Here is a 57,671-nt window from a genome sequence, read left to right as displayed (position 1 = left end):
ATGTACGATATATTCGATGCAACAGAAATGCTTTATAAAGCCTTAGATATTCCAGAGGTTACAAACGCTATAAGTGGTGAGTTGTGTAACGGTGGTCGTCCTCTAAATTCACAGAAAGAAGACATTGTTGTGAATACCATCACTATAACAACTTCATTTAAGCCACAACTGGCAACTTCTAATATTAATATTCATGTTAAAGATATTGAAGTAGGAAATCCCAATACTAAACGTCTAAAGGAAATTTCTAGAATTGTTAGAAAAGTATTTGAATCAAATCAATTTTTAGGTAAGTCAGTTTACATATCTGATTTAGGGATACTCCAGGAACAAGAGCAAAAAGAACATTACATAAACCTTCGAATTCAATGGAGGATTTATGATACAAAAGAAAACTAATTAATAATTATAAAAACTTAAAATTATGGCAGGAGTAAAAACACCATACACATTTGGACTAGCTGAGATTATTGTCGGAGAAGTTTTAGAAAGTGGAGAAATGCCTTTCTTAGAAGATATGACTAAGATTGGAAAAGTAAATGAAGATTCAGCTAATATGACAATGGAAGCTGGAGATTCAACTGAAATTAGAGAACAATCTAATCCAGTTCCGGTATTAGTAATTAATCAACCTGATACAATTGAATATAACTTTCAAATCTTAGACGCTACTCCAGAATTAGTTGAGGAGTATATGGGAGGAGAAAAAGTTGGAGCTACAGCTGTAGGTTTCTTAGGGAGAACGGTTACAGTAGAAAAGTCGTTTTTATTCAAACCAGAACAAGGTATTTATTTTGCTGTACCTAGAGCGTCAATTAAAACTACTTTTGGAGGTGATTTCACAAGAACTGGAGTTTTAACAATGACATGTGTAGTTACGCCGTTAGCAGCTGCAGACGGAAAGCAACCTGTAATTTGTGATTACCTTTCGAATTTTGAAACAAATTTTCCTCCTAAAGGGTAAATGATCAAATAGAATTTATATTAAAAGCCACTCTTATTTAAGAGTGGCTATTTTTATTTATAATAATATTAAACTTATAGACGAGAAATTAGATGCATTACCACTTGGTGTACCAATTCCACAATTAAAAACAGAATTAGCTGATGTTACTATTTGTGTTCCATCATCTTTCAAACCAGGTGCAATTGCAAATGAAATTCGATCATTTTCATTTAATTTTGCTACAGTATAAAATGATCCTGCGTAAGATGTATTATCATTTCGACCTACTAAAATACGTTTTCTTTCAAGTTCTGACGAAGAGGCTGTTGTAGCTTCAGTACCTTTATACATAATCATATCTAATGCGTAATATATTAAAGTTGAATTACCTCTACATGAGAATGACCCTTGTACTTGAATAGAATAGAATCCAGTTTTTGGAATTCTAATATAATTTGTATTTTCTATAGTAGTATTTAGGTTATTAGATATGTTATCTATAGTCTGTCTTTCTGTTGTTCCAACTCTTGTTAAAATACTCCAAGGCATATAATTTCTTGCAGAAATATTCGATAAATCAATTCCTGTAGATGTATTATATCCATTATTGGATTCTGATGTGTTTTGAGCACCTCTTGTAGGTACTTTTGCATTCATAACAAATATTTGAGTAGTTGAAGTTTCAGTGGAAACATGAGTACCAATATTTCCATCACTATCAATGTACAAAAGACTATTTTGAGTTGAAAGAGGTTGAATGTTTTTTACATTAATTGGATGGTTTATACCATCTCCTACAATTTGAAGTTTATTTTGAGGAGTAATAGTTCCAATTCCTAATCTCCCATCATTTGTGAAAATTAAATCATCAGTAGTATTATTTGCATTAGTTGAGTTATCTCCTTTAGCATCAACATGTAATATGCCTTGAGGATTATTTGTGTTTATTCCAACTTGAGAGAATAAAGTGCATGTGAATAAAGTAGTAACTAAAAAATATATTTTTTTCATATTAGTTTAATTTTTTTATTATAAAATTTACGGCAGAGGTATTTAGACCTGGTTTATGTGTTCCACAAGAAGCTGCATTAACATCAGTTGCTGCAAAGCCAGTTCCAACATCAACAGTAACTTTGTCTCCTTGTTTTAAACTAAACACTCCAAAAAAACTACCAGGCATTGGAATATTATAATCATTACTAAGTTTTGTAAGTATTCTTCGTGAATCTATAACTACATAATTGCTTTGATTAATTTCTTTTTTACTAATAATTAAATTTACTCCCCAGATTTTATTAGTATCACAGTGAAAGCTTGCAATAGCTTCAATAGAATAAATACCGTTATCAGTTACATTTAAATAATGTAAATTATTTTCTATTCCAAAATTTAATGAAGTTGTATTAAAGTCTACTTTACCTGAACTTATTGGTAAATTAATTTTATTATTATTACCACTTAAATCAAGTCCCTTAGTTTGTTCTAAAAGAGAAAAAAATATTGTAGGTATGTTAGTATAACTTACAGTTCCAATGTTTGAATCCTTGTCAATTGCAAGGTTAGATAAATTGCTTGTATTTGTGAATTCTTTAAAATTTTTAATATTGATAGGATTAGTAGTATTATCTCCATTAATTGTTAATTTATTTGTTGGAGAAGTAGTTGAAATACCTAAATTACCATTCTTATCAACTATCAAGTCATCTGAATTACCATTGTTAAGATTTGTATTAGATAAAGGATCAATATGAAAAGATCCTTGAGGTTCAATTGTTCCTATTCCTACTTGAGCATTTAAAATGCTTGCAAAAATAAGAGTTGAAATTGTGTAAAATTTACTCATTATTTATAATAATTTTTAGTTGTTGTTAGTCTATTATTTACAGTTTTAAAATTAAAAATCAAATTTATTTCCTAAACGTTAAGATTAGAAAAAAAAGAAAAGGATTTAGTAAAATAACTAAATCCTTAACAAAAATATTTGAAAATTTTATAAAAACACTTTAAAAAAAAGTGATATTGGGTTATACAGTTATAAAATTATAATTAATAGTTTATAATAACTGTTAAAATATAATATTTAACACTTTAAATCATTTAAAATCATGTTGTAAACAAAAAGGATCTAGCATTACACTAGACCCTTTTTTCAATAAAAAAATAAATTTGAAATTCAAAAAATAATTTTTAATAAGTTAAAAGTTAATATTGGTTTTATAGTAAACTAAAATTAATATTTAAATTTTTATTAAAATGTTAAAGTTTTGTTTTTAACATTATTTCTTTAAAATGATGTGCCTAAGTTTTTCCTAAGTCACTCTTTAATAAACTTACTTCTTCATACTTACATCGGATTTTTGTATAAAGCAAATATCTAATGGATAACAAAGAACTTACTAAAAAGGAATTAGACATTTTAAATGATGTCCCATATTCTTTTGAACTTGAATATTTCAAAGAAAAGACTATCAAAGTCAAGCGTTTCTATGGTCTTATCACTACAAATAAATCTATCAGAGAAAAAGTAAAAGAAGTTTTTAAAATCTATCCTTTACGATTATCTACAATGGATAGAATGGCTAAATATCAAATTGAATTATATCTAGATAATTCGAAATTCTCGCAAAACAACGATACTGATTCTTTTAACGAAATGAAACTTGTAGCAGCAAAGAATGCTTATAACATGGCAAATATTGTTGCTATCGCTGTTTTAGGTGTTGATTATTCTGAAAAGGAATTTAAGCGTCTAAAGAAGGTTTTGTTTGATAATCTAACACCTATAAAATTGGAAGAAATAGCCAATGAAATTCTAAACTATCAATCTCTAGTAAATTTTACAAACTCTACGGTAACGATGTCGATAAAGACGACGATAAGTCCAAACGAAGTAGAGTAAAAGGAATGAGATCAACATACGGAACAAGAGCTTCTATATGTGATCATTTCAACTGGACTATAGATTATTTAGAAAATGGAATTAGCTGGGCAAAGGTTCAAAGATTAATGGCAGATGCTCCTTCATATGATTATGATGATAAAGATGAAGATTCTAAAGCAGCTAAACCAATCAAGATAACAGAACAAAATCAAGCAGATATTTTAAAAATGTTTCAATAATGCAAATCAACAACGGAAGATTAGGATATACCCTTACACTAGATAATAAACAAGTTCAGCAAATTCTTGCTCAAACTAGAGCTGATTTCGCAAGAACTTCTGAATACGCAGCAAATGAGTTAAACAAGGTTCAAAGCTCGATGAGTAATATTGCTGTTCTTGGTGGTAGTTTCCTTTCTATCGCCGCTGCAAAAGGTTTTATAACTCAATTAGTTCAAGTAAGAGGAGAGTTTGAACAAACTGAAATATCGTTTAGAACAATGTTGCAATCGCAAGAAAAATCAACTGCATTAATGAGTGAAATGGTTGAGCTTGCAAAGAACACTCCTATGCAATTTAGCGAGGTTACTCAAGGAGCTAAACAGTTGTTAGCTTACCAAGTAGAAGCTGAAAATCTTACGGAAACACTTGAAATGTTAGGTAATATATCCAGCGGATTAAGTGTTCCTATTTCTCGTTTAATTCTTGTATATGGTCAAGTAAGAGCAAAAGGTCGTCTTATGGGTGACGACCTTAGACAGTTTACAGAGGCAGGAGTACCAATGATTGCAATGATTGCCAAAAATATGGGCGTAGCTCAATCAGCTGTTGCAGATATGGTTTCAGAGGGAAAAGTTGGTTTCAAAGAAGTTGAAAAAGTATTACAAGATTTAACTTCACAAGGAGGGTTGTTTTACAATATGATGGAGGAACAATCTAAAACTATTCCAGGGCAAATTGCAAAGCTTCAAGATGAAATTGAAGTAATGTTTAACGAAATTGGAAAAGATTCGCAGGGTTTTATCACATCTGTTATTAGCGGAGCTTCCACTGTTGTTGAGAATTATCAAGCTATTGGAAAAACTATCGCTGTTTTAGTTGCAGCTTATGGAACTTATAAAGCGGCAGTAATTGTTTTAAATACGATTGAACAAGCTAGATTGACTACTACTTTAGCAATTGGCGCAGCAGAAGGAAGGGTTACAACAATGCAAGCATTAAGATATGTTGCGACTTTAAAATTAACAGCAGCTCAAACCGCTTTAAATACAGTAATGATGGCTAATCCTTACGCTATTATCATTGCTGGTGTTGTCGCATTAGGAACTGCTTATTACTTATTATCTGATAATACCACTTCTGCACAAAGAGCGCAAGAAGCTTATAATAAAACTCAAGAAAAGGTAAAATCAGGGCTTGATGAAACTAAGAAAAAAGCTGATGAGTACATCAATACTTTGAAAGATGAAACAGCAACTGTTTACCAACAAATACAAGCTTATAACGCTTTACAAGCATTAAAATTAAAAGGTTTAGAGAATCTTACGCAAGAACAAATTGCGACAATGGATTTAACTGAGCTTAGAAAATTATTGAATGCTTCTTATGATGAAAAAGGTTTAAGTTCTCAGAAACAAGCTTTAGTTGACATAGAAAAGCAAATTAAGTCTGTTAAAAACCAAATTGATAACGCTAATAAATCGGGAGCCTCTTCAGGTTCGGTTTTAGATATTTTATATAAAAAATTAGAAGATTTAACAGGTGAATACGATCTGCAAGCCACTCATGTAAGAAAGGTTGAGGAGGAACAAAAAATCTCCAACATGACTTTAGATGAACAAAAGTCTTATTACGAAGGTATTGTTCAAGAATTGCAGAATAAAGTAAATGAAATAAGAAGAGTAAATGAACAACAAGCTGACAGTAAAAATGCTGCCGATTTAGTTGCTTCAGCATTTGCTAAATGGGATATATCAAAACTTAATTTTCAATTAACAGAAGCTTATAGTAAGTTATACGACATAGATGATAAACTAAATAAAACTATTGGAAAGGCTTATGGAGATAAAAATTACAGCGATTGGTCATTAATTCGTGATGAAGCTACGCAAAAACAAAGAGATCTAGGTATTGGTAAAAAAGACACTAAAGAGTGGCAGGATTTACAAAAGGTTATTGATGGGGCAAATAATGCTTTAAAAGCTTGGGAAACGACTAAAACTAAATCTGATAAACCTAAAAAACCAAAAACTCCAAAAAAATCAGATGATCCCGTAGAGATTTTCAAAAAGCAAGTACAAGGAATGAAGGACGAGTACGACCGTTATGTGAATTACATAAACTCTGGAGATATAGTACTTTTATCTGCTGCCGAAGCTATTTCTTTACGCATAAAAGGTAAAGGTGCTAACTACGAAGAGTACTTACGTAATGTTCAAAAACAATTAGCTAACGTAACTAACAAAACCAAAGCACAAGTTGGTCAGTTGCAGTATGTAAATGACGAACTTCAAAAAGTAATTTCTTACAACGCTTTTGATAAGTATAAAGATGGTATAAATGAACAAATAGATTCTTCTGAAAATCTTTTAAAGATTATTGGTTTACTTCAAGAAGAAAAGCAAAAATTCGCTAATTCATCAAATCCAATCGAACAGGAAAAATTCAAATTCCTTGATGAAAAAGAAATTGAAAACATTAAGAAAGCTGATGATGCAGCAAAGTCATTAATTGATACTTTAAAAGAAGAATTCAATCCTTTAGATACTATAAATAAAAAGTTTGATACTGAAATTGAACTTTTAAAGTATAAGCTTGAAAAAGCAAAAGATGATATTGAAAAACAAAAGATTGTCATTGCTATTGAACAAGTTGAAACTAAACGTACAGAAGCTTTAGAAGACACTCCAACAAATGACAAGTATGTAAATGAAATTCTTAAGAAGTATCAAACTTTAGAGCAGAAAAAACAAAAGATTATTGATGATTCGAATCGTGAGATTAAACGAATGCAAGAAAACTTGCAAAAAGAATTAAATAAAACTGGTTCTGTCTCTCCAGAAACAATTACTCAATACGAAAATGTAATTAAGGAGATAAAGAATAAGCAAATCGAAGCTGTTGGTGCAGTAGATTCTGAGATTTTAAAGAAGTCAAAAGGTTGGATTCAAATATTTGGAGATTATTCCAATAAGTCTGGAACTCAATTACGTAAAATTCTTGACCAAATACGAACTGAGTTAAATAATCCCAATTCAAAACTTAGCGAACAAGATAAAAAAGCTTATCAAGATCAGTTTAAAGGAATTAAAGAAAAACTAGAAAAGGATAATCCTTTTGATAATTTAATAGACTCTTTTAATGTTTTTAAGGAGGGGGTTAAAAAAGGTTTTAAGGACATTGATGGTAGTGTAAGTTTAGATAGTATTCGAGGTTTGATTGGTGGTATTCAAGGAGCTATTAATGAAACTTTAAGTCTTGCTGAAGATTTAGGTATTAATGTTTCGGATTCAACAAAAGATGCTGTTCAGTTAGGAGCTGATTTATTTAATGCTGGTGCTGATATAGCAGAAGGTATTGCAAGTAAAGATCCTGTTAAAATTATTCAAGGTCTAGCGAAAGCTGTTAAATCAGTTCTAAACTTTAATGACAAGAAGAAACAACGTCAAATTAAACGTTACCAACAAGCTGTTGATGATTTAGCACGATCATTTAAAAATCTTCAATACGAAACTGACAAAGCTCTTGGTGGTGATACTTACAAGAATCAGCGAACGATGCTTGATAACCTTACCAAGCAACAAGAGGAGTATCGTAAAATGATTAAAACTGAACAGTCTCGTAAAAAGACAGATCAAGGTAAGATTAAAGAATGGCAACAAGCAATTATTGAACTTGATCAATCCAAACAAGATTTACTTGATTCTTTAGCACAAGACATTTTACAAACTAATGCAAAGGATTTAGCAAATACTTTAGGTGATGCTTTAGCAGAAGCTTTTGGTAAAGGAGAAGATGCTGCTAAATCATTTGAAAAAGTAGCTAATGACGTTCTTAAAAATGCAATTTTAAATCAACTTAAAAAGGAATTTTTAGAAAAGCAACTACAAGGGGCTTTAGATAAACTAAAAAAAGACATGGGCGGTGATGACGAAGGTAATTTTGAGTTTAATGGACTTTCTCAGGAAGAACAAGAAAAGTTTAGGGAACGTTTAAAAGAGATTTCTAAAAACTTTTCAGGAGCATTAGAAATGTATAGTGATTTATTCAAGGATTTAGAAATGGACCCGAATGAAAATTCTTTAAGTGGTGCTATTTCAGGGATGTCACAAGAAACTGCAAGTATCGTAGCTGGACAAGTAAATGCGATGAGACTTCTTATTGTAGAAGCAAATAAACAACGTGATTTATCAAATAAATTTTTAATGCAGCAGCTTGATAGATTAGCCAATATAGATGCTAATACAAGAATGATGGAGCCTTTGCTAAATAAATTAATTGATAAAGTAGATAAACTAGGAGAAAATAGAAGTTATGGATTTTAAATATATAAAAAAAGAAGCTTTAAAAAGAGCAATTGACAATGATATCTGTGAAGAGTGGGCTGCAAGAATTAATCATACTGTTAATGTAGATGAACTACTTGATATGTATATTGAAGGTATAGACTTTTCTTTTTCAACAGAGTTTTTATCGAATGATTTCTTTAGAAGAAATTTAAAAGGTCACATGGAACATAAAGGTATTTTCTTAGACGATAATCCAATACTAGAAAATGTAAAAAAGATAGTTTGTTTAGGTGATTCAAGACTTAATCTAATAGGTAATCAATATTTGGTTTCTGAAGTTTTTTTACGAGATAAAACTAAAGCTAAAATAGTTGCTAAAGACTCTGCTTTTATCATGGTTGATATTTTTGACGATGTAGATTTAGAAGTAATTGCAAATGATAGTTCTAAAGTTTGTGTAAACGTCTATAAAGGAGCAAAGGTTAGTTTTAAACAACTTGATGATAGCTATGTAAAAATAGTTAAAAAGAAAACTAAAACATTTAAATAATGGCAGCAGTAGTTTATTTATTAGATAATATATCTTTCAAAAATTACAATGTTTTAGTTTCTGATTCCTCTGGGATTTTCGACAAAACGAAATTTAAGGAAGGAGTTAAAAAAGACTGGTCCGATGAACATGGTTTTGATGTGGATTTACAAAATAGATTTAAAGATTCGCGAACAATTTCAATTTCTTGTTTTGTTCACGCAAAATCATTAAAAGAAACGATTGAAAAATATAATGCTTTTTTGAACGAAATTGACAAAAAGGGTAGTAGACGCATATCAGTAATCGTTGATAGTCTAAGAATGGAATGTCAAGTTTTTAGGGATAATTCAGCAGAAACTAATCTTATATATAATGATTCTGATGCTGTAGCAACTTTTACGTTAAATCTAATTGAAAATTTCCCTGTTAAAAGGATCTTACAATCAAAATCTAAGACAACAACTATTACTATTTCTTCCAATAAAGTTATGGTAATTAATTGGGGTGATGGAGTAGAACAATACACAACTTCATCAAATCAAAATTATACTCATACTTATTTAGATGAAAATGTTTATTATCCGATTATAATGGGTGATTTAGATGCTATTACACAATTCCAAACTAATGCAGATATCTTATGGAGCAAATATTAGTTATTAGACCAAATGGAGAAGAGTATTTGCTTGAAGATCGTGCAGCCTTTAGAATAATTAATTCTATTTCTCAGAAAACGGAATTAAGAAGTAATGATACTATTGATATTGATATAACAAGTAGAAATTTTCATGATTTTAAAATAGGTGATACATTTTATTACTTAGGTAGGAAATATACTTTAAATCAAATTCCTAGATATCAAAAGAACAGCAGAAACGAATATCAATATTCTGCAACATTCGAAGGAGTAATGTATGACCTTCGTCGTGCTTCTTATGATGTAAATATTGATACTACTGGATCAGCAATTTATGGAGAAACATTAACAGCTGATTTAGAATTATTCGCACGAGTTTTAATTGAAAACGCTAATCGTGTATTTACAGATAAGTGGGGTTTAGGTGAAATTACTGAAGGTACAGAAACAAAAACTATTACATTTTCAGAAGAAGATAATTGCTTAGGGGTTTTACAGAAGTTATGTGATGAATATGATACTGATTTTACAATTTCTACAGATGAAAATGGTTTAAATAAAATTAATTTTCTACAAGTAGGAGAAGAAATTCCTCTTGAATTTAAAGTAGGTTTTAATAAAGGGCTTTATAATTTGATTCGTGAAAAAGTTGATAGTTCAGATATTATTACAAGATTAAAAGTTTATGGTTCTGATCAAAATTTAGGAACTTCTTATCGTTCGAATAAATTAGTGTTACCAGGAAAGAACAAACCTAATTCTTATATTGAAAGTGCTGATGCAATTCAGCGTTTTGGGATTTATGAAGCGGTTAAATTATTTGATGATATTTATCCGAAAAGAATAGGAATAGTTGCATCTATTAATTCTGATTCTCCTTATAAATTCTCTGATTCTTCAATGGATTTTGATTTAAACGAAAAGGATGAAAATGGAACTAAGTATTTAATCGCAGGATCTGCTGCAAAAATTCATTTTAATACTGGTGCATTGGCTGGATATGAATTTGATGTTCACGCTTACAACCATTCTAATAAAGAATTTCATATCATAAAGTTTGCAGATGAAAATGGTTATGAATTTCCATCTAAAGATAATAATGCTTTTCGAATTACCCCAGGCGATGAATATGTTATTTTAAATATTCAAATGCCACAAACGTATGTTGATAATACTGAAAATGAATTGCTTCAAAAAGCAAATGAATATCTATCTGATAAACTTGAACCAAATGTTCAATATTCAATGGATATTGATACATTATACCTACAAAGACAATTAAATGAAACTGTAATAGAGTTTTTCAAAGTAGGAGATTTCATCAAGGTAATTGATGAAGATTTTGGTATAAATCGATTTATAAGAATAAAATCAATTGAAAGGGATTTAAGAAATCCATTTGATTATAAACTTGTATTATCAGATTCAAAAGTTTCAAATCTTGTTTCTGGAACTATTGCTGGTGAAATAAAGAATATAAACAACATTATTAAGATTAACGACCTTAATAATCCAGCAAAAGCTCGTAGAAATTGGAAAGACGCACAAGAGGTTCTTAACATGGTTTTTGATGTTGAAGGTGATTATTATACGGAAAAAATCAAACCAAATTCAATTGAGACTACACATTTACAAGTTGGAGCAAAGTCTATGCAATTTAATCTAATTGATTCTTTTTTTGAACCTAATATAAATGGAAATCCAAATATCCTAAGATGGTCAAGTTGTACTCTTGTTCATTTTACGATTGAAGAAAATATAAGAGATTGGCAAATAGGCGCAAGTACGAAAAATCTTGAAGCAAATAAACCTTACTACATCTACGCAAGATGTAATAAAGATAATTCAATTGGAATAATTGATGTTACTGAATTTCAGTACACAGTTGATCAAGGAAATTACTATTATTTTCTAATTGGAATAGTTAATTCTTATGATAATGAAATTAAAGCAAGAGAAGTTTCTTTAATGTATGGTTTTTCTACTGTTTCTGGAAGGTTTATCAAAGCGGGTAGAATTGAATCGAGTGGAGGAGGAAACACTTATTTTGATTTAGATACTGGTGAAATAAGTGGTAAAATAACGTTTACAAATGATTCTCCAGCTTTTAATCAAGTTAGAGATTCAATTGAAATCGGAGGAAGGAATTTAATTGAGAATAGCAGTTTTGAGAATGAGTACAACTTTATTGATCTTCATAATGTTAATTTCGAAAGAACCTCAAATTATGGAGGTATTTTACCAAAATATGGTAGTAAATTTTTAGTAGCATTCAACAATGCACAAACCTATTTTTTTTATTTTGGTCTTCAAAAAATTGAAATTGAAAAATCATCTGATTATATACTTTCTTTCAATTATATTCTTCCTTTTAGTTCCGATCACCTGCAAATAAGTTTTATTTATGATAATGGATATGAAGCTATGCCAATTACAGAAACAACTCAACTTTCTTATGATTGGGGTATAAAAAGAACATTTGTTAAATTTACTACACCAAGTAATGCTAAAACATTATATGTAAGATTTGATGCTTTTACAATGAATTGGCTTTGCTTAGATGGCATAAAGTTGGAAAAAGGAAATAAGGCTACAGATTGGAGTCCAGCTCCAGAAGATGTTCAAAAACAAATTACTGAACTAGATAATACAATGAAAAGGATTGATGGAGTAACTTCTTTTCTAGGCACTACGATAGATCAAAATGTGATTGCAACAGGTGTTTTAATGGTTGGTTCTGAATTTCAATCAAACGCAGGATTAAGTGGATTAAATGAGAGTGGTTCAAAGTCTGTTAGACTTTGGGCAGGTGGAACTGCTCAAAACAGAAATAAAGCAGCATGGAATACATTGGATGATGGTACTATGAACTTCTATCATCCTAATGGGCAAATAGCTTTTAAATTCGGTTTAGAGAATGGTGTATTTGCAATGAATGGTTATCATAAAGACGGTTACTTAATGTTTAAACTTGACCCAAACCGTGGATTAGTTAACGTTGCTTATTCTCAAGAAAGTTGGTCTGAAAGAAAGTTCTTTCAAGTACCAGTTACAAATTTAAACGCTACAGATGATCAAATAAGAGTTTACTTAACTCCATTAATAACTCAATCTAATGGAATTTATACTATAGAACAATCTAAGCTTAATTATCAATGTTGGGAGTATTTCAATGGAACAATTCCTTCAAATGCAGATTGGCAACAGTATAATGGCTATAAATCAAATAACACTTCCAGAACCTTAAATATACCTAATGGCTGGTATTTGCAAAATTATGGTCCATTAGAACAAGATTCAAGCTCACTTAAACCTGCTATTTCAATAGTATATATTGAAAATGGTGTTGAAAGACTAAATAGAATTATAGTAATGACTAATTTATAAATAATGGGAAAATTTAATTTAAAACAAAAATCAATATCTGAAATACTTAGTGAAGATATTACTGATGAACTTAAAGTTGCTTATGCTTTTAATTATGAAAATAATGAAAAACCTAAGGCAATTAATTTTCAATTAACAAATATTAATGAACCTGGAAAAATATTATTAGCTGGAAGCTTATATACAGAAACAGGACAATTTGATTTAAAGACAGCAAAAGAAATTGAAAATATAGGTCAAATCATTGATAAGATTAAGGCTTCTATAAACGAGATAAATAATTTATATTCTCAAATAGATGTATCCTAACTTTTTCCTAAGTTCTAAATCAGAAACCTTTAATTAATCTCTGCTACCATAATTTTACATCAACATTGTTGCGCCAATAACAATGTGTATGAAACAAAAATTATTTACTACTAGATTTAAGCGTTGTCTAGCTTATTTGACGTTATTTTTAACGCCTATAATATTACTCTTTACAAACAAAATTAAGCTGACTGAAAAGGAACGATTTGAGTTCTTCATTTCAAGCTTTTTCAAACTTACGCCTATAGCATTTTTAATTAATTCTGCTTTTAATTGGCACGCTGAAAATGAATCTTTCTTATATGGTTTATATGCTGTTATGTTTATTAATGCATTTATAGGAGTTCTTACACATCGTAAACTGAAAAGCTTCGATATAGGCGAGTTCTTTAAATCAACTTTAATAACGGTTGTTGTAGTTTTTGGGGTTTATTTTTCCTTAGATCAAATTGATAATTCTATTCCAGACGGTTTCCTTTCTGTTGCATTTACTTCATCTATTCAAATCATAACATTATTATACCCGATTGCCAAGATAATGCGTAATAGCTTCATTTTGACGAATGGAAAATTTCCACCAGAGTTTTTAATTGAAAAACTGTACAACTACGAACGCGATGGAAACATTAAAGAATTTTTAGAAATAATTAAAAAAGAAGAGTAATGCTTATAGATTTTCAGAAAAAATACGGATTAGTTACGGATGGTGTTTTTGGTAAAAATACAGCTCGTAAAATTGCTGAAGTTTTTAATATAAAACATCCAGCTTTATTCTTTGGTCAGGTTTGTCATGAATCAGCAAACTTAACTTTAAAAGAAGAGAATTTAAATTATACTGCAGCAAGATTACAACAAGTTTTTCCTAAGTATTTTCAAACTTATTCTAAAGCTAAAATGTATGAGAGAAATCCTCAAAAATTAGCTAACCTAGTTTATGGTGGACGTATGGGAAATATTAATCCTAACGATGGTTATTATTTTCGTGGCCGTGGAGCTGTTCAGTTAACAGGGCGTAACAATTACAAGGAATTCGAAAATTGGCTTATTAAAAAAGGATTATGCAAACCAAATGAGATTATGTTGAACCCAGATTTAGTTTGGAAAGATTATTATATTGAATCTGCTATATTCTTTTTTGATAAAAATAACCTTTGGAACATCGCAGATATAAAAACTCTTACAAAAAGAGTTAACGGTGGTTTAAATGGATTACAAGATCGAATTAATAAAACGAATCAATATGCAAAATGGTTTTAATTATCGAATAGCAATGCTCATTTCATTGCTAATAGTTTTTTGTTTATCAAGTTGCAGAACTTCAAAAAAATCAATTGAAAAAAGTAGAATTGAATTTGAAAAGAATGAAGTAAAGAAAAATAATGTTGATTCTTCTGTATTAATCCAAAAGGATGATGCTTTAAATAAAGTTGATTCTTTATCTTGGAGTAATTATATGAAAGAACTAAATTTCTCATTTAATGGAGTTAATAATAATGACGAGTTAGAAATTATTAAAACTGATAATGGATGGAAATTTAAAGGAAAAGGATTTATAAATGGAAAATCAACTGATAAAAAAAATGATTCGATTATAAAATCAAATACCCATCAAGTAAAGAATGAAGTATCTAAGGTTAATTCTAGATCAAAAACAGAATTAGAATCAAATAACAGTCAAATAACAGTTGACAAAGAAAAAGACAAATTTTCTATTGGTCCTACTTTTGGAGTATTAATATTAGCATTAATAATTATTCTTTATTATGTAATTAGAAGGTTTAAATATTAAAATTTTATCTTTTAAAATTTAACATTATAAAAGATAAAATTATCAAAATAAATAACTAAATTTATGAATCATATGTGATTTTTAATTACATACAACTTGGTTAAAATAAGAGGTACAGTAAGTAATTACTGTACCTTTTTTTATAAGAATTAACAATTTAATTATTTTATGTAAATAACAAATATTTATATTTACAATAATCAATAGGTGTTAATATCACTTATAGGTTTGTTTTTTACCTTAAATAGCTCACCTTATGTTGAGCTATTTTTAATATAAATTTTAACAATAATTATTTATTAATAATTATAGATATTATTATATTTATGAAGCAAGTATTATTACATGGATTACTTGTTTAGTTTAGTATTGGTAACCCAGCAGGATTATTCTGTTGGGTTTTTATTTTTTGTAAACACATATGAAGTTAATATGATGGTTTTCAGACTTTACTATTTCTTCTAAAACATTGTTGTTAAAATTGTATATTTTTTATACAATTATTAAAAAAAAATAAATATATTAGCAACGGCTATTCAAGTAGCTATATAGGTTTTAGGTTGTTGGGATTGGTTATCCCTCAAATCTTGAGAGAGGCACTAAACCTCTCTCTTTTTTTTCTGAAAAAAGTCTAAAATGTTTGCGTATTGTTTGCGTGAAATTTTAAAGGATTTTTATAAAGAGGTTAAATTACTGAATTTAAAGGTATTGAGAAGTGTGTTTTAATTCTTGATTTTCACAACGGAATAATCCTTATTGTGAGTTCCTTTCATTACAAATGTACAATATAAAATTATAGTTAAGATTACGGAAAACCGTAATTGTATATTTTTTTATTTTCATAAATTGAAACAAAATTTATATACAGGGTAAAATAGGAGATATAAAATTACTCCTAGAAGTGATCTATAACAAATGTTAATTATATAATATTGTAAATAATCTGTTGTGTGTTTTTAAATTAAAGAAAGCTTGTTCTCTATACTAAACTCTTTCAGAATTTCATTCGAACTAATAGTTTTTATGAGACTATTCAAAGTACACAATAAGGGCGATTTTAATTAAAAATACTAGTTATCTGATAATTTTTATGACCTATCTCAAAATTTTGAATTAAAATGATAAAAAATATACTCGGTTTAGATTTGGGTACCAATTCTATTGGTTGGGCATTTGTTAAAGAGACTGTAAATAATACCAAACAATCTATAATAGAAAAAATTGGTGTTAGAGTTAATCCATTAACTACTGATGAACAAACAAATTTTGAAAAAGGAAAGCCCATTACCACAAATGCAGGGAGAACTTTAGCAAGATCATCACGCAGAAACTTACAACGATACAAACTTCGTCGTGACAATTTAATTAAAATATTAAAAGAAAATAAATGGATTACCGATGAAACTATTTTAGCAGAAAACGGAAATCAAACAACTTTCGAAACATTTAGGCTTAGAGCGTTAGCTGCAGAAGAGAATTTAAATTTAAGCGATTTATCTCGCGTATTATTAATGATTAATAAAAAGCGTGGGTATAAAAGTTCTCGTAAAGTAAATAATACAGAAGATGGACAATTAATAGATGGAATGGCCATTGCTAAAAAGCTTTACGAAGAAAATTTAACGCCAGGTCAATATGTACATGATTCACTAAAATCTGGGAATAAAAGGATTCCAGATTTTTATCGTTCAGATTTACAAAATGAATTGAATGCTATTTGGGAATATCAAAAACAGTTCTATTTGGAATTATTAACAGATAATTTAAAAGAAGAATTAAATGGTAAAGGAAAAATAGCAACTTGGACTACTTTAAAAGTTCCTTTTTCTTTAGAGAGTATCAAACGAGAAAAGAAAAGAGATGAATTGAAGTTTGAAAATTATCAATGGAGAAATGATGCTTTACAACAACAATTAAATTTAGAACAATTAACGATTGTTTTACAGGAAATTAATACACAGATCTATAATTCTTCAGGTTATTTGGGCGCAATCTCTGATAGAAGTAAGGAGTTATATTTTAATCAACAAACTGTAGGACAATATCAATATTTACAATTAAAAAATAATCCTCATGCTCGTTTAAAAGCTCAAGTTTTTTACAGACAAGATTACTTAGATGAATTTGAAAAAATATGGGAAGTACAAGCAAAAGGACGTGAAGATGTTTTAACAAATAACCTAAAAGAGGATATACGTGACGTTATTATTTTCTATCAACGTAAATTAAAATCTCATAAGGGATTAATTTCTTTGTGTGAATTTGAACAAAAAGAAATTATTATAAACGGAAAGAAAAAGAATGTAGGTTTACGAGTTATTCCGAAATCTTCTCCATTATTTCAGGAATTTAAAATTTGGCAAAAACTGCACAATGTCAAATTAAAGAATAAAGAAACAAAGGAAGTTTTTACGCTTAATGAGCAAGATAAAATCATGTTGTTTGAAGAGCTAAATTTAAAAGGAAATTTAGCTGCTGATAAAGTATTAGCTCTTTTATATGACAAACCAAAAGAATGGGAATTAAATTATAAAGAATTAGATGGTAATCGTACCAATCAGGCTTTATACAATGCCTATCTATCTATTCTTGATAATGAAAAGTGCGATATTAGAGGAGCATTAAAATTAAAACTAAACAAAGATGAAATTTTAATTAATGATGTAGAAATTCCTTCTTTTGAGATTAAAGCATTAATGGAATCCATTTTTGAAAAGAATAATATAGACTCTTCAGTCTTAAGTTTTAATGCAGAATTAGAAGGAAAGGAATTTGAACAACAATCGTCTTATAAATTATGGCATTTGTTATATGCTTATGAGGAAGATGATTCTTTAACAGGAATGGATACTTTATATCGCTTGTTAATGCACAAGTTCGGTTTCGAATTAGAACAAGCAAAGGTTATTGGAAACATAGCTTTTCAGGATGATTACGGAAGTTTAAGTGCTAAGGCAATTCGTAAAATATTCCCATATATAAAAGAAAGTGAATATAGCAAAGCCTGCGAGTATGTGTCTATAGAATATAATTTGCCTAATTATCGTTATTCTAAAAATTATTTATCAAAAGAAGAAATAGATAAACGTGTTTTAAAAGAGAGATTAGATGTTTTATCAAAAAATAGTTTACGAAATCCTGTTGTAGAAAAGGTAATGAACCAAATGATTAATGTCGTAAATACATTAATTGATACAGAGAATGATAAATTAGAAGAAAAGGGGAAGCCAAGAGATTTTCGTTTTGATGAAATTAGAATAGAATTAGCTCGAGAACTTAAAAAAAGTGCAAAAGAAAGGGAAGAGCTTACAAAACAAATTAATTCTGCAAAATTAGCTCATGATAAAATTGTAAAAATTTTACAAACACAAGATGGAATAAAATTTCCTACTAGAAATGATATTATTCGATATAAGCTATATCAGGAACTAAAAAATAATGGATATAGGGATTTATATACCAATCAATATATAAATAGAGAAGACATTTTTACTAAAAAATACGATATAGATCATATCATTCCTCAATCTCGTTTATTTGATAATAGCTTTTCCAACAAGACATTAGTTCCTCGAAATATAAATTTAGCCAAAGGCAACAAGACAGCTTATGATTATATTTTAGATGTTTTTGGAATTGATAAATTAAACGAATTTAAGAAGAGAGTAGAAGCTTTATATAACGAAAAAGAAGATGGAATTTCTAAGGCAAAAAATAAAAAATTGCTAATGACAGGAAATGAAATTGGAGAAGGTTTTATAGAGAGAGATTTAAGAGATTCGCAGTATATAGCGAAAAAAGCAAAAGAAATATTATTTCAGATTGCCAAAATTGTTGTCTCTACCTCTGGTTCTGTAAGTGATCGTTTACGTGAAGATTGGGGATTAGTAAGTTTAATGAAAGAAATTAATTTAGAAAAATATCAAAACTCTGGATTAACAGAAACTCAGAAAACAAAAGATGGACGTTTAAAAGAAGTTATTGTAGGTTGGTCTAAGCGTAGTGATTACAGACATCAAGCAATGAATGCTTTAACAATTGCTTTTACTAAATGCGCATTTATTCAATACTTAAGTAATTTAAATTCTCGTAAAAATAAAGATGCTGAAAAGCATGAAACGATTATCGAAATAGAAAAAAAAGAAACACATTATAAGGTTGATGAGAAAGGCAATAAAAAATTGGTATTTAATGAGCCAATGCCTAATTTCAGAAAAGTAGCGAAACAACATTTAGAATCTGTTTTAGTCTCTCATAAACCGAAAAATAAAATTGTTACGAGAAATATAAATAAGATAAAAGGAAGCGATAAAATTCAAATTACATTAACTCCTAGAGGACAAATGCATAAAGAAACAGTTTACGGAAAAATAAAACAACCTGTAATAAAGGAGGAAAAAGTTTCAGCAAAGTTTAATGAAGAAACAATACAAAAAGTTTCAAATCCAACTTATCGAGCTTTATTATTTCATCGATTAAAGAAAAATGATTATGATCCTAAAAAAGCATTTGCAGGTAAAAATACATTATCTAAAAATCCTATCTTATTAGAAGATGGATCACAGTTACCTGAGAAAGTAAAATTAACATGGTTAGAGGATTATTATACTATTCGAAAAGAAGTTAGTCCAGATTTAAAGCTAGATAAAATTATTGATGAAGGTGTAAAACGAATATTGCAGCAAAGATTAAATTTGTTTAATGGAGATGCAAAAAAAGCATTTTCTGATTTAGATCAAAATCCTATTTGGTTGAATGAAGAAAAAGGAATTGCAATAAAACGTGTTACTATTTTAGGTGTAAAAAATGCAGAATCTCTACATGTAAAGAAAGATCATTTAGGAAAAGAAATTTTAGACAACGAAGGTAATTTTATTCCTGTAGATTTTGTTAACACCGGTAATAATCATCATGTGGCTATTTATGAAGATGAGAAAGGAAATTTACAAGAAAAAATAGTTTCTTTTTATGAAGCTGTAGCAAGAGTAAACCAAAATTTACCAGTTGTAGATAAGCAGTATAATCAACATTTAGGTTGGAGCTTTAAATTTACAATGAAACAGAATGAAATGTTTGTTTTTTCTTCGGATGATTTTAATCCTTTAGAGATAGATTTACTAGATAAAACAAATCAACCATTAATAAGTAAACATTTATATAGAGTACAAAAAATTGCGACTAAAGATTATTTTTTTAGACATCATTTAGAAACTAAAGTTGATGATGTAAACGAACTGAAAAATATAACATGGAAAAGAGAAGGTATTAGTGGAGTTAAAAATATAATAAAAGTTCGCACGAATCATTTAGGAGATATTGTAGAAGTAGGAGAGTATTAAAAATAAGATTATAATTGAAAATTAAATAATTAGTTTAAACAACTTCAGTTTATAGAAATCAAAAAAATCCGATAATAAATTACTTTACTATCGGATTTTGTATTTTTTACTATAATGTTCTTTATACTTATAATTTAAAAGGTTTTAAATATAAGATTTACTACTCTTTTAAAAAGTAATAAAATTTAAAAGGAACTCACAATCACAAAAGAAATGCGATAAAAAACCTTGTAGTTACAATTACAGTATAAAGTTGTAAAATTTGAAAGGAACTCGCAACTATAAGCCGTTTTGTTAAATTTTAAAATTATTGTATTTATTTAGAATTGTAAAAATTCTAAATATCCCGTTCGAGTTTTTAATGAAAGGAACTCACAACGGTTAGTAATTTATTTAGCAATATGCTCGTGTTGTAACTACACGTATAAAATTATAAAAAAAATAGAATGTTATATCAAATTTTTAATTTTTTTTATTGAACATTTAATTTAATAAACTAATTAAATGTTTTAGATTATCTATATCGTATTTAAACGCTTTAATGTGTCCAGGTATTTTACTAAAAATAACTCCACTGTAATGTGTAATGACAATGTGTTTATTATGGCTGTAATAAAAATAATCACCACCACAATTATTGTCAAACTCCTTAAACCCAAGATTTAGTAATTCTTCTTTCATAGTGCTTCAATTTTAACTGTTTATGTAAATATCTGTTAAGCGAATAATCAACTATTATACCATTTGAATTAAAAAAATAAAATTAAATTAACGAAAATAGTGTTAAATTTATTTCATTGTTATTTTGTCCCGAAAATAGGCGCTCTCATGAGGATTTTTAATAATAAAAATAGCGTCACAAAATAGTCTTATTTATTTTATCAATAGTAGTTCTATAAATTGCGATAAAACTATCCCTATATTTGTAAGAGAAATTTAATTATTCCAACTTAATAACAATCAAAATAAAATTCACTTCACATCATGAAAATATTATTGTCGCCAGCTAAGATGATGAATCTTCAAACAGAAGCAAAATGGAAAGCTACAACGCCACAATTTTTAGGACATTCACAAGAGATTATGGATGTAATGAAAAAAATGAATGCAACAGACTTAGAAAAATTAATGAAAATTTCTAAAGAAATTGCTGAAATGAATGTAGAGAGAAATCAACTTTGGAGACCAAAACCATTGGCAAAACAATCTATTCCTGCTGTATTTGCTTTTAAAGGAGAAGTTTACAGAGGCTTAGATGCAGAAACATTAGACGAAAATGCGATAGAATATTTAAATAGAAATGCTTTTTTACTTTCTGGTTTATATGGCATACTTCGCCCTTTAGACAAGATTATGTTATATCGTCTAGAAATGGGATCTAAACTAGATGTAAATGGATCTAAATATTTATATGGTTTTTGGAAAAAAGTTTTAACTCCATTTTTTAATTCAAAACTAAAAAGAGGAGAGTTTATATTAAATCTAGCAAGTAATGAATATGTAAAAGTTTTGGATGTTGATGCCTTAAAAATTCCAACGATTGATGTAGAGTTTCAGGATTACAAAAACGGAGAATTAAAGAAAATTATGATGTATTTTAAGCACGCACGTGGCGCAATGGCGAGATATTGTGCTGTGAATAATGTACAAACATTAGATGAGGTAAAAGCGTTTGATGTAGACGGTTATCGTTATGATGATAACCTTTCTACAAAAGACAAATTAGTTTTTACACGATAGTTTTCTTTAAAAAATAATTGATATAAAAGACTACTTTTAGTGGTCTTTTTCTTATTTTTAGAACATATATGATAGAAGATATTATACATAATTTACCCATTAAAATTATTTACTCTTTCGAATCTTTGATTAAAGAGCTAGAAAACTCTGACTATAATTTTGGAGAATTTAAAGCTTTTTTAGAGTACATAAAAGAAACTAAACCAGCTTTAATACATGGTGTAGATAATTTCGATGAATTTGAGCAATTAATAAAAGATATAGAGCCAATTATTGATAAAATAATACCTAAACCACTAACAAAATATAATTTAAAAGCCATAACATTTCCTTTTTCTAATAAATTTCTTTTTAAAACAGAACGACTTAAAGAATTATTGGATCAAAAAGAATCTAGATTAAAATTTAATTTTGAAAATATAGATTACGAAACTTTATATAAGTTTTGTTGCACATTCATTTTATCTAAATATTATAACATTAATTTAGATTTAGAAATCTCTAATCAATTAGAAATAGAGAATAAAAATGGTTACATAACTTATTTAGGAACTGATATAAATAACGATTATTTTTCTATTTATCCTTCTGAAAAGAAATATGAATTGACAGAAGAGGAGGTAGAAGAATTATTAAATAATTACGAAAATACAGCGCTTTGGTTAGAAAAAATTCCTGTAGGTTCTTGGATTGCAAAAGGATTTAATTTAGTTTCCTTTTTTGATCATACCACAGAAATTGCTCTGTCTAATTTAAAAACGAAATTAATATCTTATGGGGAGCCATTTGATGCTTTGAAAACTGATATTGTTTCAGCATTAAAATCTGTTTTTAGAATTAATGATTTACAAGTTGGTTTTTCTGCTTATAATTCCGATAAAGATCAATTGGAGATAAGCAATTTAAATCACATGAATGTCAGTATGATTTTAGATGATAAAAATCGTCTTAAAATGAATGAGATTTGTTGTGCTAATTTAAAAAGTAAAATTTCTTCATCAGATTTTTATGTTGTTTCGAATGTAGATAAAATGCTAGCAAAATTTCCTGACGATAAAATGTTGGGAATTATTAAAGAAAAAGAAATACAAAGTTTAATTCTTTATCCATTAAAAAATAAAAACGAGTGTTTAGGAATTTTAGAATTAGCTTCTAAATCTCCAGGCGCATTTAATCGTATTAATGCAAATGTTTTAAAAGAGATTACACCATTATTCGAAGAATCTATTTATCGACATAATGTAGAGTTAGAAAATCAAATTAATGCATTTATACAAACCGAGTACACTTCATTACATGCCAGTGTAGATTGGAAATTTAGAGAGAAAGCGATAGATTATATTACACATGTAACCAATACAAAACAAAAATCTCAGGTTTCTTTTCTAAATGTCTATCCCATGTATGGAGAAATAGATGTAAGAAATTCTTCTGTTATTCGAAATGAGTGTATGAAAATTGATTATCAAAATCAATTAAATTTCTTGATAGAAGTTTGTCAAGAATTATACAAAAGAAGCCAGAAATCTAAATTCTTAAATTATATTGATACATTAGAAGATTTCTTATCGAGAATAGATAATGTAGATAAAATTTATTTTGAGACAGAGTTGTTTGATTATATTAATTTAAATATACATCCAGAAATTCCGAAATATGTACATGATAATGAGAAGTCTGTTATAGCAAAATATCTTAAAAAATTAGATAAAGTAACAGGTTTGTATTATGTTGAACGTAAAAAGTTTGATCAAGCTATACAGACTATAAACTCTTTACTGTCTAATAAATTAGATGTATTGCAAAATGAGGCTCAACAAATTTTTCCTCATTATTATGAACGATTTAAAACAGATGGAATAGATTATAACTTATATGTAGGTAGAAGTATTTCTCCACAAAAAAAGTTTAATTATGAGCATGTAAAAAAGATTAGATTTTGGCAATTACAATCCACAATTTTGTTGGAGCAATTGTATAAAATGTCTTCAAATAAAATACCTTTGAAAATTGAAGTTGCCTCTTTAATATTTGCAACCAACACGACACTAGATATTTTGTTTAAGTTAGATGAAAAACGATTTGATGTAAATGGTTATAATAATGCCAAATACGAAATTGTAAAAAAGAGAATTAGTAAAGCATTTATAAAAGATAGTACAGAGAGGGTTAATCAACCAGGCAAAATTTGTATCATTTATTCAGAAGATTTATTAAGAGAAGAGTATACAAATTATATTAATTTATTGATTAAAGATAATTTCTTGAAGAATGATATAGAGTATCTTGAAGTAAATGATTTACAGGGTGTAAATGGATTATTTGCAATTAGAGTTTCTATAAATTATGAGCGTGATATACCACAATGTACAGAAACAGAAATAGAAGTAGAATTAAATTGATAAAATATATATGAACGATACAGTATTATTAAATATGTCTCTAGAAGCTAATGCAGAAGAGATTTGGAATGTTTTGACGAATGTGGATACATTTAATAATTGTTTCGATAATACATCTATAGAAGTAGATGAATTTAAATCAGGTAATGTGGTTAAATTTGTTACAGATGTAAATGGAGAAAAAGTAATAGATGAAGCGGCTATAAGATCTTGTTATACAAACGAACGTTTATCTTATGGTTATAAAAAACAAAATACAACGAATGAAATAGACGTTTCTTTTACATTAAAACCTTCTGGTAATTTTACTTATTTAACAATAGAAGGAAGAAATTTTTCGGATGATTTCGATCGATCTCATTCAGAAAATAACTGGATTAATATGATGCAAGGAATAAAGAAATACATTCAGAATAAATAAAAAAAATAACCTTCAAAAAATTGAAGGTTATTTTTTTTATCTTAATATTCTGTTTAAAATCCGAAATTAAATCCGAATACAACTCGACCTGGATCTTGTCCTTTAAAGTATGAAATTGTTGCAGTTACAGATTGTGCTCCATTTAACCAAATTCCACCACCAGTAGAAGTATGCCATTTATTAGAGTCTTCTCCTTGTAACCATACACGTCCATAATCAGCACCAACAAAAACACCTAATCTCATAGGAACAATCGCTTTAAAGCGTAATGCATCGTAACGCAAGTCAGAAGTTTGTAAAAAGACTTTATGACCTGTAAAACGTCCTAATCGGTAACCTCTTAAATCTTGGTCACCTCCTAAGTTTGCCATTTGGTAAAACTCTATAAAATCTCCCCAAACAGCTTTTCCTTTCAACATAGACGCAATAGTTAATCTACCATTAGCAGACACTTTGTGTGTAAATCCTAAATTAATTTCTGTATAAAAATTATTACGTTGAAATTCTGCTAAATTAGAAATCCATTTTGCATTTGCTAAAAATGTCATTCCTAATTTTGGTAAAGACTCATTATCATAATTTCTGAAAGTATATTTAGCACCAACTTCTCCAAAGTTTTGTCCTTTAAAAACTTCTCTATAAATATCTACATTTTCATTTCCAACAATACGATCTAAATTTTCTTCAATCTTTTTGTAACTATAAGTTGCAGAAAAATCTAATCGACCATTGTTATTTAATATTTTAAATATAGATGGACCAAAACTATAACTTTCTAAACGAACACGATTATAATCCATTCCTAATCGTTTTTGTTCATTAATTGTTTCATTACCAAAACCAAAGAAATTCGTACTAAATGTTGGACTAGTATGTGTAGCATTAATATCTAAATTCCATTTTCCAATAGCTTTTGTAAATGTTCCTTTGTATTTTGCTTCCCAACCACCAGTTGCAAAAAAGTAATTTAATTGTAAGTTATGACGTTGAGAGTAAGGTTTACGATCAAAACCATTAACTGTATAAGTAGGCGATAAGCCTATTTTTACACCATCATCTGGATTATAACCACCATTTGGTAGCATTGTAAAGAAATTATATTTTGGTTGTTTATAATCGTATGTGTTAATTTCATAATCATCAACAAAGTTTTTTGCTGTTAAAAAACTAGATTCAGCTGCATCGCCACCGTTCGCATAATCATAAATTTTTATTCTAGAAGAACGTTTTACTTCATACGTATCATCATCTACACCTCCAATAATTCTAATTAAAATAGCTTGTGTTGGTTTACCATCAACTTTAAATTGATCTTTTCCATTTAAACCATATAATCTAATTTCTTTTGTTTCTTTTTTATTAAAATCCTCATCAAATATTAATGTATCATTAGAATAGATTTTGATATTTGTTTTTCCTTTTGGATAACGAGTAATAATAAAATTATCATCCTTATCTGTTCCTTTTAAAACGACAAGACGTCTAAGTGTTTTATTATATTCCTCAGCAAATTTTTCCAATTTAGCTTTACGCTTAATAAGATTACTTATAACCTCATCATCATATTCTCTTTTGGTTTCTTCAGGAATTAATTCAAACGATTTTCTGATATAGTCATCCGTTAAATGCTCTTGTATGTATCGTGCCTGTTTTTTCCATTCTTCTAAATTAGAAGATTGTAAAATGGCTAAATCTAAAGGATATGGTTCTCTGTTAAACCACTTTTCACTTTTTATATCATCTTTAAAATCTTGCATATGTCTTAATGCAGGAATTCTCATAATTACATTAAAAAGCAAACCATCATATCTAGGAAATGCTTGATCTCTATCTCTAGGAATAGGTTTATATACAGTTAGTTTATCATTCTTATAAACTCCCCATCTCCATTGATCTGCATGTCTATCCCAATCACCAATTAACATATCAAATAAACGAGCTCGCATATAAGCTTCTTTATCTACACTTACTTTCGTATTTTTATGTATAGCTGCAAGCATATCATCTGTGCTTACAATGTTTTTTGGAAAGCCAAATATACCATCCTTAAAACTAGACATAGGACGCTCTTCGATCATATATAATTCATCACCAAAATGTTCATTATATTCGTCCAAAGCTTCTTGTTTTGGTACATAATATAATTTTGGTGTTGCGTGCATAATATCAAGAGGTTCCATTAAATTAGCAACTGTTAATGGATAATAAGGATGATTTGTCGTGTAAAAATCCATTAAGAATTTTTCTGTAAATGATCCTTCAAATTCATTTGCTATATATTTATTCTTAAAGGCAACTTGCTGAATAAATTGTGTAGCACTTTTCTTAACAGAACGCATATTATATTCTTGTCCTTTGTTATCTGCTAAGCGTAAACTTCTTGTTTGATGTCCTCCACCCATTCTAATAGGAGTTAATCCTCCATATAAATTTTCTAGATTAACTGTATTAGCAGATATTTGCTGACTGTAAATATCACGATAATGTTTTCCTAAAAAGAATTCATAAGATTTAGATTTTTCTGTCATCTTAGTTGGATAAACAGAAGTCTCTTTTTTTGCAGGCATGCGTTTATCATCATAAACTTTTGCCAAGTATACTTTCTTTTTTTCTGTAACTTGTTTAGATAATAAAAGTTCTGGATCATTTTCGGCAAATTTGTAAAAATTTACTTTAGATGCTCCGTTATCATAAATGTCTAAAACTGCATATCCTTTATCTCCGTAAGAAAAATCGTTTTTACCAACTGCTTTTGCAGATTCATTTTCAGAACCAGATCCACTAATAATTTGTTTTACATTTCTATTTTGAATGTATTGTAAATTATGATCATGACCAGAAACTACAATAACATTGTCTCTGTTCTCAATTAAAGTAGCTATACGAGATGCAAGTTCTCTATATCTAAAATTATTTACATCTTGTGGGCTTAAACCTGTTGTACTTCTCAATAAATTAATAAATGAACCGATAACAGGTAACGGAACTTTAAATTTATCACCAAAAGGATAAAGCTGTTTTTTGAAATCATATTGCCCTCCATGTTTTCCGTTAGAAAATAACGGATGATGCATCGCAATAACAGTTGTTTTATTTTGTAGTTTATTTAAACGAGATTCTAATTCCTCGAAGAAACCTTCTCTCGATTTAATATCACATTTTTCATTTATTTCAGGATGATTGTCCCAATTTTGCAAATACCATTCAGAATCAATTAAAACATAACCTATACTATCATTTACATTAATATTTGTTATAGGACAAGCATCTTTTGGTAAAAAAGATTTTTTATCGTCTAATTGTTTTTTTATGATTTTTTCTTGTTCTTTAAGACCTTTCATTCCATTTTTCCAATCATCATCTCCTGGAATAAAAATAGTTTGTCCTTTAAAGTCTTTTGCTAAATCTAACTGAATTTGTAGTTTTTCTCTACTTGTTGTATAAGCCTTTTTTGTAGAATCTGTGACAATTCCGTTCTCTGATACATTATCTCCAAGGAAAAATAAATAATCGTTAGAATCAGCTTTTTTAAATTGATTCTTTAAAATATCTATATTCTTCTTGTTGCCATTTGCATCTATATTTCCAGCATCACCTATTAAATAGATTGACTGAATCTTTTTACCCTCAACTTCTTGTATTCTTTCAGTTCTTATATTTTTTCCATATTGGGAATGGTTTGTAGCACAAGATGACATATAGAAAATACCTACTAGAGCAAGAAAGGGATAATGCAATTTTTTGTTATTCGGCATTGGAAATAATTTCATACATTTAAACATTAAAAACTTATAATGAATCAATCATTATTAAACATAGAAAACTACGTTTTCAATCTCTTCAAAGATAATCTTTCTTTAGACTTTACGTATCATAATTTTATGCATACTGTAAAAGTTGTAGAAGCAATAAAAAACTTAGCTTCAGAAGAGGCTATTACTGACATTGAAAAAGAAAAATTAATAATAGCTGGCTGGTTTCACGATACTGGTTATACGAAGTCTGTAGAAAAACATGAAGCTGAAAGTATAGCAATAGCTAGAGAGTATTTAAGCTCATTTAATTACTCGGAAGATTTTATACAAGATATAGAAAGATATATTAATGCTACAGATGTGCATTACGAACCAAAAAATATTGAAGAAGCTATTATAAAAGATGCTGATAATTTTCATTTAGGACAAGAAGATTATCCAAAAATATCAGAACTTTTAAGAAGTGAAATTTTTAATATCTGTAAAAAAGAATTTTCTGACTATGAGTGGCATCTACAAAATAGAACTTATTTTCTTAATGTTCATCATTATTACACAGATTCAGCAAAAAGAAATTGGCAGAGTGGGAAAGAAGATAATTTAATTTACACTCAAAATAAAATAAAAGAAATAGAAGCTGTTGGTGAAGGGCCTAATAAATACGAACTAAAAAAGAGAAAAGCCGACAAAATTCAACAACCAGATAGAGGAGTAGATACACTTTTTAGAATAACACTTAATAATCATACAAGACTTAGTGATATTGCTGATAGTAAAGCAAATATTTTATTATCGGTAAATGCAATTGTTATTTCTATCGCTTTATCTACTTTAATTCCAAAGTTGGCTAGCCCAAAAAATGAATATTTACTTTTACCGGCAATTATAATGCTTCTTTCTAGTGTAGCATCCATCATATTTGCAATTTTAGCAACTAAACCAAATGTTACATACGAATCTTTTAACGAAGAGGATGTTAAAAACAGAAAAGTAAACTTGTTGTTTTTTGGTAATTTTCATCAAATGGCTTTAGAAAGATACGAAGAGGCTGTACAAGAGTTAATGAAAGATAGAGATTATTTATATAATTCTATGACAAGAGATTTATATTATCTAGGTAAAGTATTAGAAAGAAAGTATAAACTATTAAGTATTACGTATACCATTTTTATGATTGGTACAATTTTATCTGTATTATCTTTTGCATACGCATTACTAACAAACCTTAATTAGATTTTTTTAATTCATACAAATGATAAAAAGTGAACTAAAAAGTAAATTCATTGAAGGTATTTTTTTTTCTAATTTCTTTTTGATTTTACTCTCTTTTGCGCTTAATATAGAAACTATAATAAAGATTGGATTACCGTTTAATTCTTTAGAATATTATATGTTTATTACTTCGGCAACGGTATTATTTTATCTGTATGCTTATCGTATTCCAAAAAGTATTAATAACTCAACTAATTTAAGGACATTATTTTACGTAAATAATAGAAAATTTATAAAACTATTTACAACTATTTTATTAATAATTTGTGTGTATTCTAGTTTAGTTTTATTTGGAAAAAGTTTCTCTAATTTTGATTTAATTTCATGGAAATGGACATTAATTTTAGTTTTTACAGCATTAGTTAGTATAGGTTATTATGACTATCAGATAGGTGTATCATTAAGAAGAGTAATGTGGTTAAAACCTTTTTTAATTGGTTGGACATGGGCAATTACAACTGTTTTTTTTCCTGTATTATTTTTAATATTAGAAAATGGTACATATTATCATTTAGATGCTAAGTTTTACTTTCTATTTACTCAAACTTTTATGTACTGTGTTGTAAATGCAATCTTATTCGATTTAAAAGATTTTGAAGATGATAGCAATAAAAATTTAAAAACATTTGTAGTAAAATATGGTTATCACTTTACGTTAAATCGTATTCTTTTACCACTAATCTTTTTAGGTTCTTTAAGTTTCATATTATTTGGAATTTGGGATAATCTCCCTTTACATAGAATTTTATTTATGTTAATCCCTATTATTTTTCTTGCAATTTTTGCGTTTAGACTCAATCAGCCAAAACCAATTTTATATTATTTAATTGCTATTGATGGAATGATTTTTTTTAAAGCTATTTGCGGAATTTTAAGTGTAGTAATGTTTGAATGTTGAATTATAATTTTATAGCACCATATTACCATTCTCTAAGTCGAATAATATTTTTTAATCGACAGCATTTGGCTCATTTTCCTATTTTAAATTATCTAAAAGAAGGAGATAAAGTTTTATGGATTGGAGGAGGAGCTGGGAAATTTATTCCAGAATTAGAAAAACTCAATATTAAGTTAGAAATTGATTATATCGATTTTTCTTCAGAAATGATTAAAATAGCTGAAAAAAATAAGACTAGTAATTGTAAGATCAATTTTATTACATCAGATATTTTTAATTATCAATTAAACAAAGAATACGATGTCGTAATGACAACATTTTTATTTGATCACTTTAAGCAAGAAAAAGCACAAGAATTATTTTTAAAAATAAATAGAGTCATCAAAAACAATGGAATTTGGTTTTATGTGGACTTCTCTCAAAATCAAAAAGGATGGCAGAAAGGAATAACAAGTTTAATGCTTATTTTCTTTAAAATTGTAATAGGTTTAAATATTAATCAACTTCCTAAAATGAAATCAATTTTCGAAGATAATTTTGAATTGATTCATCAAGAATTATTTTTTAGAAAATATATAGAAAGCCTCGTTTGGAGAAAGAAAAAATAAAAAGCGATTCATTTTAATGAATCGCTTTTTATTTTACATATAATCTGTGTCTAATTTTCCTTTCTTAAACTGAATAATATTTAATTTATTCATTACCCAAATACAAGGATACATAGGATCAAACTCCCATTTTTTTACTGCGAAATTTGGTCTTCCTCCAAATTTATGATGATTATTGTGTAAAGACTCTCCCCACATTAACCAATCTATAGGCATTAAGTTTGTAGAAGTATCACCAACATCATAATTACGGTAACCAAGTTTATGCGAAAACCAATTAATGATTACACCATGTAATGGACTCATTAATATTTGCATTGGAATAAATACGAAATATGTCCAAAGTGGAGCATCAAAAGCAACATATAATAAGATATAAATAGCTACCCAACCTAAACGTACAATATTATTCCCAGCAAATTTATCCCAAGATCTCCAAGATGGAACACCTTTTTTAAATTTAGCTAATATTTCAACTTTATCGTGATCAATTTGATTATAAACATTTCGAGTTCTCAACATCATAGAGAAAAAATTACTATCGAATTGTGGCGAATGAGGATCTTTTTCTGTATCAGCATAAGCATGGTGATGTCTGTGCATTACGCCATAAGTATATGGACTTAAGTAAGAAGATCCTTGGAAAACCCAAGATAAAACATGAAATGTCTTTTCCCAAAACCTTGACATCGTAAACATTGCATGTGAAGCATATCTGTGATGAAAAAATGTTTGGAAGAATAAAGAAGCATACCAATGTATGACGAAGATAATGATTACTGCTGTCATTATTATTTATAAATTTTTACAAATATAACATTTAGGTTTGGTATATTGGCTAAGTAAAGTCATCAACTACTAATTTTATTTTTATTTAAAATGAATAAAGAACTTTTTAAACATACAATAACAACTCAAATTCCAATTGCATGGATAGCTGGAGTAAGGTTACAATCTTGGGAAGAGAATAAAGTATCAACCCGAATAAAATATGATTTTTTAAATCAAAATCCATTTAAAAGTATTTTTTGGGCCGTGCAAGGTATGGCAGCAGAATTCTCATCTGGATTAATGGCGAATGCAAAAATTGCTAAAACAGGAGAAAATATTTCAATGTTAGTTCTAGGAATGCAATCTAAATTTCTAAAAAAGGCTGTTGGTAAAATAATATTTACTTGCGAGGATGGAGAAAATATAGACAAAGCAATTAAAGAAGCAATTTCTACAAAAGAAGGTGTCTTGATTAATGTAAAAAGTATTGGTATCGACGAAGAAGGAGATATTGTTTCTGAATTTCAATTTACTTGGACATTTAAATTAAGAGAGAAGAAATAGATTATTGTACAAAGTAAAATGTATATATACTGTATCGAGAAATAAGTAAGGATTAATTGATTTTCTAGTCTAAGTTCTTGATACAATTTTTCTTTATTTCATTTCGAAAAACCACTCGAACTGACAGAAAATTGTTTTTTGATTGTTTCTAATCCGTCATTTCGAGTGAAATTCGTTAAGAATTTTGTATCGAGAAATAAGTAAGGATTAATTGATTTTCTAGTCTAAGTTCTTGATACAATTTTTCTTTATTTCATTTCGAAAAACCACTCGAACTGACAGAAAATTTTACCTTTCTAATCTCTAATCTCTAATCTCTAATCTCTAATCTCTAATCTCTAACCTCTAACCTCTAACCTCTAACTTTTGTCAGATTTTGAAAAAAAGTACCAATATTTTTGAAATAAATCTATAACAGTTAATAAATTTGCACAATTAAATGAAACATTGATTAATAAACGCATTATAAAATTTATAACAATTCTGATTATCTTCCTGATACAGTTTTTGTTTCTATTTGCTATTTTAAATGAACGAATAAAACACAATTCCGTTCCTTATATAATAGTAGGTATCTGTTTACTATTAATTATTGTCTATAGAAGTTTTCCATTACATCATAGCGAGTTTTCCTTCGACAAAAAAACATTGGTGTTATGGATTCCAGTTGCTGCAATCATTACATATTATTTAAATAATCATTTTGGTTTAGGAGGCGTTTTTTCTGCTGGAATTGTTGGAACTATAGGCTCTTATTTAACGAATATAAAACCACGTTCTGAGTATTTAAAACAAATGGCTGGACCTATTTATTGTGGAGCTTTCATAGGAATGACATCATTAAACTTTCAGTATGTTTATTTAATGATTATAATTGCAGGAGTTTTTACAGCTTTGCTATTTTTTGCAACAAAATCTCTATTTGTTGGTGTAGGAGGCAAGCTAGGAACATTGGCTTTTATTGGTGTATTATTAAGTATGTTATTGTTTAAATTAATCTTTAAATAAATGTTTCAGTTTTTAATTTTCGCAATTTGCTCAATCTTAGCAACATTAGTTACGTATGAACTAAATACCAGATACAAACAAGGACCAGTAAGAGCATCGGCGCTGATTGCGTTAGTAGTAGGAGGATTTTTTTATTTTTTCCCAAATATACTTCCAGAAATATATACTAAAAATATTCCTTTGTATGTAATTGGAGGAACATTCATAGGTATGGTTTCTTCAACAATTAATATCAGTTATTTTTCGTTAACTTTTTCACCTTTCTTATTCGCTGTTTTATTACATTATACAAGTAAGCTTTTTAATGGTTATGGAGGAGCATTAGGTACAACAGCATGTATTGCATTAATGTGTACAATGGCATTTCCAATTATAACAAAAAATAAGAAAGTTACTTATGGTTATCGTTTATTAAGAATTGTTTTTAAAAGACGTAAGCATAAACGAATTATTAAAAGAAAAATAAAATTTTAGATTATTCATCTAATTCTTTTGGATCCCATAAATGCTTTTTGAAATCGATAATTTTATCGTTTTCAACTTTTATGCCTTCATTCTCCAATAATTTTTGCATTAAGCTAGACGGATTAAAATGATGTTTACCTGTTAATAAACCATTTCTATTAACAACTCTATGTGCAGGAATTTCTTCACCTAAATGGGAATTATTTAATGCGTAGCCAACAACTCGAGCAGAAAAATTAGTTCCTATTTTCTTGGCAATTAAGCCGTAAGTACTCACTTTTCCTTCTGGAATTTGTTTCACAATCTCGAATATTTTTTCGTAAGTATCTGATATGATATTTGTCATTATCTAAACTTTTGTTGTAAATTTAAATAAATGAAATGAATATGAGCCAAAGAGTCCGAATAAAATCTTTCCTACCACGTCCGCGTTTTAAAGTTTATACAAAACTATCTAAACAAGAGTTTATTGATTTAATAAAACAGCAATTAGAAGAGAATAATAATGAGTTTGGAGGCTATGCAAATCAAGAAATTGCAATGATTCGTTTACGAAAAGATAAAGAGAAGTATTGGCATCCACAGTTGCAAATTCGTATTGAGGAAGACGAAGATCAAGAAAAGTTTTTAGTTGTAAGAGGAATTATTGGTCCAAAACCTACAATTTGGACATTCTTTGCTTTCTTATATGGTCTTAGTGGAGCAATTTTATTAACGCTTGGTTCTTATGCTTTATCGGAGTATATTGTAAAAGGTGAAAGTATGTGGATTTGGGCAGTCCCTTTTTCAATACTTTTAGCATTAGGCACTTATTTAGCCAGCTTTTATGGTCGTCATTTAGCTAAATTTCAATTAGGTAGATTGTATCATTTTGTAAATAGTTGTTATAGAAAAGCCAAATTCTATGAATCTCAAGATAATTAATTTAAATATGAAGATAAATTTTTTCTTAATCCTTGGAACTGTATTTTATTTAAATGCTAATGGACAAATAGTTCATGATAAAGTTGTTTTTTATGAAACATATAATAAGTCAAATGATATAGATAAAATAGATTTAAGAAATTTAAATTATAAAGCTGGAGAGCCTGTTTTTATTGTAATAAATGTTGAATCTTCTGTTCCTAACGAAGATTTTTTAGCACAAAGAGAGCAAGAAGAATTAAAAAGTAATTTCGGAATAAAGACAGATTTTATTAATTATACTGCAGATATTAAATTCTATAATCGTTTTAAAACCGTACTTAAATTCTCTTATGAAGATTCTCCTAAACAGGTTATTTATTGGAGTGGAAAAATGGACGATAAACCAATAGTTTATGATGGATTATTAAAATCTTCTGAATATTTTAGTCCGTATTTAAAACAAAATAAATATTCATCTTACATCGAATCATTTAATAAGAGAAAAGATATTCTTATAACAGATTTTGTTGATAATCCAACAGATAAATCGATTCAAATATCGAATCGTTTAGTGAATAAAATGCTTCTTCAGAGCTTGTATAACATGAAAGAAGAAAGTAATTTTTTCGAAATAAATTTTAAGAATATTAAAAGAGTAACTTATACATCTAACTTCGATATCGATAATGATAAATTAAAAGAAGTGACTTTTGATAAAGATGGAAAACCGTTAAGAATAGTTTTTGAAGACTTAAAGGATAAAAACTATTATTATCAATCTAGTCTTGTCTATGAAGATAATATCTTACGAAAAATAGTATCAGAATCAACAAATGACTATCATACAGAAGTTCCTGTATTTTATCAAGACGATAAATTATTCACTTACGATCAATATTCTATAAAACAATATAGGCTTGGTGAAAATAATTTTTTATTAAGTGAAGATTACTATTATGATGATGAAAAATTCTATTTTTTAGTGAATCAGGTAAAAGTTAATAATAATGTACTTCGTTTTATAGAAAATGATCACATGAATGATCGTACATATAGTTTTAAATCTCTAAAAGATTATTTTCCAATAAAAATAAAAATTAGAGAAGACATAGACGAGGAGATAAAAAGAGTAAATGATAAATTGTATAAAGAAACCTCTTCATCATATGAAATAGAATATCATTTTACCAATAATAATTTAATTGATAAAATAGTTTACATAGAAAAGGCAAACCCAAAGCAAAAAAGAATTATCAATTATATATATGAATATTACAAATAAAAAAAGCGACCAATTTGGTCGCTTTTACAAGAAATATGTTGTAATATTTAATTAAATCACTTTAACATTAACGGCATTAACACCTTTTTTTCCTTGTTCTAAGTCAAATGATACTTTATCATCTTGAGCTACTTTGTCATTCAAACCAGAAACGTGTACAAAGTACTCTTTTCCTGTTTCATCTTCTTTAATAAATCCGTATCCTTTTTCTTCATTAAAGAATTTTACAGTTCCTTTATTCATAGTATTTTATTTTCGTTATAAAGATAAATTTATTTTTCAATAAACGATAATTATTTATGTTATTTTTCAATAATATTTTTAATGTCCATTTTTTACCTATGTAATTAAAATGGATTATTTTTGTCATTAAATTAAAATAATTTGTCAGGAATTTATATCCATATCCCTTTTTGTAAGCATAAATGCAGTTATTGTGATTTTCATTTTTCTACTAATCTTCAATTAAAATCTCAGCTAGTAGAAGCAATAAATAAAGAACTTGTTATAAGAAAAGATGAACTTACTCAATCGTTAGAAACTCTTTATTTTGGAGGAGGAACACCATCTATTTTATCAGAAAAAGAATTAAATAGTATTTTCGAAACTATTTATAAGAACTATTCTACTCACAATATAAAAGAAATTACATTAGAAGCTAATCCGGACGATTTAACACAAGAGAAATTAAACTTTTTAAAATCGACACCAATCAATCGTTTTTCGATAGGAGTGCAATCTTTCTTTGAAGAAGATTTGCGTTTAATGAATCGCGCTCATAATTCTCAAGAAGCAGAATCGTCTATCAAATTAGTTCAAGATACTGGTTTTGACAATATAACAATAGATCTTATTTACGGTTCTTCTACAACAACTAATGAGATGTGGATGAAGAATTTACAAAAAGCAATTGCATTAGATATTCCTCATATTTCTTCTTATGCATTAACGGTAGAAGAAAAAACAGTTTTAGATCATCAAATAAAAAGTGGAAAGACAAAACCAATTAATGATGAGAGGCAAAATGAGCAATTTCAAATTTTAATAGATACATTATCCGATAATGGATTTATCCAATATGAGATTTCAAATTTTGGAAAAGAAAACTACTTTTCTCAGCATAATTCAAATTATTGGAAAGGAATTTCTTATTTAGGAATAGGACCTTCTGCACATTCATATGATGGAAAAACAAGAGCTTGGAATATTGCAAATAATGCAAAATATATTAAAAGTTTAGAACAAAATTTATTATCTCATGAAGTTGAAGTTTTAAATAAAGTAGATATATTTAATGAAATGATTATGATTGGTTTGAGAACTATTTATGGGATAGATTTAAATCGATTAGAAAATGAATTTCCAAACTATTTAAAAGATTATTTTAATACTGAAATCGAATTATTAATTGAAGAAAAATTAGTAGAAAAACAAGCAAATAAAATTATCTTAAAACCAGAAGCGAAATTTTTCGCTGACGGAATTGCCTCAAGATTATTTTACGTCGATTAATTTTTTAAATTTGTGATATGAATGATAACAGACCTATTGGTGTTTTTGATTCTGGAGTTGGAGGTTTGATGTTTGCAAAAGAAATAAAACGCCTTTTGCCAAATGAAAGTTTAGTTTACTTTGGTGATACAATAAATTTACCTTACGGAGAAAAATCGAAAGAACAAATTACACGTTTTTCATTAAATATTACAAGATTTTTAAGAGAAAACAATTGCAAAGCAATTGTAATTGCTTGTAATTCTGCAACAGCAAATTCATTAAAAGAAATTAAAGATTTTGTAGGAAAAGATATTCCTGTAATTGATGTAATTTCTCCAATAGCAGAAAAAGTTTCGTTCGAATTAAGAGAGCAAATAGGTGTTATAGCTACAAAAACAACTGTAAAGTCGGGTGCTTATAAAAAGTCTATCCGAAAAAGAAATAAGCATATTAATATTATTGAAGTAGCAACACCACTTTTAGTTCCAGTTATAGAAGAAGGGTTTGCGAACTCATCTATTTCTAAAGCTGTTTTAGAAACATATTTATTGAACAAAAAATTAGAAGGAATTGATACAATTATTTTAGGTTGTACACATTATACTTTTCTAGAGAAAGAAATTAATCAATTATTAGGAGGGAAAGTAGATATTGTTAACTCCCCATTAATTGTAGTAAACCAGGTTATTTACCAATTAACAAAAGCTAATATTTTGGCAAGTAAAGAGGTAGACCCTATTTATAATTTTTATGTGTCAAAAATAACTGATACCAATACGAGAGTAGCCAAAAAATTCTTTGGAAAAGAGATAGAATTAATTGAACAACAAATAGAAAATTAATCAGAACCGACTCCTTTAGTCGGTTTTATTTTATATAACAAAACAAACAAACAAAATTATTACAATGGAAAAATCATCAGAATTAATTGCATTAGAAGAAAAATACGGAGCACATAATTATCATCCACTACCAGTTGTTTTAGAAAAAGGAGAAGGGATTTATGTATGGGACGTAGATGGGAAAAAATATGTAGATTTTTTATCTGCTTATTCAGCAGTTAACCAAGGACATTGTCATCCAAGAATTGTAAATAAATTAAAAGAGCAAGCAGAAAAGTTAACATTAACATCTCGTGCTTTTTATAATGCAGAGTTAGGTAAATTTGAAAAATTTGTAACAGAGTTATTCGGTTTTGATAAAATATTACCAATGAATACTGGAGCAGAAGCAGTGGAAACAGCTTTAAAAATTGCTCGTAAATGGGGATATGAAAAGAAAGGAATTCCAAATGGTGAAGCGATTATTTTAGTTTGTAAAGATAATTTCCATGGAAGAACAACTACGATTATATCTTTCTCTAATGACGAAGAAGCGCGTAAAAACTTTAATCCATACACAAGTGGATTTATAGCTGTTGACTACAATGATGTAGATGCATTAAAACAAATTTTAGAAGAAAAAGCAGATAAAATATGTGGATTTTTAGTTGAGCCAATTCAAGGTGAAGCTGGTGTAAATATTCCATCTGACGGATATTTAAAGGCTTGTCAAGAATTATGTAATCAACACAATGTTTTATTTATTGCAGATGAAATACAAACTGGAATTGCACGTACAGGAAAAATGTTAGCAATAGATCATGAAGATATTAAAGCTGATATGATTATTCTTGGTAAAGCAGTTTCTGGTGGAGCTTATCCTGTTTCTGCAGTTTTAACAAACGACGAAATAATGAATGTGATTAAGCCTGGTCAACATGGTTCAACTTATGGTGGAAATCCTTTAGCCGCAGCAGTTGCAACGGAGGCTTTACAAGTTGTTTTGGACGAAAAATTAGCAGATAATTCAGAAAGATTAGGACAAATTTTTAGAAGCGAAATTACTAAAATGACAGAAGAATTTCCTTTATTTAAATCTGTAAGAGGAAAAGGATTATTAAACGCTATTTTAATAAATGATACGGAAGATTCTGATACAGCATGGAATTTCTGTGTAGCAATGAAAGATAATGGTTTATTAGCAAAACCAACACATGGAAACATTATCCGTTTTGCTCCTCCATTAGTTATTACAGAAGAACAATTACACGATTGTTTAGCAATTATCCGTAAAACTGCTGAAGAGTTAAAAAATAATACTTTTTTTAAAGTAATATAAAGATAATACTGATTTTAATATCCCAAAGAGTTAAATACTTTTTGGGATATTTATTTTGTCAGAAAATGATACAATAATTGGCGCTAATTTTTAGGCATAACATTGTAAGTAGGATCTTCTTCTAAATTAACTTCAATAACACTTTTTGCATTTTGTAAAAGCTGAATACAATCTTGACTAAGATGTCTTAAAATAACTGTTTTATTTTGTTGAGAATATTTTTGTGTAATTGTATTTATAGCTTCTATAGCACTCATGTCAACAATTCTACTTTCTTTCATATCAATTACAACTTCATTAGAATCCGAATTAATTTCAAATTTTTCTAGAAAAGTAGAAGTAGAACCGAAAAAGAGAGGTCCATAAATCTCATAAACATTTCTACCTTTTTCATCTATAGATTTTCTTGCTCTTATTCGTTTAGCATTATCCCATGCAAAAACTAATGCAGAAATAATAACACCAACAAAAACAGCTAAAGCCAAATTGTGTAAAATAACTGTAATAGCAGCAACTAAAACACTAATAATAATATCAGATTTAGGCATTTTTGTAATTAATTTAAAAAATCCCCATTTAAAAGTAGAAATAGCCACCATCATCATTACTCCAACAAGCGCTGCCATTGGAATTTTTTCTATAACCGGAGCTCCTACTAAAATAATGAGTAAAATAGTTAAAGCACCAATTGCAGGTCCAATTCTAGAACGAGAACCAGCATCTAAGTTAACAAACGTTTGTGCAATCATGGCACAACCACCCATTCCTCCAAAAAATCCGTTGGTAACATTCGCAGCACCTTGTGCGATACACTCTTTGTTAGATGAACCTTTTGTAGACGTTATCTCATCTACTAAAGTTAGCGTTAACAATGTTTCTATCAAACCTACAGATCCCATTATAATAGAATAAGGTAAAATAATTTTTAATGTCTCGAGATTAAAAGGAATTGTTGGAATTTTAAATTGAGGTAATTCACCTTTTATACTCGCAATATCTCCAACAGTTTTTGTATCAATATTAAAACCTAAAACAATAAGAAATATAACAAAAATGGCAACTAACGAAGAAGGAATTACTTTTGTTATTTTTGGAAAAAAATAGACAATTGCTATCGTTAAAAGTGTTAATCCTAACATTGTATAAAGAGAATATCCAGCTATCCAGTGAGTAATATCTCCGGCTTTTATTTTAAATTGCTCCAATTGCGACATAAAGATTACAATCGCCAAACCGTTTAAGAACCCATACATTACAGGTTGAGGAATCAGTCTTACAAATCTTCCTAATTTAAAAATACCAACTATAATCTGAAAAACTCCTGCTAGTAAAACCGCTGCAAATAAATATTGTTCTCCATAAGTAGCATTTAATGCAATAAGTGTAATAACAGTTGCACCAGCACCTCCAGAAACCATTGCAGGTCTTCCTCCAAAAATTGCAGTAATAATCCCCATAATAAAAGCTCCATAAAGTCCAATTAAAGGAGATAGTCCTGCTAAAATTGCAAACGACAAAGACTCAGGAATCATGGTCATAGCTACAGTTAAACCAGCTAAAACTTCATTCTTAAGATTGATTTTGTTTTTGATGTTTGATAATGAAATACTAAGCATTTATTTTGATGATTGATGTTGACGCAAAAGTAATGATAAACGTCAATATTCTTAAAATAATTAAGACGAATTAGCATAATTGTTAAAACTATCATAATCCTTAATTAACGATTAGGTAATATTGGAACTCTATTTTTGCGAGAAATTTAAAACACATGAAACATTTTCTTAAACTTTCCTTATTCATACTCGGACCAATTGCGTTAGCGCAAAGTGGTGTGATTGCGGGAAAAGTTGTTGATTCAAATGACCAATTTTCTTTACCAGGAGCAAATCTTCGTATAGAAAATACTAACAAATATACCGTTTCGGACCAAAACGGTAATTATCAATTCTTAAATTTAGCACCAGGAACTTATACAGTTTTAATTGATTATTTAGGATATGAAACTATCTCTCAACAAATAGAAGTTGTAGATAATAAAACAGCTACAATTAATTTTGAATTATCTAATGGTTTAAATGAATTGAGTGAAGTTGTAATTGTTGGAGATTATTTAAAAGGGCAAGCAAAAGCACTTAATCAACAAAAGAATAATGGAAATATTACCAATATTATTTCTTCTGATCAAGTAGGGCGTTTTCCTGATGCAAATGTTGGTGACGCTTTAAAACGTGTTCCAGGTATTACAATGCAAAATGACCAAGGAGAAGCGCGTAACATTATTATTCGTGGTTTAGCGCCAGAATTAAACTCTGTTACATTAAATGGAGATCGTATTCCTTCTGCAGAAGGAGATAATAGAAATGTACAAATGGATTTAATTCCATCTGATATGATTTCTACGATTGAAGTTAATAAAACATTAACTCCTGATATGGACGCTGATGCAATCGGTGGCTCTGTAAATTTAATTACACGTGCAGTTCCAAATAAAGAGCGTATTTCTGTTACTGCATCTGGTGGTTATGCACCAATTAGAGAGAAAGGATTATATAACAGTGCATTTGTTTATGGTAATCGTTTTTTTAATAATAAATTAGGTGTTGTTGCTTCTGGTAGTTATCAAGTTCAGAATTTTGGATCTGATAATATAGAAGCAGTTTGGGGTAAAGATGAAGAGAATGGTAATGGAGAGTTTTATGTAACTCAGATGGATGTACGTAAGTATGATGTACAACGTGTAAGAAGAAGTATCTCTTTTTCATCTGACTTTAAGTTTAATGAAAACAACCGTATCGACTTAACAGCTATTTATAACTGGAGAGATGATCGTGAAAATAGATTCCGTACACGTTACCGTAGTATAAAACAAGTTATGGAAAATGATGAAGTAGTTGGTTATACAGGTGAAATTCGTCGCGAAACAAAAGGAGGTATTGATAGTAAAAGAAATAAAAATACACGTTTAGAAGATCAACGTGTATATAATATTTCATTACGTGGAGAGCATTTAATTACGCCTAAATTGGATATGGATTGGGGTGTTTCTTATTCAAGAGCGAGCGAAGATCGCCCGAATGAGCGTTATATAGATTTCCGCCATCGTAATGTAGATTTAACTGAAGATTTATCAAATGGTAATCGTCCTTTAGTTACAACTGCTAATCCTGATCTTCCTTCAAATTATTCTTTAAGAGAGATTACAGAAAATAATAACAATACATACGAATCTGAATTAGGTGCAAAAATTAATTTCCGTGTTCCTTTTAGTGTAATAGCTAATCAGAAAGGTCGTTTAAGATTTGGTGGACGTTTACGTTTAAAAGATAAAAAACGTAACAACGATTTCTTTTCTTACGAGAGTGTAGATGGAATGGTTGGTGGATTAGGACAAGTACCTAACTCATATTACGGAGGACAAGGTTACGGACCAGGATCACAATATGTACCAGGATTCTTTGCTTCTAATTCTTATTTAGGGAATTTAGATTTAAAAAATCCAGCTTTATTCGAAGAAAGCTCTGTTCCTGCAGAATTTTTAGCTGTAAACTATAAAGCGAAAGAAAGAATTACTGCTGGATACATTCGTTGGGATCAAGATTTATCTAGTCAAACATCTTTAATTGCTGGTGTTCGTTTCGAAAATACAAATATTGAGTATACTGGTAATTATGTTCAAGATGAAGAAGAATTAATTAGTGAAGTAACAAATAAGAATGATTATTTAAATGTTTTACCAAGTATCACATTAAAGCATCAATTTAATAAAGACTTTATTTTAAGAACAGCTTTCACAACTAGTATTGCTCGTCCTAATTATTATTCTTTAGCTCCATTCGTAAGTGCGCTTCCTAATGATTTAGAAATAGCTGCTGGTAATCCAGATTTAAAAGCAACTTATGCTTATAACTACGATGTAATGTTAGAAAACTATTTCGAAAACATTGGTATTGTTTCGGGAGGTTTCTTTTATAAAAAATTAAATAACTTTATTTATTCGTACATCAATCGTAATTTTACGTCTGATGATTTTGCTCAATTATTTCCAGATGTAACAAATCCTATTGTTCCAGGTCAAGAATTTATCTTTACACAAGATAGAAATGGAGAAAGTGTTAGTGTTTGGGGATTTGAAGTAGCTTTACAACGTCAGTTAGATTTTATTCCTGGAGAGTTCTTTAAACATTTAGGTATTTACCTTAATTATACTTATACAGATTCTAAAGCAAAAGGTGTTACAGCACGTGAGGATTTAACATTGCCAAAAACAGCTCCACACATGTTTAATGGATCTTTAGCTTATGAAAATAAGAAATTTACTGCACGTATTTCTATGAACTATACTGCTGCTTATTTAGATGCAATTGGAGCTACAGCAGACGATGATAGTTATTATGACAAACAATTATTTGTAGATGCAAACGTATCATATAAATTCAATAAGAATTTAAGAATATTCGCAGAAGCAAATAACTTAACAAATCAAGAATTAAGCTATTATCAAGGGGTAAGAAGTAGATTAATGCAATCAGAATTCTATCAACCAAGATTTACAATGGGATTAAAATTTGATTTCTAATTATCATTAAATTACAATTAATATAAATCACTTTACGGTCAGTTTTGATTGTAAAGTGATTTTTCAATACATACACAAAATGAAAAAAATATTCATCACATTATCTATATTAACTGTTTTTAGTGCTTGTACAAGTTCTAAATTAGCGCCAATTCCTAAAGACGCTTTAAAACCAACAGTAACAACGCAACCAACACCAAATGACACTGATGATCCTGCAATTTGGATTAATCATAAAAACCCAAGCGAATCTATTGTTATCGGAACAGATAAGGAAGAAGCTGTAGGAGGATTATATGCTTACAATTTAAAAGGAGAAATTATTAATAAAATAACGCCTTTAAATCGTCCAAATAATGTAGACGTAGCATATGGTTTTTCTTATCAAGGTAAAAAGATAGATATTGCTGTAACAACAGAAAGAGCAAATCATAAAATAAGAATCGTTTCTTTACCAGATTTTAAATTAATCGACAATGATGGAATTGATGTTTTTGAAAACGAAGAAATTCGTGACCCAATGGGAATTGCAATGTACACACAAGGTGATAAAATTTATGCAATTGTAGGACGTAAAGATGGACCATCTGAAGGGTATTTACATCAGTATTTATTAGCTGATAACAACGGGAAAATCGAAGCTAAATTGGTTCGTAAATTCGGAAAATATTCTGGGAAAAAAGAGATAGAAGCAATTGCTGTAGACCAAGAATTAGGTTATATTTATTATAGTGACGAAACTGTTGGTATAAGAAAGTATTATGCTGATCCTACAAAAGGAAATGAAGAGTTGGCTTTCTTTGGACAAAAAGATTTTAAGAGAGATCATGAGGGAATCGCTATTTATAAAACATCAAATACAGATGGTTATATTTTAGTTTCAGATCAGCAAGCAAATTATTTTAATGTTTACAAAAGAGAAGGAACAAATGGAAACGCAAATCAACATGAATTAGTTGCAAAAATTCCAGTTTCTACAGTAGAATGTGATGGTGCAGATGCTGTTAATTTTAATTTTGGTTCTGCTTTTCCAAAAGGATTTTTTGTTGCAATGAGTAATGGAATGACTTTTCAATTGTATGATTGGAGAATTATTCAAGCTGAAATAGATAAACAAGCTAAATAGTTAAATTCTTAGTTTAATAAAAAATAAAGAGAAGAGTATTCAATAGGTTGGATGCTCTTTTTTTGTTGTACAGAGTAAGTTGTAAAATGTAAAAAGTATAGAGAACAAAGTACTTTATTGTATTTTGTTTGTCATCCTTATCACATTGAGTTTAGTCTAAATGTTGTTTCGAGAACATATAGTGAAACTGTCATTTCGAGTGAAATTCGTTTAAAATTTTATATCGAGAAATAAGTAAGGATTGATTTTCTTGTCTAAGTTCTCGATACAATTTTTCTTCATTTCATTTCGAAAAATCACTCGAACAGACAGAAAATAGTTTTTTTTTGATTATTTCTAATCCGTCATTTCGAGTGGAATTCGATAGAATTTTGTATCGAGAAATAAGACAGCTTATTAATTTTCTTGTCTAAGTTCTCGATACAATTTTTCTTCATTTCATTTCGAAAAATCACTCGAATAGACAGAAAATAGTTTTTTTTTGATTATTTCTAATCCGTCATTTCGAGTGAAATTCGTTTAGAATTTTGTATCGAGAAATAAGACAGCTTATTAATTTTCTAATCTAAGTTCTCGATACAATTTTTCTTCATTGCATTTCGAAAAACCACTCGAACTGACAGAAAATAGTTTTTTTTTGTTTATTTCTAATCCGTCATTTCGAGTGTAATTCGATAGAATTTTGTATCGAGAAATAAGACAGCTTATTAATTTTCTAATCTAAGTTCTCGATACAATTTTCTTCATTTCATTTCGAAAAATCACTCGAACTGACAGAAAATTGTGTTGTAATTTTTTAAATTTTAGAATGCGATGTTGAAAGGAAAATAAACAAGAACTTTTAATCTCTAAAAGTCTCTTTTGTTGAGGTAAGTAACAAAGGCACAAAGTTACAGAAATATTTTAGATTATATAGCTTGATTTGTGTTGAATAATCTTGTTAATTTTACATCCCGAAAACAAACAAATTCACGATGAACAAGCAAAATTTTAATCCAATTGAAGAAGTTTTACATTTAATAAATGAAAAAGGGGGTTGGGTTAATACACATTCACACTTAGATAGAGCATATTCATTAACTTCGGACACATTCTCGTTATCAAATTCTTATTTAAAAGAGAAATGGCATTTAGTAGATGACATGAAACGTAATTCATCTGTAGATGATATTTATTTCCGTATGGAAAAGGCAATTAACTTCATGTTAGAGCAAGGTTGTCAAGCAATAGGTTCTTTTATAGATGCTGATGAGGTAATAGAAGATCGTAGTATACAAGCAGCACAACGTTTAAAAGATAATTACGGAAAAGATATCGAAATGCGTTTTGCGAACCAAGTTTTAAAAGGAGTTATTGATCCTAAAGCGCGCGAATGGTTTGATATGTCTTCAGATTTTGTTGATATTATTGGAGGTTTACCTGCAAAAGATTTCGGAAAAGAAGAGGAGCATTTAGATATTTTAATGTCTACTGCTAAAGCTAAAAATAAATTAGTTCATGTTCATGTGGATCAGTTTAATACAGACGAAGAAAAAGAAACTGAACAATTAGCGCTGAAAACAATAGAACATGGAATGCAAGGAAAAGTTTCTGCTGTACATTCTATTTCAGTTGCTGCACATCCACGTAAATACCGTTACGAATTATATGATTTAATTAAGAAAGCAGACATGAACATTGTTTCTTGTCCTACAGCTTGGATAGATCATAATAGAACAGAGCGTTTAGCTCCTTCGCACAATTCGGTAACACCAGTAGATGAAATGATTCCAAGAGGAATTAATGTGGCTTTCGGAACAGATAATATAAATGATATTTACAAACCTTTTTCTGATGGACATCTATTAACAGAATTGCGTGTAATGCTAGAGTCGTGTCACTTTTATGACGTAGAACAATTAGCAAATATTGCAACAGTAAATGGCTTGAAAGCATTAGGAATTCAAAAATAAAATGTATATTTATACAAAATTAAATCTCGCTTTTGCGAGATTTTTTTTGAAATGAACATTATTAATACCAGAACAATCTATGCAATTACATATACAAAACGAAACATCTCAATTAAAAACGGTTGTTTTAGGAGTGGCAGAATCAAACGGGAATATTCCAAGTCTTGATGAAACATTTGATGCTAAATCTTATGAAACTGTTCAGAAAAATGAATATCCGAAAGAAGATGACTTGGTTAATGAAATAAAAGAATTTGAGGAGGTTTTAAAAAAATATAATGTTGAGGTTTTACGCCCTTCATTAATAGAAAATTGTAATCAAGTTTTTTCCAGAGATGTAGGTTTCGTTATTGATGATGAGTATTTTATCTCTAATATTATTCCAGATCGTTTAGAAGAAGTTGAAGCTTATCAAACCATAAGAGATCAATTTGATCAAAGTAAAATTAATATCTTACCAGAAGAAGTTTATGTAGAAGGAGGAGATGTTATTGTACATAACGATTATATTTTTGTAGGAACATACAAACAAGCAGATTTTAGACAATTTAAAACTGCTAGAACAAATGTTGAGTTTGTAGATTATATCAAGAAAAAATTTCCTACTAAAACGGTTTTAGATTTTGAATTAAAGAAAGATGATCAAAATCCATATGAAGGTATTTTACATTTAGATTGCACATTTAATCCTGTAGGAAAAGACAAGGCTATTATTTACAAAGATGGATTCTTATTTGAAGAAGAATACCAACAATTAGTAGATATTTTTGGAAAAGATAATTTATTCGAAGTTACAAAAGAAGAAATGTTTTGGATGAATCCAAATGTTTTTTCTATTTCTCCTGAAGTGGTTGTTTCTGAGAAAAATTTTACACGTTTAAATGCTCATTTAGAAAATGTTTGGGGAATTAAAGTTGAGGCTATTAATTATCAGAATATCTCTAAAATGGGAGGATTATTTAGATGTTCAACAATGCCATTAATAAGAAATTAAGATGAAAAATAAACAATATACTTCAACTATATTAATGGTTGAGCCAACTGCTTTTTACTATAATCCAGAAACAGCAGTTAACAATTACTTTCAAACAGAAACTTCTGCTTCTCAAGAAGAAATTCAGCAGCAAGCATTAGAGGAATTTAATGGAATGGTTTCTGCATTACGCTCTAAAGGAGTAAATGTTATCACGATAAAAGATACATTAACACCTCATACGCCAGATTCTATTTTTCCTAACAATTGGATATCTTTTCATTCGGACGGAAATGTAGTATTATATCCAATGTTTGCAAAAAATAGGAGAGATGAGCGTAGAGAAGAAGATGTTCTTGGTTTGTTAGAAGAGAAAGGATTTTTAATTAATGATGTAATTGATTTTACATCGGCAGAAGAAGATGAGATTTTCTTAGAAGGAACGGGCAGTATTATTTTAGATAGAGAAAACGAATTAGCATTTGCTTGTATTTCACAAAGAACAGACGAAGAGTTATTAATAGAGTTTTGTGAAGAATTAGAATATACACCAGTTGTTTTTACTGCAAACCAAACAGTAGATGGTCAGCGTAAACCAATTTATCATACAAATGTAATGATGTGTATTGCAGATAAATATGCAATTGTATGTTTAGATTCTATTGATGATAAAAAGGAAAAGAAAAATGTATGTGAGTATCTTTTAGAATCTGGAAAAGAAATAATTCCAATAACAGAAGCTCAAATGCATCAATTCGCTGGAAATATGTTACAAGTTGGTGGATTAGGACAATCTTATTTAGTAATGTCACAAACTGCTTATAACTCGTTAACAGAAGATCAGAAAAGTAAAATAGAAAATTATAATCCTATTTTACCTGTAAAAATAGATTTGATAGAAAAATTAGGCGGAGGAAGTGCTCGTTGCATGATGGCTGAAGTTTTTCTACAGAAAAATAATTAAAATTATATACCATGAAAAAATTAATTTTAATACCTGCATTACTATTAATTTCGATGACTACTATTCAGTGTCATGTTTCTAAAAAAATAGATTCGTTAGCTGAAGAAGAAAAAGAGAATAATGAAAGTAAGTATTCTAAGAATACATTGATTATATATTTTGAACCAAGTGCCAAAGAATCTGTATTTAAAGAGATTAAAAAATATGGGGCTGAAATAAAATATAATTATGAAAGTCTTAATGGTGCTGCCATTACAATTCCTAAGAATAAAACATTAGAAGAATCTGAGAAATACTTAAAAAATATCAAAGGAATTTTAGAAGTAAATCGCGATCAGATTATGACAATACATTAAAAAAAAAGTGTCTTATAAATTTTTATAAGACACTTTTTTTTATTTCATCTATTCTAAGAGAAAAAAGTTCTAATTTTTTCTACTACTTCATTTGCTTTATCATGCATACCCAATTGTTCTAAAGTCTCTACATAATCCATTAAGAATACTTTTATTTCTTGGTTAGTAGAAGCATCAAAATTATCTAAATAATCATTAAAATCCATTTCACCTAAAATCTTATCAAAATAGATATTTGCATTTTCATATTGTTTTAATTTAGTATAAAGAGATGCAATAGTGTGATTAATATAAAAACTATTTACAGACGCTTGCTCTAAATTCTCATCTACTTTAAAGTATGGAGAATCTAAATAACTCTTATACGTTTCTATTGCTTTTTCGTAGTCTTCTAAAACTTCATAACAACGAGCCTTAAAGAATTTTATCTCATAAAGTTCATCTTCATTTAATTTATTAAAGAAGGTGATACTCTCGTTTGGATTAGAATAAAACTTACGATAACCAATAATAAAATCTTCTACAAAATCAACATCTGTTTGTTCGATTCCAAAATTTAATAAATTTTGAGATTGTTCTTCTGTTAATTGTCCAATAAAAGCTTCCCAATAATTTACCAAAGTATTAAAATCATAAGCTAAATCTTCTACAAAAATTTGCGCAGCAATGCGTAAAAATTTATCTCCTAAACTATCAATTATATCATGGTCTTCATCAGATAAATCCGTAGGATTGTACAATAAATCTTCTATAACTTCTGAAGCTTTTTCTTCTGAATATTCTTTGTTTAACTCTTTTAAAGTATTAGTGAAATTGAATTCCATTAGAATTTTATTTATGTTTTATAATAGCTGTAAAGATAACTTAAATTGATAGAAGTAAGAAAATATGAAGTAAAAGAGCATAAAAAAAGAGCTTTACAAAGCTCTTTTTTTCTTCCACGATTTCATCCAATCAAAATAATCATCTTTAAATTCATTATTATTTAATTGGCTGATAATTTCACTTTGTTTTTCTCTGTTGATATCATCATCAATAACAGAAAAATTTAAGAATATGTCTTTTCCGGCTTCATCACGAAAAAAGTTTTCATTTTTTAGATCTTCTAAAACCTCGATACATTTCTCATTAATTTGATTTTGGAAATGATAAAACCAATCTTCATCATTATCATGCTCATCTGCAACAGCTTTACACATTTGATTAATTTCTTCAAATGATTTTTTAGCTCCTTGGTGTTCAAATTTCCATTCCGATGGCTCGTATTTATAATAAAAAAAATCATCATCATCTGAAATATCATTTAAATATTCTGATGAATTTGAAGAAGGATGAATAGCAATTGTAGCGTCATTGTTGCACAATGCAAAAGCATAGATTTCTTCCTTTGGGTTTTGGTTATAAACTTCGGTAAAAGCTTGTTTAGTAGAGAGCTTTAGTTTATTCTTGAAATCATTAAAATCCATTCATTTATAAATTATATTTATACTAAATTAATTTTTCAGAAAAATAGATAAAATTCTACAAATATTAAAACATTGTTAAATTAATTTTTGTAAATGTTTATTAAATAATTTATTATCGTTTGTACAGGTTTTTCTAACGATTTTATTTAGAGTTAGTTCATAAAAAAATCTCAATAATTAATTATTGAGATTTTTTTTATAATTTATTTTTTTTCCATTTTATAAAAGAGAAGAATAACAAAACTAATAGCAAAAGAAACACCCATTGCTAAGGCAGAAGCTTTCATTCCGCCCGAATATTCTATTAAAACACCATAAATTATCAATCCTAAGAATAAAGCAAACTTCTCAAAAACATCGTAAAAACTAAAGTAAGTCGTAGTATCTTCTGTAGGTGGTAATAATTTTGCATAAGTAGAACGAGATAATGCTTGTAAACCTCCCATTACTAAACCAACCATTGCAGCCATTATATAAAATTGAGTTTTTACATTTGGATCATTCTTATTTATTAAATACCCAATTAAACAAGTGATTATCCAAATAAAAATACCTATTAATAATGTCTTTTTATTTCCAATTTTACCAGAAAGATAAGAAAATAGCCAAGCACCAATTACTGCTTCTATTTGTATTAAAAGAATAGTCATGATTAATTCTGACGATTCCATTCCAATTTCTGAACTACCAAATAAGGCAGCCATTAAGAAAATGGTTTGCATAGCTAAACTATAAAAGAAGAACCCAGATAAGAATACTCTAATATTTTTATATTGATTAAGATCTCTAAATGTATGCTTTAAATTATTGAAGCTAGATTTTATAATATCTTTTGGAATTATTTTATCGAACTTATGGTTAGGTAATTTGTTTAATGCAATTTGCCCAAATCCAAACCACCAAATTCCAGTTAATAAGAAACTGATACGTGTAAACAATGCTTGTTTATCTTCTGGTGCAAATTGTATCATAGCCAAACATACCGTTAATAATAACACAGAACCTATGTAACCAAACATGTAACCTTGAGCTGAAACTTTGTCCATTTTTTCTTCCGAAACAATTTCTGGTAAATAAGAGTTGTAAAAGACTAAACTTCCCCAAAAACCAATACTTCCAGTTATATTTAATAATAAGGCTAACCAGGTTAAATCGCTTGATGTAAAAAAGAACATTCCAGCGCAAGATATAGATCCTAAGTAACAAAAGAACCTAAGAAATTTTATTTTATTTCCAATTAAATCTGCAATAGAAGATAATACAGGAGAGAATATTATTACAAAAAAGAAAGCAATTGCTAATGAGAAATTGAAAGCAGATTCGGGTAATAGACCTAAAAATTTTATTGGTTCATCGTCTGCATTTGTTGTCATTGCAGAATAATAAACGGGAAAAATTGCAGAAGCAATTACTAGCGAATGAACAGAATTTGCCCAATCATAAGAAATCCAAGCACGAGTTAATTTAGTATTGTCTTTCGTATTCATATTATGTTTATAGTATAAGCAGTAAACTTAAGAAAAAATACGAGAAATAATTGTTATGTTTTTGTATTCATATTAAAGTATAGGAAATAATTTATTTAACTAAAATATTTTATAATTCTTGGGAATATATAATTGAAGAAGTCAAAAATTTTAAAAAAGTTTAGGCGGTTAATTGAGGAGGTGAGCGAATTACCTCTATAATAAATTGATTGGTTTCTCTTTTTGACACAGCAAATATAATGATAAAACACTACCAAGTGTCTTAAAATCTCGTTTTTTTTAATTAAACTTGTATCTTACTAAACGAATATGGAAAGAAAAGCTGTTGCTGGAGGCATTCGTAACAAAGAACGTAGCAAGAAAAAATTTCTAGATGCTGTAGGTGAAATCCTTAAAACCAGAGGATATGCCGCTTTAAAAATCAATGATATAGCGAAAGTTGCTGGAGTTGATAAAAAAATGATTTATACTTATTTTGGAGGAATTGATGGACTTATAGATGAATATATAAGTACTACAGATTTCTGGATGAATGTAAAAGAAGAGAATATTGACATTGATATTTCTGATGGTGGAAAAAAAATGACTGAAGAAATGTTACATTCTCAATTTGATTATCTTTTAAGTAGTGTCGAATTACAGAAAGTATTAATTTGGCGATTATCTGAAGAAAGACAATCATTAAAAAAAATGATCGAAGCACAAGAGGAGACAGGTGAAATGCTTTTTAAAGGAATTTCCGATCCTCATTTTGGTGACCAAGCAGAGAAATTTAGAGCAATTATGGCACTTGCTGTTTCTGGAATTTATCACTTAACAATTGATACAACTTTAAATGGAAGTGTTTTTTGTGGAATAGATTTAAAGACAGAACATGGTAGGCAAGTAGTAAAAGAAGCTTTATCTTTTATTGTAGATCAAACGTATGAGAATTTAAAATAAACTTTCAACTATTCTTTTCTGAAAGAAAAAAGATGATGGATAAATCGTCTGTGAAACCATTTTAAACCCATTCTTTTCTAAAACCTTACACGAACCAATATTTTCTTTTTTAACCCACGCCTCAATTATTTCAAAGCCTTTCAATTTTAAAATTTTTAATAATAATTCTACCACAGAAGAAGCAAAACCTTTGTTCCAAAACTTCTCATCTATAGAATAACCAATAATTGCTTTTTTCTTTAATGGCTGATACATTATTGTACCTATTAAATTGTCATGTATTTTTTCGATTATAGCAAAACGATATTCATAACCAGCTTTTTTTGCTTCTTTTTCATAATCAAGCATTTTATAAGCATCTTTTATGGTGTACATTGGTTTTGTTTCACGATATTTCATGGCTTCTTTATTCGAGTATATTTCGAATAAACGATCAGCATCATATACCGTAAGCTCTCTTAGATATAACAAATCATTCTCCATTTGTTTCTAATTTTTTTGCTCGTTCTAATTTTGCGATAAGTTTAGATTTAGCAAGTGTAAGTGCATAATCTTTGGCTTCGGCAAAAGAAATGGAATATTTTCTATCTATATCTTTAATATCAGTTGGTAAATTACTCATGATTTTATCATAATACTGATCGAGTAGAGTGGAAGATGGTAATTTGAAATCTATTTTTAATTGAAATCTTCTTAGCAAAGCAACATCTAGTATATGTGGATGATTTGTAGCTGCAATTAATATAGAATTTTGTGGTAAGTAATCTATTAACTGAATAACAGTGTTTACTAATCTGCGCATTTCGCCTACATCTTTATCATCATTTCCTCTCGCTTTTCCAATTTGATCAAACTCATCTAAAAATAAAATAGCTTTTTCTCGAGTAGCTTTATCAAATAACATACGAATATTCTGAGAAGTTTCTCCAATTCGAGAGGATACAATGTTACTTAAATTAAGAATTAAAATAGGTTTTCCTATTTCTTGCGCAATAGCTTTTGCTGTGGTTGTTTTTCCACAGCCAGAATATCCATGTAATAATATTTTGTTGTTAACTGGTAGATTATAATGACTTAACTCATCAATAAACTGATATTCTTTGATGAGCTGTTGTATTTGTATTAGATTTTCATCATCCAATAAAACATCATCCAGATAAATTTTCTCTTTATCATCTACAATTAAATCGTAAATATTCATAGTTGTATACTTCGCTGTATCAAAATTAAACATTTTAAACTATTTAAATAAATGATTAAAACCTTGTTTTATTTTTCTTTGAATTTTAACATTATTTTATACTTTTACATCTTAATCGGTTTTAGGATAGGAATTATATGGCTTCAGGAATATTTGCGATATTAGATGATATTGCAGCTTTAATGGATGATGTAGCAGTAACAAGTAAAATTGCCACACAAAAAACAGCAGGAATTTTAGGAGATGATTTAGCAGTGAATGCAGAAAAAGCTACTGGCTTTTTATCATCAAGAGAATTGCCTGTTTTAATGAAAATAATGAAAGGATCTTTTATCAATAAATTAATTATTGTTCCTTTTGTATTTTTGTTAGAATGGTTATACTCACCAGCAATTACAATAGTTTTAATTTTCGGAGGTTTTTATTTGGCTTACGAAGGTGTAGAGAAAATTATAGAGTTTTTATTCCATCGTCCTAAAAAAGGACATGAGGTTATAAAAGAAAAAGAAGTAAATGTTTCTGAGAAACCAGAAGTTGCTGAAAAAGAAAAAGTAAAATCAGCAATTATTACGGATTTTATACTTTCTGTAGAGATTGTTATTATTGCCCTTGCAGCGGCAAAAACTGGATATGCAACTTTAAAATCTGAATATGATCCTTTCCTTGTAGAAATTGTTACAGTATCTATCGTATCAATTATTGCAACAATAGGTGTTTATGGTATTGTAGCATTAATAGTGCGTATGGACGACGCTGGTTTTAAATTAATAAAAGCATCAAATGATAAAGGTTTTCTTTCTAAATTAGGACACTTCTTAGTTAAAGCTTTACCAAGTGTAATTAAAATTTTAAGTGTTGTAGGAACTATTGCTTTACTTTTAGTTTCAGGAGGAATATTTGTTCATAATATAGCATATATCCATCATCATTTACCAACTACAATCCCTTCATTTATTAGTGAAGCTCTTATAGGATTAATAGCAGGATTATTAGTGGTATTAATTGTTACTATATTTAAAAAACTATTTGGAAAAAAACAAACAGCTTAGCATTTTGATACAATTTTTAAAATTAATATAATTCGAAAAATAATTATATTTGTATTAATAGATAATTGTGTGATTTTTAAAGATTATGAAATATAAATTATTAAAAGACGTAATTACAAGTATTGAAGAGTTTGAAAATTCTGTTGGCGAAAATGGCTCAAAGGATTTTGCTTCTTATAAATCATGGTTAATGAATGATACTTCTTACAGGAATGTAAGTTGGGAAGGAAAAGATGATGGGAGATCGGCAGACAGCATAATTAATACCCTTATTGTACATCTTAACAGGTATGCAAAAACATATTCAAAATCAGTTATTCATAAAACCAAATTTGTATCTCAAGAGGATTTTATTTATTTAATTAATCTTAGAGCTGTAGGTCCTATGAAAAAAAGTGATCTGATAAAGAGAAATATTCATGAAAAATCTCCAGGAATTCAGATTATAAATAGACTTATTTCTAATGGTTGGATAAATCAGATTGATGACGAAGTTGATAAGCGAAGTAAATTAATTTCTTTGACAAACGAAGGAGAGAAAGTTCTAGAAGAGAATATGGAAAAGATAAGAACTGCAACTTCTGTCGTTGCTGGAAGATTAACTGAAGATGAAAAATTAAGATTAATTGGACTGCTAAAGAAACTAGATGAGTTTCATTTACCAATTTATCATGAAAATAAAAACCCAGACGATTTACTAGCTTACGCTAACGAATTATTGAAGAAATAAAAAAAACGTGGTCAAAATTTGATCACGTTTTTTAGTTATAAAAAATATAAAGAATCTGTTGGAGTTTTCTTTTTTAATTAAGTTCAGCAACAATCTCTCTCCATTGCTCTAATTCTGCAATTCCTGGTTTTCTTTTTCCAAAGAATTGAACGATTATTTCTCCCTTATCATTAAATACTTCTATTGCAGTTACAATACCATCTTCTGTAGGTTTTCTTACAATCCAAGATGTTGCAATTTTATCCATATCTAAGTGCATATTAAAATCTGGATCTAAAATATTAAACCAGTTTTCATGCCACATTGTACGTTTTATATTACCAGTGTGGATTTGGATATTTCCTTTGTTTCCAGTAAAAACCATTATCGGAGTTTCTGTTTCAGCAGCTTTCTCTAACATTTTAACAATACTATCTTTGTTAATTTGTTTTGCATGATAATCTGTTGGAGCTAAACGTAAAGCCTGCGTTCTTGTAACCCCATATTTACGTAACATAGTAAAGAAATTGTGTGTATCTTTTAAATCTATCCAAGATTGTTGGAAACCTTCAACATCAATTTCAGAATCTGGTTTTTCTGTTACATTATTTTCTACTTTTTCTGTAGCAGGAATTGTTGTTTGATCAGCATCTTTGTATTTTTCTACCAATGCATCAAATGCTTCTGTATTACTTTGTGGAACTAAGTATATTTTATGAATAGCTTCTCCATCTTTTCCAAAAAATTGTAAACTTTTACGTTCACCATGTTCTGAGCTTTCAACAACAGCAAAA

50 protein-coding genes (1 of these 50 cut by a window edge) are annotated in these 57,671 nt (G+C 28.5%); 36 read left to right on the top strand and 14 right to left on the bottom strand.

Annotated features, from left to right (window positions below; all coding sequences use genetic code 11):
* Together BUA86_RS07130 and BUA86_RS07125 are read left to right on the top strand one after the other, a co-directional pair.
* Window positions 1–399, top strand: a complete 399-nt coding sequence (locus BUA86_RS07130) for a hypothetical protein (protein ID WP_072931195.1) — start codon at window positions 1–3, stop codon at window positions 397–399.
* A 25-nt stretch (window positions 400–424) separates the two neighbouring features.
* Entirely contained in the window at window positions 425–964 is a 540-nt protein-coding gene (locus BUA86_RS07125) for a hypothetical protein (protein ID WP_072931193.1), read from the top strand.
* 57 nt (window positions 965–1,021) lie between these two features.
* Here the strand turns inward: BUA86_RS07125 and BUA86_RS07120 are convergent, their stop codons facing one another.
* Window positions 1,022–1,957: a hypothetical protein gene (locus BUA86_RS07120; RefSeq protein WP_072931191.1), complete on the bottom strand. Its 936-nt coding sequence runs from the start codon at window positions 1,955–1,957 to the stop codon at window positions 1,022–1,024.
* Between the two features lies 1 nt (window position 1,958).
* A complete protein-coding gene (locus tag BUA86_RS07115) occupies window positions 1,959–2,789 on the bottom strand; it encodes a hypothetical protein (RefSeq protein WP_072931189.1) in 831 nt (276 codons plus the stop codon).
* Window positions 2,790–3,323: 534 nt separating this feature from the next.
* On the opposite strand from BUA86_RS07115, the gene BUA86_RS07110 reads away from it, so the two are divergent.
* The 11 genes from BUA86_RS07110 to cas9 all read left to right on the top strand — a co-directional run bounded on the left by BUA86_RS07110 (window position 3,324) and on the right by cas9 (window position 20,327).
* Window positions 3,324–3,845 (top strand): hypothetical protein, encoded by a 522-nt coding sequence (locus BUA86_RS07110; protein ID WP_072931186.1) that lies wholly within the window; start codon window positions 3,324–3,326, stop codon window positions 3,843–3,845.
* 5 nt (window positions 3,846–3,850) lie between these two features.
* Window positions 3,851–4,066 carry a hypothetical protein gene (locus tag BUA86_RS07105; RefSeq protein ID WP_072931184.1) on the top strand — a complete coding sequence of 72 codons (216 nt, stop codon included), beginning with the start codon at window positions 3,851–3,853 and terminating at the stop codon, window positions 4,064–4,066.
* Window positions 4,066–8,370 (top strand): tape measure protein, encoded by a 4,305-nt coding sequence (locus BUA86_RS07100; protein WP_072931182.1) that lies wholly within the window; start codon window positions 4,066–4,068, stop codon window positions 8,368–8,370. Before BUA86_RS07105 ends, BUA86_RS07100 begins: the two co-directional genes overlap by 1 nt.
* Window positions 8,360–8,884 (top strand): hypothetical protein, encoded by a 525-nt coding sequence (locus tag BUA86_RS07095; protein ID WP_072931180.1) that lies wholly within the window; start codon window positions 8,360–8,362, stop codon window positions 8,882–8,884. The genes BUA86_RS07100 and BUA86_RS07095 overlap by 11 nt, the downstream gene beginning before the upstream one ends.
* Entirely contained in the window at window positions 8,884–9,522 is a 639-nt protein-coding gene (locus BUA86_RS07090; RefSeq protein WP_072931178.1) for a hypothetical protein, read from the top strand. Before BUA86_RS07095 ends, BUA86_RS07090 begins: the two co-directional genes overlap by 1 nt.
* Entirely contained in the window at window positions 9,507–12,890 is a 3,384-nt protein-coding gene (locus tag BUA86_RS07085; protein ID WP_072931175.1) for a phage tail protein, read from the top strand. The genes BUA86_RS07090 and BUA86_RS07085 overlap by 16 nt, the downstream gene beginning before the upstream one ends.
* Window positions 12,891–12,893: 3 nt before the next feature.
* Window positions 12,894–13,199, top strand: coding sequence for a hypothetical protein (locus tag BUA86_RS07080; RefSeq protein ID WP_072931173.1), 306 nt, complete (start codon window positions 12,894–12,896; stop codon window positions 13,197–13,199).
* Between the two features lie 88 nt (window positions 13,200–13,287).
* Window positions 13,288–13,863 carry a hypothetical protein gene (locus BUA86_RS07075; protein ID WP_072931171.1) on the top strand — a complete coding sequence of 192 codons (576 nt, stop codon included), beginning with the start codon at window positions 13,288–13,290 and terminating at the stop codon, window positions 13,861–13,863.
* Entirely contained in the window at window positions 13,863–14,456 is a 594-nt protein-coding gene (locus BUA86_RS07070; protein ID WP_083580319.1) for a glycoside hydrolase family 19 protein, read from the top strand. Before BUA86_RS07075 ends, BUA86_RS07070 begins: the two co-directional genes overlap by 1 nt.
* Window positions 14,440–14,988: a hypothetical protein gene (locus tag BUA86_RS07065; protein WP_072931169.1), complete on the top strand. Its 549-nt coding sequence runs from the start codon at window positions 14,440–14,442 to the stop codon at window positions 14,986–14,988. Before BUA86_RS07070 ends, BUA86_RS07065 begins: the two co-directional genes overlap by 17 nt.
* A 1,121-nt stretch (window positions 14,989–16,109) precedes the next feature.
* On the top strand, window positions 16,110–20,327 hold the full coding sequence (gene cas9, locus BUA86_RS07060) for a type II CRISPR RNA-guided endonuclease Cas9 (RefSeq protein WP_072931482.1): 4,218 nt from the start codon (window positions 16,110–16,112) through the stop codon (window positions 20,325–20,327).
* 483 nt (window positions 20,328–20,810) lie between these two features.
* Here the strand turns inward: cas9 and BUA86_RS07055 are convergent, their stop codons facing one another.
* On the bottom strand, window positions 20,811–21,008 hold the full coding sequence (locus BUA86_RS07055; protein ID WP_072931167.1) for a hypothetical protein: 198 nt from the start codon (window positions 21,006–21,008) through the stop codon (window positions 20,811–20,813).
* Between the two features lie 303 nt (window positions 21,009–21,311).
* On the opposite strand from BUA86_RS07055, the gene yaaA reads away from it, so the two are divergent.
* From yaaA to BUA86_RS07040, 3 genes are all read left to right on the top strand, one after another.
* Window positions 21,312–22,067 carry a peroxide stress protein YaaA gene (gene yaaA / locus BUA86_RS07050; RefSeq protein WP_072931166.1) on the top strand — a complete coding sequence of 252 codons (756 nt, stop codon included), beginning with the start codon at window positions 21,312–21,314 and terminating at the stop codon, window positions 22,065–22,067.
* A gap of 68 nt (window positions 22,068–22,135) precedes the next feature.
* Window positions 22,136–24,469: a hypothetical protein gene (locus tag BUA86_RS07045; protein WP_072931164.1), complete on the top strand. Its 2,334-nt coding sequence runs from the start codon at window positions 22,136–22,138 to the stop codon at window positions 24,467–24,469.
* 10 nt (window positions 24,470–24,479) lie between these two features.
* Complete coding sequence (locus BUA86_RS07040) at window positions 24,480–24,890, top strand: SRPBCC domain-containing protein (RefSeq protein ID WP_072931162.1); 411 nt, start codon at window positions 24,480–24,482, stop codon at window positions 24,888–24,890.
* A 53-nt stretch (window positions 24,891–24,943) separates the two neighbouring features.
* Here the strand turns inward: BUA86_RS07040 and BUA86_RS07035 are convergent, their stop codons facing one another.
* Window positions 24,944–28,660, bottom strand: coding sequence for a metallophosphoesterase (locus BUA86_RS07035; protein WP_072931160.1), 3,717 nt, complete (start codon window positions 28,658–28,660; stop codon window positions 24,944–24,946).
* A 24-nt stretch (window positions 28,661–28,684) separates the two neighbouring features.
* Here BUA86_RS07035 and BUA86_RS07030 point away from each other — a divergent pair, with 24 nt between their 5' ends.
* The 3 genes from BUA86_RS07030 to BUA86_RS07020 all read left to right on the top strand — a co-directional run bounded on the left by BUA86_RS07030 (window position 28,685) and on the right by BUA86_RS07020 (window position 31,423).
* Entirely contained in the window at window positions 28,685–29,878 is a 1,194-nt protein-coding gene (locus tag BUA86_RS07030; RefSeq protein WP_072931158.1) for a Pycsar system effector family protein, read from the top strand.
* 19 nt (window positions 29,879–29,897) lie between these two features.
* Window positions 29,898–30,815: a UbiA prenyltransferase family protein gene (locus tag BUA86_RS07025; protein ID WP_072931156.1), complete on the top strand. Its 918-nt coding sequence runs from the start codon at window positions 29,898–29,900 to the stop codon at window positions 30,813–30,815.
* Between the two features lie 65 nt (window positions 30,816–30,880).
* A complete protein-coding gene (locus BUA86_RS07020; protein ID WP_178300407.1) occupies window positions 30,881–31,423 on the top strand; it encodes a class I SAM-dependent methyltransferase in 543 nt (180 codons plus the stop codon).
* Window positions 31,424–31,456: 33 nt separating this feature from the next.
* Here the strand turns inward: BUA86_RS07020 and BUA86_RS07015 are convergent, their stop codons facing one another.
* Complete coding sequence (locus tag BUA86_RS07015; RefSeq protein WP_072931153.1) at window positions 31,457–32,212, bottom strand: acyl-CoA desaturase; 756 nt, start codon at window positions 32,210–32,212, stop codon at window positions 31,457–31,459.
* 90 nt (window positions 32,213–32,302) lie between these two features.
* Here BUA86_RS07015 and BUA86_RS07010 point away from each other — a divergent pair, with 90 nt between their 5' ends.
* The 3 genes from BUA86_RS07010 to BUA86_RS07000 all read left to right on the top strand — a co-directional run bounded on the left by BUA86_RS07010 (window position 32,303) and on the right by BUA86_RS07000 (window position 34,240).
* A complete protein-coding gene (locus BUA86_RS07010) occupies window positions 32,303–32,758 on the top strand; it encodes a DUF4442 domain-containing protein (RefSeq protein WP_072931151.1) in 456 nt (151 codons plus the stop codon).
* 651 nt (window positions 32,759–33,409) lie between these two features.
* Window positions 33,410–33,766: a hypothetical protein gene (locus BUA86_RS15960; protein WP_083580318.1), complete on the top strand. Its 357-nt coding sequence runs from the start codon at window positions 33,410–33,412 to the stop codon at window positions 33,764–33,766.
* Window positions 33,767–34,240, top strand: a complete 474-nt coding sequence (locus BUA86_RS07000; protein ID WP_072931150.1) for a hypothetical protein — start codon at window positions 33,767–33,769, stop codon at window positions 34,238–34,240.
* Window position 34,241: 1 nt separating this feature from the next.
* Here the strand turns inward: BUA86_RS07000 and BUA86_RS06995 are convergent, their stop codons facing one another.
* Entirely contained in the window at window positions 34,242–34,577 is a 336-nt protein-coding gene (locus BUA86_RS06995) for an MGMT family protein (RefSeq protein ID WP_072931148.1), read from the bottom strand.
* Between the two features lie 41 nt (window positions 34,578–34,618).
* Here BUA86_RS06995 and BUA86_RS06990 point away from each other — a divergent pair, with 41 nt between their 5' ends.
* Together BUA86_RS06990 and BUA86_RS06985 are read left to right on the top strand one after the other, a co-directional pair.
* Window positions 34,619–35,155, top strand: a complete 537-nt coding sequence (locus BUA86_RS06990; protein ID WP_143147257.1) for a hypothetical protein — start codon at window positions 34,619–34,621, stop codon at window positions 35,153–35,155.
* 7 nt (window positions 35,156–35,162) lie between these two features.
* Window positions 35,163–36,419, top strand: coding sequence for a hypothetical protein (locus tag BUA86_RS06985; protein WP_143147256.1), 1,257 nt, complete (start codon window positions 35,163–35,165; stop codon window positions 36,417–36,419).
* 51 nt (window positions 36,420–36,470) lie between these two features.
* Here the strand turns inward: BUA86_RS06985 and BUA86_RS06980 are convergent, their stop codons facing one another.
* The gene (locus tag BUA86_RS06980; protein WP_072931142.1) at window positions 36,471–36,662 is read right to left on the bottom strand and encodes a cold-shock protein; all 192 of its coding nucleotides are present in this window, start codon (window positions 36,660–36,662) and stop codon (window positions 36,471–36,473) included.
* Between the two features lie 141 nt (window positions 36,663–36,803).
* Here BUA86_RS06980 and hemW point away from each other — a divergent pair, with 141 nt between their 5' ends.
* The 3 genes from hemW (at window position 36,804) to rocD (ending at window position 40,073) form a co-directional block, all read left to right on the top strand.
* Complete coding sequence (hemW, locus tag BUA86_RS06975; protein WP_072931140.1) at window positions 36,804–37,931, top strand: radical SAM family heme chaperone HemW; 1,128 nt, start codon at window positions 36,804–36,806, stop codon at window positions 37,929–37,931.
* A gap of 17 nt (window positions 37,932–37,948) precedes the next feature.
* Window positions 37,949–38,755 (top strand): glutamate racemase, encoded by an 807-nt coding sequence (gene murI, locus BUA86_RS06970; RefSeq protein ID WP_072931139.1) that lies wholly within the window; start codon window positions 37,949–37,951, stop codon window positions 38,753–38,755.
* A gap of 64 nt (window positions 38,756–38,819) precedes the next feature.
* Complete coding sequence (gene rocD / locus BUA86_RS06965) at window positions 38,820–40,073, top strand: ornithine--oxo-acid transaminase (RefSeq protein WP_072931138.1); 1,254 nt, start codon at window positions 38,820–38,822, stop codon at window positions 40,071–40,073.
* An 83-nt stretch (window positions 40,074–40,156) separates the two neighbouring features.
* Here rocD and BUA86_RS06960 read toward each other — a convergent pair whose 3' ends face one another.
* A complete protein-coding gene (locus tag BUA86_RS06960; RefSeq protein ID WP_072931134.1) occupies window positions 40,157–41,689 on the bottom strand; it encodes a SulP family inorganic anion transporter in 1,533 nt (510 codons plus the stop codon).
* A gap of 155 nt (window positions 41,690–41,844) precedes the next feature.
* Between BUA86_RS06960 and BUA86_RS06955 the strand changes: the two genes are divergently transcribed.
* The 6 genes from BUA86_RS06955 (at window position 41,845) to BUA86_RS06930 (ending at window position 50,023) form a co-directional block, all read left to right on the top strand.
* Window positions 41,845–44,652: a TonB-dependent receptor gene (locus tag BUA86_RS06955; RefSeq protein WP_072931132.1), complete on the top strand. Its 2,808-nt coding sequence runs from the start codon at window positions 41,845–41,847 to the stop codon at window positions 44,650–44,652.
* A 79-nt stretch (window positions 44,653–44,731) separates the two neighbouring features.
* The gene (locus tag BUA86_RS06950) at window positions 44,732–45,778 is read left to right on the top strand and encodes a phytase (protein WP_072931130.1); all 1,047 of its coding nucleotides are present in this window, start codon (window positions 44,732–44,734) and stop codon (window positions 45,776–45,778) included.
* Between the two features lie 974 nt (window positions 45,779–46,752).
* A complete protein-coding gene (locus BUA86_RS06945; protein ID WP_072931128.1) occupies window positions 46,753–47,730 on the top strand; it encodes an amidohydrolase family protein in 978 nt (325 codons plus the stop codon).
* A 79-nt stretch (window positions 47,731–47,809) separates the two neighbouring features.
* A complete protein-coding gene (locus tag BUA86_RS06940; RefSeq protein WP_072931127.1) occupies window positions 47,810–48,724 on the top strand; it encodes a dimethylarginine dimethylaminohydrolase family protein in 915 nt (304 codons plus the stop codon).
* Between the two features lies 1 nt (window position 48,725).
* A complete protein-coding gene (ctlX, locus tag BUA86_RS06935) occupies window positions 48,726–49,667 on the top strand; it encodes a citrulline utilization hydrolase CtlX (protein WP_072931125.1) in 942 nt (313 codons plus the stop codon).
* Window positions 49,668–49,678: 11 nt separating this feature from the next.
* Window positions 49,679–50,023: a S8 family serine peptidase gene (locus tag BUA86_RS06930; protein ID WP_072931123.1), complete on the top strand. Its 345-nt coding sequence runs from the start codon at window positions 49,679–49,681 to the stop codon at window positions 50,021–50,023.
* Between the two features lie 53 nt (window positions 50,024–50,076).
* On the opposite strand, the gene BUA86_RS06925 is transcribed toward BUA86_RS06930, so the two are convergent.
* The 3 genes from BUA86_RS06925 to BUA86_RS06915 form a co-directional block, all read right to left on the bottom strand.
* Window positions 50,077–50,847 carry a tetratricopeptide repeat protein gene (locus BUA86_RS06925; protein WP_072931121.1) on the bottom strand — a complete coding sequence of 257 codons (771 nt, stop codon included), beginning with the start codon at window positions 50,845–50,847 and terminating at the stop codon, window positions 50,077–50,079.
* Between the two features lie 93 nt (window positions 50,848–50,940).
* Window positions 50,941–51,489, bottom strand: coding sequence for a DUF4303 domain-containing protein (locus BUA86_RS06920; RefSeq protein ID WP_072931120.1), 549 nt, complete (start codon window positions 51,487–51,489; stop codon window positions 50,941–50,943).
* 203 nt (window positions 51,490–51,692) lie between these two features.
* Entirely contained in the window at window positions 51,693–52,976 is a 1,284-nt protein-coding gene (locus BUA86_RS06915) for an MFS transporter (protein WP_072931118.1), read from the bottom strand.
* Between the two features lie 309 nt (window positions 52,977–53,285).
* Here BUA86_RS06915 and BUA86_RS06910 point away from each other — a divergent pair, with 309 nt between their 5' ends.
* On the top strand, window positions 53,286–53,918 hold the full coding sequence (locus BUA86_RS06910; protein ID WP_072931116.1) for a TetR/AcrR family transcriptional regulator: 633 nt from the start codon (window positions 53,286–53,288) through the stop codon (window positions 53,916–53,918).
* Here BUA86_RS06910 and BUA86_RS06905 read toward each other — a convergent pair.
* Both BUA86_RS06905 and BUA86_RS06900 read right to left on the bottom strand, forming a co-directional pair.
* Complete coding sequence (locus BUA86_RS06905; RefSeq protein ID WP_072931114.1) at window positions 53,910–54,401, bottom strand: GNAT family N-acetyltransferase; 492 nt, start codon at window positions 54,399–54,401, stop codon at window positions 53,910–53,912. The two genes, BUA86_RS06910 and BUA86_RS06905, sit on opposite strands and share 9 nt — an antisense overlap.
* The gene (locus tag BUA86_RS06900; RefSeq protein WP_072931478.1) at window positions 54,391–55,119 is read right to left on the bottom strand and encodes an AAA family ATPase; all 729 of its coding nucleotides are present in this window, start codon (window positions 55,117–55,119) and stop codon (window positions 54,391–54,393) included. The genes BUA86_RS06905 and BUA86_RS06900 overlap by 11 nt, the downstream gene beginning before the upstream one ends.
* A gap of 137 nt (window positions 55,120–55,256) precedes the next feature.
* Between BUA86_RS06900 and BUA86_RS06895 the strand changes: the two genes are divergently transcribed.
* Window positions 55,257–56,168: a DUF808 domain-containing protein gene (locus tag BUA86_RS06895; RefSeq protein ID WP_072931112.1), complete on the top strand. Its 912-nt coding sequence runs from the start codon at window positions 55,257–55,259 to the stop codon at window positions 56,166–56,168.
* Between the two features lie 85 nt (window positions 56,169–56,253).
* Entirely contained in the window at window positions 56,254–56,898 is a 645-nt protein-coding gene (locus tag BUA86_RS06890) for a MarR family winged helix-turn-helix transcriptional regulator (protein WP_072931109.1), read from the top strand.
* A 73-nt stretch (window positions 56,899–56,971) separates the two neighbouring features.
* Here BUA86_RS06890 and BUA86_RS15955 read toward each other — a convergent pair whose 3' ends face one another.
* Window positions 56,972–57,671, bottom strand: partial view of a hemin-degrading factor gene (locus BUA86_RS15955; RefSeq protein ID WP_083580324.1) — the 3' portion only. Its footprint extends 338 nt past the window's final position; only the last 700 of its 1,038 coding nucleotides appear in the window; its start codon lies beyond the right edge, outside the window; the stop codon is at window positions 56,972–56,974.

Source organism: Chishuiella changwenlii, assembly GCF_900142565.1.
GTDB lineage: Bacteria > Bacteroidota > Bacteroidia > Flavobacteriales > Weeksellaceae > Empedobacter > Empedobacter changwenlii.
Note: the sequence above shows the minus strand (reverse complement) of the source record. Positions and strands in the feature narration are given on the sequence as shown.

Excerpts from the sequence above, each read along its gene's own strand:
- BUA86_RS07000 (WP_072931150.1), top strand. The coding sequence starts at position 33,767 with ATGTTTCAGTTTTTAATTTTCGCAATTTGCTCAATCTTAGCAACATTA.
- BUA86_RS06895 (WP_072931112.1), top strand. The coding sequence starts at position 55,257 with ATGGCTTCAGGAATATTTGCGATATTAGATGATATTGCAGCTTTAATG.
- BUA86_RS06960 (WP_072931134.1), bottom strand. The coding sequence starts at position 41,689 with ATGCTTAGTATTTCATTATCAAACATCAAAAACAAAATCAATCTTAAG.
- BUA86_RS06915 (WP_072931118.1), bottom strand. The coding sequence starts at position 52,976 with ATGAATACGAAAGACAATACTAAATTAACTCGTGCTTGGATTTCTTAT.
- BUA86_RS06900 (WP_072931478.1), bottom strand. The coding sequence starts at position 55,119 with ATGAATATTTACGATTTAATTGTAGATGATAAAGAGAAAATTTATCTG.
- yaaA (WP_072931166.1), top strand. The coding sequence starts at position 21,312 with ATGAAAATATTATTGTCGCCAGCTAAGATGATGAATCTTCAAACAGAA.
- BUA86_RS07075 (WP_072931171.1), top strand. The coding sequence starts at position 13,288 with ATGAAACAAAAATTATTTACTACTAGATTTAAGCGTTGTCTAGCTTAT.
- BUA86_RS07025 (WP_072931156.1), top strand. The coding sequence starts at position 29,898 with ATGATAAAAAGTGAACTAAAAAGTAAATTCATTGAAGGTATTTTTTTT.
- BUA86_RS07130 (WP_072931195.1), top strand. The coding sequence starts at position 1 with ATGTACGATATATTCGATGCAACAGAAATGCTTTATAAAGCCTTAGAT.
- BUA86_RS07045 (WP_072931164.1), top strand. The coding sequence starts at position 22,136 with ATGATAGAAGATATTATACATAATTTACCCATTAAAATTATTTACTCT.
- BUA86_RS06950 (WP_072931130.1), top strand. The coding sequence starts at position 44,732 with ATGAAAAAAATATTCATCACATTATCTATATTAACTGTTTTTAGTGCT.
- BUA86_RS07090 (WP_072931178.1), top strand. The coding sequence starts at position 8,884 with ATGGCAGCAGTAGTTTATTTATTAGATAATATATCTTTCAAAAATTAC.
- BUA86_RS07040 (WP_072931162.1), top strand. The coding sequence starts at position 24,480 with ATGAACGATACAGTATTATTAAATATGTCTCTAGAAGCTAATGCAGAA.
- BUA86_RS07120 (WP_072931191.1), bottom strand. The coding sequence starts at position 1,957 with ATGAAAAAAATATATTTTTTAGTTACTACTTTATTCACATGCACTTTA.
- BUA86_RS07105 (WP_072931184.1), top strand. The coding sequence starts at position 3,851 with ATGAGATCAACATACGGAACAAGAGCTTCTATATGTGATCATTTCAAC.
- BUA86_RS07070 (WP_083580319.1), top strand. The coding sequence starts at position 13,863 with ATGCTTATAGATTTTCAGAAAAAATACGGATTAGTTACGGATGGTGTT.
- rocD (WP_072931138.1), top strand. The coding sequence starts at position 38,820 with ATGGAAAAATCATCAGAATTAATTGCATTAGAAGAAAAATACGGAGCA.
- ctlX (WP_072931125.1), top strand. The coding sequence starts at position 48,726 with ATGAAAAATAAACAATATACTTCAACTATATTAATGGTTGAGCCAACT.
- BUA86_RS06995 (WP_072931148.1), bottom strand. The coding sequence starts at position 34,577 with ATGACAAATATCATATCAGATACTTACGAAAAAATATTCGAGATTGTG.
- BUA86_RS06925 (WP_072931121.1), bottom strand. The coding sequence starts at position 50,847 with ATGGAATTCAATTTCACTAATACTTTAAAAGAGTTAAACAAAGAATAT.
- BUA86_RS06920 (WP_072931120.1), bottom strand. The coding sequence starts at position 51,489 with ATGGATTTTAATGATTTCAAGAATAAACTAAAGCTCTCTACTAAACAA.
- BUA86_RS07065 (WP_072931169.1), top strand. The coding sequence starts at position 14,440 with ATGCAAAATGGTTTTAATTATCGAATAGCAATGCTCATTTCATTGCTA.
- BUA86_RS06985 (WP_143147256.1), top strand. The coding sequence starts at position 35,163 with ATGAAGATAAATTTTTTCTTAATCCTTGGAACTGTATTTTATTTAAAT.
- BUA86_RS07110 (WP_072931186.1), top strand. The coding sequence starts at position 3,324 with ATGGATAACAAAGAACTTACTAAAAAGGAATTAGACATTTTAAATGAT.
- BUA86_RS07030 (WP_072931158.1), top strand. The coding sequence starts at position 28,685 with ATGAATCAATCATTATTAAACATAGAAAACTACGTTTTCAATCTCTTC.
- BUA86_RS07055 (WP_072931167.1), bottom strand. The coding sequence starts at position 21,008 with ATGAAAGAAGAATTACTAAATCTTGGGTTTAAGGAGTTTGACAATAAT.
- BUA86_RS06945 (WP_072931128.1), top strand. The coding sequence starts at position 46,753 with ATGAACAAGCAAAATTTTAATCCAATTGAAGAAGTTTTACATTTAATA.
- BUA86_RS07095 (WP_072931180.1), top strand. The coding sequence starts at position 8,360 with ATGGATTTTAAATATATAAAAAAAGAAGCTTTAAAAAGAGCAATTGAC.
- BUA86_RS06940 (WP_072931127.1), top strand. The coding sequence starts at position 47,810 with ATGCAATTACATATACAAAACGAAACATCTCAATTAAAAACGGTTGTT.
- BUA86_RS07085 (WP_072931175.1), top strand. The coding sequence starts at position 9,507 with ATGGAGCAAATATTAGTTATTAGACCAAATGGAGAAGAGTATTTGCTT.
- BUA86_RS07080 (WP_072931173.1), top strand. The coding sequence starts at position 12,894 with ATGGGAAAATTTAATTTAAAACAAAAATCAATATCTGAAATACTTAGT.
- BUA86_RS06910 (WP_072931116.1), top strand. The coding sequence starts at position 53,286 with ATGGAAAGAAAAGCTGTTGCTGGAGGCATTCGTAACAAAGAACGTAGC.
- BUA86_RS07115 (WP_072931189.1), bottom strand. The coding sequence starts at position 2,789 with ATGAGTAAATTTTACACAATTTCAACTCTTATTTTTGCAAGCATTTTA.
- BUA86_RS07125 (WP_072931193.1), top strand. The coding sequence starts at position 425 with ATGGCAGGAGTAAAAACACCATACACATTTGGACTAGCTGAGATTATT.
- BUA86_RS06955 (WP_072931132.1), top strand. The coding sequence starts at position 41,845 with ATGAAACATTTTCTTAAACTTTCCTTATTCATACTCGGACCAATTGCG.
- murI (WP_072931139.1), top strand. The coding sequence starts at position 37,949 with ATGAATGATAACAGACCTATTGGTGTTTTTGATTCTGGAGTTGGAGGT.
- BUA86_RS07035 (WP_072931160.1), bottom strand. The coding sequence starts at position 28,660 with ATGAAATTATTTCCAATGCCGAATAACAAAAAATTGCATTATCCCTTT.
- BUA86_RS06990 (WP_143147257.1), top strand. The coding sequence starts at position 34,619 with ATGAGCCAAAGAGTCCGAATAAAATCTTTCCTACCACGTCCGCGTTTT.
- BUA86_RS07010 (WP_072931151.1), top strand. The coding sequence starts at position 32,303 with ATGAATAAAGAACTTTTTAAACATACAATAACAACTCAAATTCCAATT.
- BUA86_RS06980 (WP_072931142.1), bottom strand. The coding sequence starts at position 36,662 with ATGAATAAAGGAACTGTAAAATTCTTTAATGAAGAAAAAGGATACGGA.
- BUA86_RS07100 (WP_072931182.1), top strand. The coding sequence starts at position 4,066 with ATGCAAATCAACAACGGAAGATTAGGATATACCCTTACACTAGATAAT.
- BUA86_RS06890 (WP_072931109.1), top strand. The coding sequence starts at position 56,254 with ATGAAATATAAATTATTAAAAGACGTAATTACAAGTATTGAAGAGTTT.
- BUA86_RS07015 (WP_072931153.1), bottom strand. The coding sequence starts at position 32,212 with ATGACAGCAGTAATCATTATCTTCGTCATACATTGGTATGCTTCTTTA.
- BUA86_RS06905 (WP_072931114.1), bottom strand. The coding sequence starts at position 54,401 with ATGGAGAATGATTTGTTATATCTAAGAGAGCTTACGGTATATGATGCT.
- BUA86_RS06930 (WP_072931123.1), top strand. The coding sequence starts at position 49,679 with ATGAAAAAATTAATTTTAATACCTGCATTACTATTAATTTCGATGACT.